Source organism: Mycolicibacterium hippocampi (assembly GCF_010723735.1).
Taxonomy (GTDB): domain Bacteria; phylum Actinomycetota; class Actinomycetes; order Mycobacteriales; family Mycobacteriaceae; genus Mycobacterium; species Mycobacterium hippocampi.
Map to the genome: position 1 here is coordinate 229,622 of NZ_BLLB01000002.1, position 56,255 is coordinate 285,876.

At 67.3% G+C, this 56,255-nt stretch carries 58 protein-coding genes, 2 tRNA genes and 1 other RNA gene (2 of these 61 running past the window's edge); 35 read left to right on the forward strand and 26 right to left on the reverse strand.

Going from position 1 to position 56,255, the window contains the following annotated elements; all coding sequences use genetic code 11:
• From G6N53_RS02015 to ffs, 3 genes are all read right to left on the reverse strand, one after another.
• Positions 1-938 carry the 5' portion of a DNA polymerase III subunits gamma/tau gene (locus G6N53_RS02015; protein WP_163886669.1) on the reverse strand. Its footprint begins 976 nt before the window's first position, so the window shows 938 of its 1,914 coding nt (coding positions 1-938); its start codon is at positions 936-938; the stop codon falls past the left edge of the window.
• 26 nt (positions 939-964) lie between these two features.
• Complete coding sequence (locus G6N53_RS02020; RefSeq protein ID WP_163886671.1) at positions 965-2,263, reverse strand: aspartate aminotransferase type Ic; 1,299 nt, start codon at positions 2,261-2,263, stop codon at positions 965-967.
• Between the two features lie 37 nt (positions 2,264-2,300).
• Positions 2,301-2,395, reverse strand: an RNA gene (gene ffs, locus G6N53_RS02025) — signal recognition particle sRNA small type.
• Between the two features lie 92 nt (positions 2,396-2,487).
• On the opposite strand from ffs, the gene G6N53_RS02030 reads away from it, so the two are divergent.
• The 6 genes from G6N53_RS02030 to G6N53_RS02055 all read left to right on the forward strand — a co-directional run bounded on the left by G6N53_RS02030 (position 2,488) and on the right by G6N53_RS02055 (position 7,172).
• A tRNA-Ser gene (locus G6N53_RS02030) sits at positions 2,488-2,573 on the forward strand.
• Between the two features lie 74 nt (positions 2,574-2,647).
• Complete coding sequence (gene lucA, locus G6N53_RS02035; RefSeq protein WP_163886673.1) at positions 2,648-3,436, forward strand: lipid uptake coordinator LucA; 789 nt, start codon at positions 2,648-2,650, stop codon at positions 3,434-3,436.
• A gap of 46 nt (positions 3,437-3,482) precedes the next feature.
• Complete coding sequence (locus tag G6N53_RS02040; RefSeq protein ID WP_371870791.1) at positions 3,483-4,505, forward strand: S1C family serine protease; 1,023 nt, start codon at positions 3,483-3,485, stop codon at positions 4,503-4,505.
• A 45-nt stretch (positions 4,506-4,550) separates the two neighbouring features.
• Positions 4,551-5,621 (forward strand): NAD(P)H-dependent amine dehydrogenase family protein, encoded by a 1,071-nt coding sequence (locus G6N53_RS02045; RefSeq protein WP_163886677.1) that lies wholly within the window; start codon positions 4,551-4,553, stop codon positions 5,619-5,621.
• A 9-nt stretch (positions 5,622-5,630) separates the two neighbouring features.
• A complete protein-coding gene (locus G6N53_RS02050; protein ID WP_163886679.1) occupies positions 5,631-6,503 on the forward strand; it encodes a DMT family transporter in 873 nt (290 codons plus the stop codon).
• A gap of 27 nt (positions 6,504-6,530) precedes the next feature.
• Positions 6,531-7,172, forward strand: a complete 642-nt coding sequence (locus G6N53_RS02055) for a GNAT family N-acetyltransferase (RefSeq protein ID WP_163886681.1) — start codon at positions 6,531-6,533, stop codon at positions 7,170-7,172.
• Here the strand turns inward: G6N53_RS02055 and G6N53_RS02060 are convergent.
• Entirely contained in the window at positions 7,169-8,434 is a 1,266-nt protein-coding gene (locus tag G6N53_RS02060; RefSeq protein ID WP_163886684.1) for an HNH endonuclease signature motif containing protein, read from the reverse strand. The genes G6N53_RS02055 and G6N53_RS02060 overlap by 4 nt on opposite strands.
• Before the next feature lie 718 nt (positions 8,435-9,152).
• On the opposite strand from G6N53_RS02060, the gene G6N53_RS02065 reads away from it, so the two are divergent.
• On the forward strand, positions 9,153-10,085 hold the full coding sequence (locus tag G6N53_RS02065; protein WP_163886686.1) for a hypothetical protein: 933 nt from the start codon (positions 9,153-9,155) through the stop codon (positions 10,083-10,085).
• A 95-nt stretch (positions 10,086-10,180) separates the two neighbouring features.
• On the opposite strand, the gene G6N53_RS02070 is transcribed toward G6N53_RS02065, so the two are convergent.
• The 8 genes from G6N53_RS02070 to G6N53_RS02105 all read right to left on the reverse strand — a co-directional run bounded on the left by G6N53_RS02070 (position 10,181) and on the right by G6N53_RS02105 (position 18,581).
• Complete coding sequence (locus G6N53_RS02070; RefSeq protein WP_163886688.1) at positions 10,181-10,933, reverse strand: thioesterase II family protein; 753 nt, start codon at positions 10,931-10,933, stop codon at positions 10,181-10,183.
• A complete protein-coding gene (locus G6N53_RS02075; RefSeq protein ID WP_308206947.1) occupies positions 10,930-11,442 on the reverse strand; it encodes a hypothetical protein in 513 nt (170 codons plus the stop codon). Before G6N53_RS02075 ends, G6N53_RS02070 begins: the two co-directional genes overlap by 4 nt.
• Before the next feature lie 234 nt (positions 11,443-11,676).
• Positions 11,677-12,360: a GAF and ANTAR domain-containing protein gene (locus G6N53_RS02080; protein ID WP_163886690.1), complete on the reverse strand. Its 684-nt coding sequence runs from the start codon at positions 12,358-12,360 to the stop codon at positions 11,677-11,679.
• A 165-nt stretch (positions 12,361-12,525) separates the two neighbouring features.
• Positions 12,526-13,575, reverse strand: coding sequence for a non-homologous end-joining DNA ligase (gene ligD / locus G6N53_RS02085; RefSeq protein WP_163886692.1), 1,050 nt, complete (start codon positions 13,573-13,575; stop codon positions 12,526-12,528).
• The gene (locus G6N53_RS02090) at positions 13,575-14,627 is read right to left on the reverse strand and encodes an ATP-dependent DNA ligase (protein WP_163895323.1); all 1,053 of its coding nucleotides are present in this window, start codon (positions 14,625-14,627) and stop codon (positions 13,575-13,577) included. Before G6N53_RS02090 ends, ligD begins: the two co-directional genes overlap by 1 nt.
• Positions 14,628-14,685: 58 nt before the next feature.
• Positions 14,686-15,819, reverse strand: coding sequence for an epoxide hydrolase family protein (locus G6N53_RS02095; protein ID WP_163886694.1), 1,134 nt, complete (start codon positions 15,817-15,819; stop codon positions 14,686-14,688).
• Positions 15,816-16,793, reverse strand: coding sequence for an alpha/beta fold hydrolase (locus tag G6N53_RS02100; RefSeq protein WP_163886696.1), 978 nt, complete (start codon positions 16,791-16,793; stop codon positions 15,816-15,818). The genes G6N53_RS02095 and G6N53_RS02100 overlap by 4 nt, the downstream gene beginning before the upstream one ends.
• A gap of 27 nt (positions 16,794-16,820) precedes the next feature.
• On the reverse strand, positions 16,821-18,581 hold the full coding sequence (locus tag G6N53_RS02105) for an N-acyl-D-amino-acid deacylase family protein (protein WP_163886698.1): 1,761 nt from the start codon (positions 18,579-18,581) through the stop codon (positions 16,821-16,823).
• A 102-nt stretch (positions 18,582-18,683) separates the two neighbouring features.
• On the opposite strand from G6N53_RS02105, the gene G6N53_RS02110 reads away from it, so the two are divergent.
• Both G6N53_RS02110 and G6N53_RS02115 read left to right on the forward strand, forming a co-directional pair.
• Positions 18,684-20,030 carry an aromatic ring-hydroxylating oxygenase subunit alpha gene (locus tag G6N53_RS02110; RefSeq protein ID WP_163886700.1) on the forward strand — a complete coding sequence of 449 codons (1,347 nt, stop codon included), beginning with the start codon at positions 18,684-18,686 and terminating at the stop codon, positions 20,028-20,030.
• Positions 20,017-20,652: a TetR/AcrR family transcriptional regulator gene (locus tag G6N53_RS02115; RefSeq protein ID WP_163886702.1), complete on the forward strand. Its 636-nt coding sequence runs from the start codon at positions 20,017-20,019 to the stop codon at positions 20,650-20,652. The genes G6N53_RS02110 and G6N53_RS02115 overlap by 14 nt, the downstream gene beginning before the upstream one ends.
• Before the next feature lie 4 nt (positions 20,653-20,656).
• Here the strand turns inward: G6N53_RS02115 and G6N53_RS02120 are convergent, their stop codons facing one another.
• On the reverse strand, positions 20,657-21,769 hold the full coding sequence (locus G6N53_RS02120) for a phosphotransferase (protein WP_163886704.1): 1,113 nt from the start codon (positions 21,767-21,769) through the stop codon (positions 20,657-20,659).
• Between the two features lie 132 nt (positions 21,770-21,901).
• On the opposite strand from G6N53_RS02120, the gene G6N53_RS02125 reads away from it, so the two are divergent.
• The 9 genes from G6N53_RS02125 (at position 21,902) to G6N53_RS02165 (ending at position 29,954) form a co-directional block, all read left to right on the forward strand.
• Positions 21,902-22,969 (forward strand): ATP-dependent DNA ligase, encoded by a 1,068-nt coding sequence (locus G6N53_RS02125; RefSeq protein WP_205390253.1) that lies wholly within the window; start codon positions 21,902-21,904, stop codon positions 22,967-22,969.
• Between the two features lie 72 nt (positions 22,970-23,041).
• The gene (locus G6N53_RS02130; protein ID WP_237166332.1) at positions 23,042-23,800 is read left to right on the forward strand and encodes a DUF2182 domain-containing protein; all 759 of its coding nucleotides are present in this window, start codon (positions 23,042-23,044) and stop codon (positions 23,798-23,800) included.
• Positions 23,801-23,812: 12 nt separating this feature from the next.
• Positions 23,813-24,439, forward strand: coding sequence for a DUF1326 domain-containing protein (locus G6N53_RS02135; RefSeq protein WP_163886706.1), 627 nt, complete (start codon positions 23,813-23,815; stop codon positions 24,437-24,439).
• Between the two features lie 151 nt (positions 24,440-24,590).
• On the forward strand, positions 24,591-25,238 hold the full coding sequence (locus tag G6N53_RS02140; protein WP_159229592.1) for an ABC transporter permease: 648 nt from the start codon (positions 24,591-24,593) through the stop codon (positions 25,236-25,238).
• Positions 25,231-26,427 (forward strand): ABC transporter ATP-binding protein, encoded by a 1,197-nt coding sequence (locus tag G6N53_RS02145; RefSeq protein WP_163886707.1) that lies wholly within the window; start codon positions 25,231-25,233, stop codon positions 26,425-26,427. The genes G6N53_RS02140 and G6N53_RS02145 overlap by 8 nt, the downstream gene beginning before the upstream one ends.
• 17 nt (positions 26,428-26,444) lie before the next feature.
• Positions 26,445-27,212 carry an ABC transporter permease gene (locus tag G6N53_RS02150; protein ID WP_163895329.1) on the forward strand — a complete coding sequence of 256 codons (768 nt, stop codon included), beginning with the start codon at positions 26,445-26,447 and terminating at the stop codon, positions 27,210-27,212.
• Positions 27,212-28,186 carry a glycine betaine ABC transporter substrate-binding protein gene (locus G6N53_RS02155; protein WP_163886709.1) on the forward strand — a complete coding sequence of 325 codons (975 nt, stop codon included), beginning with the start codon at positions 27,212-27,214 and terminating at the stop codon, positions 28,184-28,186. The genes G6N53_RS02150 and G6N53_RS02155 overlap by 1 nt, the downstream gene beginning before the upstream one ends.
• Before the next feature lie 123 nt (positions 28,187-28,309).
• Complete coding sequence (locus G6N53_RS02160) at positions 28,310-29,185, forward strand: LLM class F420-dependent oxidoreductase (protein WP_163886711.1); 876 nt, start codon at positions 28,310-28,312, stop codon at positions 29,183-29,185.
• 118 nt (positions 29,186-29,303) lie between these two features.
• Complete coding sequence (locus G6N53_RS02165) at positions 29,304-29,954, forward strand: MBL fold metallo-hydrolase (RefSeq protein ID WP_163886713.1); 651 nt, start codon at positions 29,304-29,306, stop codon at positions 29,952-29,954.
• 191 nt (positions 29,955-30,145) lie between these two features.
• Here the strand turns inward: G6N53_RS02165 and G6N53_RS02170 are convergent, their stop codons facing one another.
• Complete coding sequence (locus tag G6N53_RS02170) at positions 30,146-31,138, reverse strand: phosphotransferase enzyme family protein (RefSeq protein ID WP_163886716.1); 993 nt, start codon at positions 31,136-31,138, stop codon at positions 30,146-30,148.
• 47 nt (positions 31,139-31,185) lie between these two features.
• On the opposite strand from G6N53_RS02170, the gene G6N53_RS02175 reads away from it, so the two are divergent.
• From G6N53_RS02175 to G6N53_RS02195, 5 genes are read left to right on the forward strand one after another with little or no spacing between them, the layout of a single operon-like run.
• Positions 31,186-32,496 (forward strand): aspartate aminotransferase family protein, encoded by a 1,311-nt coding sequence (locus G6N53_RS02175; protein WP_163886718.1) that lies wholly within the window; start codon positions 31,186-31,188, stop codon positions 32,494-32,496.
• The gene (gluQRS, locus tag G6N53_RS02180) at positions 32,493-33,377 is read left to right on the forward strand and encodes a tRNA glutamyl-Q(34) synthetase GluQRS (RefSeq protein WP_163886720.1); all 885 of its coding nucleotides are present in this window, start codon (positions 32,493-32,495) and stop codon (positions 33,375-33,377) included. The genes G6N53_RS02175 and gluQRS overlap by 4 nt, the downstream gene beginning before the upstream one ends.
• Positions 33,374-34,849: an ABC transporter permease subunit gene (locus tag G6N53_RS02185; RefSeq protein WP_163886721.1), complete on the forward strand. Its 1,476-nt coding sequence runs from the start codon at positions 33,374-33,376 to the stop codon at positions 34,847-34,849. The genes gluQRS and G6N53_RS02185 overlap by 4 nt, the downstream gene beginning before the upstream one ends.
• Entirely contained in the window at positions 34,846-35,619 is a 774-nt protein-coding gene (locus G6N53_RS02190) for an amino acid ABC transporter ATP-binding protein (RefSeq protein WP_163886723.1), read from the forward strand. Before G6N53_RS02185 ends, G6N53_RS02190 begins: the two co-directional genes overlap by 4 nt.
• Positions 35,620-35,643: 24 nt before the next feature.
• Entirely contained in the window at positions 35,644-37,005 is a 1,362-nt protein-coding gene (locus G6N53_RS02195; protein WP_163886725.1) for a flavin monoamine oxidase family protein, read from the forward strand.
• 18 nt (positions 37,006-37,023) lie between these two features.
• Here G6N53_RS02195 and G6N53_RS02200 read toward each other — a convergent pair whose 3' ends face one another.
• Both G6N53_RS02200 and tgt read right to left on the reverse strand, forming a co-directional pair.
• Entirely contained in the window at positions 37,024-38,262 is a 1,239-nt protein-coding gene (locus G6N53_RS02200; RefSeq protein WP_163886727.1) for a cytochrome P450, read from the reverse strand.
• Between the two features lie 34 nt (positions 38,263-38,296).
• Positions 38,297-39,487: a tRNA guanosine(34) transglycosylase Tgt gene (tgt, locus tag G6N53_RS02205; protein WP_163895331.1), complete on the reverse strand. Its 1,191-nt coding sequence runs from the start codon at positions 39,485-39,487 to the stop codon at positions 38,297-38,299.
• A gap of 53 nt (positions 39,488-39,540) precedes the next feature.
• Between tgt and G6N53_RS02210 the strand changes: the two genes are divergently transcribed.
• Together G6N53_RS02210 and G6N53_RS02215 are read left to right on the forward strand one after the other, a co-directional pair.
• Positions 39,541-39,993 carry a lipoprotein LpqH gene (locus tag G6N53_RS02210; protein WP_163886729.1) on the forward strand — a complete coding sequence of 151 codons (453 nt, stop codon included), beginning with the start codon at positions 39,541-39,543 and terminating at the stop codon, positions 39,991-39,993.
• A 119-nt stretch (positions 39,994-40,112) separates the two neighbouring features.
• Complete coding sequence (locus G6N53_RS02215; protein WP_163886731.1) at positions 40,113-40,574, forward strand: lipoprotein LpqH; 462 nt, start codon at positions 40,113-40,115, stop codon at positions 40,572-40,574.
• Positions 40,575-40,597: 23 nt separating this feature from the next.
• Here G6N53_RS02215 and G6N53_RS02220 read toward each other — a convergent pair whose 3' ends face one another.
• Positions 40,598-40,954, reverse strand: a complete 357-nt coding sequence (locus tag G6N53_RS02220; protein ID WP_163886734.1) for a DUF732 domain-containing protein — start codon at positions 40,952-40,954, stop codon at positions 40,598-40,600.
• Between the two features lie 103 nt (positions 40,955-41,057).
• Here G6N53_RS02220 and G6N53_RS02225 point away from each other — a divergent pair, with 103 nt between their 5' ends.
• The gene (locus tag G6N53_RS02225; RefSeq protein WP_163886735.1) at positions 41,058-41,441 is read left to right on the forward strand and encodes a hypothetical protein; all 384 of its coding nucleotides are present in this window, start codon (positions 41,058-41,060) and stop codon (positions 41,439-41,441) included.
• On the opposite strand, the gene G6N53_RS02230 is transcribed toward G6N53_RS02225, so the two are convergent.
• Positions 41,432-42,454 (reverse strand): NAD(P)H-dependent amine dehydrogenase family protein, encoded by a 1,023-nt coding sequence (locus tag G6N53_RS02230; protein ID WP_163895334.1) that lies wholly within the window; start codon positions 42,452-42,454, stop codon positions 41,432-41,434. The genes G6N53_RS02225 and G6N53_RS02230 overlap by 10 nt on opposite strands.
• A 72-nt stretch (positions 42,455-42,526) precedes the next feature.
• Between G6N53_RS02230 and G6N53_RS02235 the strand changes: the two genes are divergently transcribed.
• From G6N53_RS02235 to G6N53_RS02250, 4 genes are read left to right on the forward strand one after another with little or no spacing between them, the layout of a single operon-like run.
• The gene (locus tag G6N53_RS02235; protein ID WP_163886737.1) at positions 42,527-43,444 is read left to right on the forward strand and encodes an NAD(P)H-dependent flavin oxidoreductase; all 918 of its coding nucleotides are present in this window, start codon (positions 42,527-42,529) and stop codon (positions 43,442-43,444) included.
• A gap of 42 nt (positions 43,445-43,486) precedes the next feature.
• Positions 43,487-43,828 (forward strand): hypothetical protein, encoded by a 342-nt coding sequence (locus tag G6N53_RS02240; RefSeq protein ID WP_163895336.1) that lies wholly within the window; start codon positions 43,487-43,489, stop codon positions 43,826-43,828.
• 6 nt (positions 43,829-43,834) lie between these two features.
• Positions 43,835-44,497 (forward strand): SGNH/GDSL hydrolase family protein, encoded by a 663-nt coding sequence (locus G6N53_RS02245; protein WP_237166334.1) that lies wholly within the window; start codon positions 43,835-43,837, stop codon positions 44,495-44,497.
• Between the two features lie 11 nt (positions 44,498-44,508).
• Positions 44,509-44,991 (forward strand): DUF309 domain-containing protein, encoded by a 483-nt coding sequence (locus tag G6N53_RS02250; RefSeq protein ID WP_163886740.1) that lies wholly within the window; start codon positions 44,509-44,511, stop codon positions 44,989-44,991.
• Here the strand turns inward: G6N53_RS02250 and G6N53_RS02255 are convergent.
• The gene (locus tag G6N53_RS02255) at positions 44,978-45,736 is read right to left on the reverse strand and encodes a DeoR/GlpR family DNA-binding transcription regulator (protein WP_163886742.1); all 759 of its coding nucleotides are present in this window, start codon (positions 45,734-45,736) and stop codon (positions 44,978-44,980) included. The genes G6N53_RS02250 and G6N53_RS02255 overlap by 14 nt on opposite strands.
• Before the next feature lie 21 nt (positions 45,737-45,757).
• The gene (locus G6N53_RS02260; protein ID WP_163886744.1) at positions 45,758-47,758 is read right to left on the reverse strand and encodes a PTS mannitol transporter subunit IICBA; all 2,001 of its coding nucleotides are present in this window, start codon (positions 47,756-47,758) and stop codon (positions 45,758-45,760) included.
• A gap of 194 nt (positions 47,759-47,952) precedes the next feature.
• Between G6N53_RS02260 and G6N53_RS02265 the strand changes: the two genes are divergently transcribed.
• The 4 genes from G6N53_RS02265 (at position 47,953) to G6N53_RS02280 (ending at position 51,965) form a co-directional block, all read left to right on the forward strand.
• Positions 47,953-49,038, forward strand: coding sequence for a zinc-dependent dehydrogenase (locus tag G6N53_RS02265; protein ID WP_163886746.1), 1,086 nt, complete (start codon positions 47,953-47,955; stop codon positions 49,036-49,038).
• A 101-nt stretch (positions 49,039-49,139) separates the two neighbouring features.
• Positions 49,140-49,313 carry a CsbD family protein gene (locus G6N53_RS02270; protein WP_163886748.1) on the forward strand — a complete coding sequence of 58 codons (174 nt, stop codon included), beginning with the start codon at positions 49,140-49,142 and terminating at the stop codon, positions 49,311-49,313.
• Between the two features lie 139 nt (positions 49,314-49,452).
• On the forward strand, positions 49,453-50,097 hold the full coding sequence (locus G6N53_RS02275) for a hypothetical protein (protein ID WP_371870792.1): 645 nt from the start codon (positions 49,453-49,455) through the stop codon (positions 50,095-50,097).
• 83 nt (positions 50,098-50,180) lie between these two features.
• Complete coding sequence (locus G6N53_RS02280; protein ID WP_163886750.1) at positions 50,181-51,965, forward strand: FAD-dependent oxidoreductase; 1,785 nt, start codon at positions 50,181-50,183, stop codon at positions 51,963-51,965.
• Positions 51,966-52,069: 104 nt separating this feature from the next.
• On the opposite strand, the gene G6N53_RS02285 is transcribed toward G6N53_RS02280, so the two are convergent.
• The 3 genes from G6N53_RS02285 to G6N53_RS02295 all read right to left on the reverse strand — a co-directional run bounded on the left by G6N53_RS02285 (position 52,070) and on the right by G6N53_RS02295 (position 53,264).
• Positions 52,070-52,160 (reverse strand) — tRNA-Ser (locus G6N53_RS02285).
• Positions 52,161-52,275: 115 nt separating this feature from the next.
• A complete protein-coding gene (locus G6N53_RS02290; RefSeq protein ID WP_163886753.1) occupies positions 52,276-52,725 on the reverse strand; it encodes a nucleoside deaminase in 450 nt (149 codons plus the stop codon).
• 14 nt (positions 52,726-52,739) lie between these two features.
• Positions 52,740-53,264, reverse strand: a complete 525-nt coding sequence (locus G6N53_RS02295) for a tRNA adenosine deaminase-associated protein (RefSeq protein ID WP_159229616.1) — start codon at positions 53,262-53,264, stop codon at positions 52,740-52,742.
• A 91-nt stretch (positions 53,265-53,355) separates the two neighbouring features.
• On the opposite strand from G6N53_RS02295, the gene G6N53_RS02300 reads away from it, so the two are divergent.
• Positions 53,356-54,315 carry a prephenate dehydrogenase gene (locus tag G6N53_RS02300; RefSeq protein WP_264064262.1) on the forward strand — a complete coding sequence of 320 codons (960 nt, stop codon included), beginning with the start codon at positions 53,356-53,358 and terminating at the stop codon, positions 54,313-54,315.
• Here G6N53_RS02300 and G6N53_RS02305 read toward each other — a convergent pair.
• The 3 genes in view from G6N53_RS02305 to G6N53_RS02315 are tightly spaced (each overlapping or abutting the next) and all read right to left on the reverse strand, a layout consistent with a single transcriptional unit that may run on beyond the window.
• Positions 54,278-54,880, reverse strand: a complete 603-nt coding sequence (locus G6N53_RS02305; protein WP_163886757.1) for a putative glycolipid-binding domain-containing protein — start codon at positions 54,878-54,880, stop codon at positions 54,278-54,280. The two genes, G6N53_RS02300 and G6N53_RS02305, sit on opposite strands and share 38 nt — an antisense overlap.
• Positions 54,877-55,683 carry an ABC transporter permease gene (locus tag G6N53_RS02310; RefSeq protein WP_163886759.1) on the reverse strand — a complete coding sequence of 269 codons (807 nt, stop codon included), beginning with the start codon at positions 55,681-55,683 and terminating at the stop codon, positions 54,877-54,879. Before G6N53_RS02310 ends, G6N53_RS02305 begins: the two co-directional genes overlap by 4 nt.
• Positions 55,680-56,255: the 3' portion of an ABC transporter permease gene (locus G6N53_RS02315; RefSeq protein WP_163886761.1), read on the reverse strand. 75 nt of this gene lie beyond the right edge of the window; only the last 576 of its 651 coding nucleotides appear in the window; the start codon falls outside the window, past its right edge; it ends in the stop codon at positions 55,680-55,682. The genes G6N53_RS02310 and G6N53_RS02315 overlap by 4 nt, the downstream gene beginning before the upstream one ends.

The window sequence follows — 56,255 nt, forward strand, 5'->3', positions numbered from 1 at the left end:
CCGTCGACGACGCCCCGCGCGACCGCATCGGGCACCGCCTGGAGCACGATCAGGTCCCGGAACCGCTCGAGCAGGTCGGTGGCGAACCTGCGCGGGTCGTGCCCGGCGTCGATGACACCTTCCACCGCGCCGAACAACGCCGCGGCGTCGCCGGCGGCCAGCGCATCGATCGCGTCGTCGATCAGGGCCAGGTCGGTGGCACCCAACAGGGCCAGTGCGCGCTGGTAGGCGACGTGGTTACCGGCCGGGCCGGATTCCGAGCCGGCCAGCAGCTGGTCCAACACGCTGAGCGTGTCCCGTGGTGAGCCCCCGCCCGCGCGGATGACCAGCGGGAACACCGCATCGTCGACGTCGACGTTCTCCGAGGCGATGATCTTCTCGATCAGCGTGCGCATGACCTTGGGGGCCAGCAGCCGGAACGGGTAGTGGTGGGTGCGCGACCGGATGGTGGGCAGCACCTTCTCCGGTTCGGTGGTGGCGAACACGAAGATCAGGTGTTCGGGCGGCTCCTCGACGATCTTCAGCAGGGCGTTGAACCCCGCCGTGGTCACCATGTGGGCCTCGTCGACGATGAAGATGCGGTAACGGGACTGGGCGGGAGCGTAGAACGCTCGATCGCGCAGCTCCCGGGTGTCGTCGACGCCGCCGTGACTTGCGGCGTCGAGCTCGACGACGTCGACGTTGCCGGGGCCGTTCGGCGCCAGCGCCACGCAGGAGTCACACACCCCGCACGGGGTTGCGGTGGGGCCCTGCGCACAGTTCAGCGACCGCGCGAGGATCCGCGCCGACGACGTCTTCCCGCAGCCACGAGGGCCGGAGAACAGGTAGGCGTGGTTGATTCGGCCGGAGTTCAGCGCTGTCGACAACGGCTCGGTGACATGTTCCTGGCCGATGACTTCCGCGAAAGTCGCCGGTCGGTACTTGCGATATAGAGCCACGGAAGCAGGCTACCCAGGCCGACCGACTACTTGTCGGCCAGCAACGATTCGGTGGCCGACAGCAACGCGCATGTCGCCAGACCGTCGATGGCCACCCGAAGATCAGACGACGCGGGGAACGTCGGTGCGATGCGGATGTTCTTGTCCTCCGGGTCATTTCGGTTCGGGAACGACGCACCCGCCTCGGTCACCGCGATCCCGGCCTCCTTGGCCAGCGCCACGGTCCGCTTGGCCGTACCGGGCATCACGTCGAGGCTGATGAAGTAACCGCCCTTGGGTTCGGTCCAGGACGCGATCTTGGCGTCACCCAACCGGTCCTCGAGAATCTCCAGGACCAGAGCGAACTTCGGGGCCAGCAACTCCTGGTGGCGCTGCATGTGCAGCCGCACCCCGTCGGCATCGCCGAAAAAGCGCAGATGACGCAGCTGATTGACCTTGTCCGGGCCGATCGACTTCTTACCCGCGTGCTGCAGGTACCAGGCGATGTTGCCCAGAGAACCGCCGAGGAAGCTCACGCCGGAGCCGGCGAAGGTGATCTTGGACGTGGAGGCGAAGACCAGCGGCCGGTTCGCGTGGTTGGCCGCCGCGGCCAGACCCAGGATGTCGATCTGGCGGACGGTTTCGTGGGTGAGAGTGTGCACGGCGTAGGCGTTGTCCCACATGAGCCGAAAATCGCTTGCCGCCGTTTCCATTTGAACCAACCGGCGAGCCGTCTCCCACGAATAGGTGGTGCCGGTGGGGTTCGAGTAGACCGGAACACACCACATGCCCTTGATCGCCGGGTCGGCGGCGACGAGTTCCTCGATAAGATCGACGTCCGGGCCGTCCTCGAGCATCGGCACGGTGATCATCTCGATGCCCAGGCTCTCGGTGATCGCGAAATGGCGGTCGTAGCCGGGCGCGGGGCACAGGAACTTGACGCCGGGCCCGTCCCGCAGCTCGTCGATCCACGGGCGCGGCGAGTCGACACCACCGTGGAGCAACGAGTACACGACGACGTCGTGCATCAACTCGAGGCTGGCGTTGTTGCCGGCGATCAGATTGGGTACCGGGATGCCCAGCAGCTCGCCGAAGATCTCCCGCAGTTCGGGCAGCCCGTGCGGGCCGCCGTAGTTGCGGGTGTCGGTGCCCGACCCGTCCCGGAACGCGTCGGGTTCGTCCCCCGGCAACGCGAGCAATCCGTTGGACAGGTCGAGTTGCGCCGGCGACGGCTTTCCGCGCGTCAGATCCAGCTGCAGGGATCGGGCCTGCAGGTCGGCGTAGTTGCGCTGCTGCTGGTCATGCTGTGCGAGCAGCTCGTCACGGCCCAGCGACTGAAACGACACCGCGCGCCTTTCACCGTCGTGCGTGGATTCTCCGGACGTAAGGGGACCCCGCGCACCCGCCAGAGCCCATTGACCCTTGCTGCCTTCCGGCCCTGGGGGAGTTCACAGGATGGACGCCGCGCGGGGTCCACGAAGAGTGTAGTACCCCGCCCCGGCCGCCTGCCGCGGTGCAACCGCCAAGCGGCTTTGCGGACCCACCATGCGGGTCGGCTACCATGGCCGACGGAGGATTCGCCTAGTGGCCTATGGCGCTCGCCTGGAACGCGGGTTGGGTTAATAGCCCTCAGGGGTTCAAATCCCCTATCCTCCGCACTCAGTCCGGGGTGCGACCGGCAATCACCGAGAGCTCGGTCGCACCCCGGACGACAAAGATCGAGGAGGGGTATGGGTCGCACCGTCGCGGTGATCTGGCACGCGTCGTTCTCCATTGCCGCCGGTGTCCTCTATTTCTTCTTCGTGCTTCCGCGCACGCCCGAGCTGCTGGGGCAGACCTCACCCACCCTGGGCACGGCACTGCGCATCGTCACCGGCGCGCTGATCGGTCTGGCGGCGCTGCCCGTGGTGTTCACGCTGCTGCGCACCCGGCGCCCGGAGTTCGGTACCCCGTCGCTCGCGCTGAACCTGCGCACGGCATCGATCGGTCTGCACGCCGCGGCAGGGCTGCTCATCATCGGCACCGCGATCAGCGAGATCTGGCTGTCCCTCGACGACGCCGGGCAATGGTTGTTCGGGATCTACGGCGCGGCCGCCGCCATGGCGCTGCTGGGCATGCTCGCCTTCTATCTGGCGTTCGTCGCCGAGTTGCCGCCGCCACCGCCGAAGCCGTTGAAGGTCAAGGAACGCAAAAGCCGGCGCCGCCGCAAGAATGCGGCGGCGGCCGAAGAATCCTCCGAGGTCACAGAATCGTCAGAGGATTCCGAATCCACCGGCGAGGCCGAGGCGGCTGAGGATCCTGAGGTCCCGGCGGCCCCGGCGGAGGAGCCCGTCACGGTTGGTCAAGCATCCGACGAGCCGGCCGCAGACGCCGAAGATGCCCCGCAGACCTCGGAGAACACCGACGAGACCGGCACCGAACGCGCCAGCGGCACCCTCCAGAACCGCCGTCCGACCGGCAAGGGAAAAGCCCCGGGTAGACGCAAACGGACCCGTGGCGGCGTTGCTGTCGAGGACTGAGGGACCGGCACGACATCGACAGCGGCCGTCAGCGCAGCCACTATTGATGGGTATGGGCCTGTATCCCTCTCTCAGACGCCTGCTGATCGCGCTTGCCGCGATCCTGGCGCTCGTCGCCCCGGCCGCACCCGCCGGCGCCGCGCCCGGCGACGTGATGGCAGCGGCCGACCAGGCGGAGGCGTCGGTGGTGCGTATCGACACAGCCGTCGACTACCAGGGCGTGATCGGGCTCGGGACCGGGATCGTGCTCGATCCCGGCGGGCAGGTGCTCACCAATTTCCACGTGGTCCAGGGCGCCGACCGGATCACCGGCACAGTCGGGGGAAGATCATTCCCGGCGACCCTGATCGGTTACGACCGCGGACGCGACGTCGCGGTCATCCAGCTGCTCGGCGCCAACGGACTGCCTCCCGCGGTCATCGGCGACGCGAACGTGTTGGTGCCGGGTGAGCCAGTGGTGGCGCTGGGCAACTCCATGGGTACCGACCGGCCGCTGACCCGCGAGGTCGGCACCGTCACCGGATTCGGCCGCACCGTCAACGCCGAGGACACGCTGACGGGTACCTCCGACGAGCTGACCGGCCTCATCGAGATCGCCGCGCCGGTTCGCGCCGGCGACTCCGGCGGCCCAGTGGTCAACGGGTCCGGTCAGGTCGTGGGCCTGACGACGGCAGCCTCGGTGAACTTTCGGATGGGTCCGGGTGGCAAGGGGTTCGCGATCCCGATCAACGACGCGATGGGCGTGGCCGACCAGATCCGCGCCGGGATCCGCTCCGACACGGTCCACATCGGCCCGCCGGTGCTGCTGGGTGTCGGGGTCCGCACCACCCCCCGCGACGAGCCCGGGGTGTTCGTCCAGGAGGTGATGGTCGGCGGCCCCGCCGACCAGGCCGGACTACTGGCCGGCGACGTCCTGATCGCTCTCGACGGGACCACCCTGGACTCGACGAACACGTTGACCTCGGTGCTGGACCGGCACTACCCGGGAGATGCGCTGGAGCTGGTGTGGATCGACGGCGCCGGACAGACCCGCACCAGCGTCGCGGTGCTGACCCCCGGCGTCAATTGATCCAAACCCGCCGGACAGGCGACCGCAGAACCCTATGCTGAGCGAGTGCCCAACAATGCCTCGTACCGGGTCGTCCAGTGGACGACGGGAAATGTCGGAAAAAGCTCGGTCGCCGCGATAGCGAAGCACCCCGGCCTGGAATTGGTCGGCTGTTACGCCTGGTCGGACGACAAAGCCGGCCGCGATGTCGGTGAGCTGGCAGGCATCGAACCGCTGGGGGTCACTGCCACCAACGACGTTGACGCCCTGCTCGCTCTCAAACCCGACGTGGTCGTCTACAACCCGATGTGGATCAACGTCGATGAGCTGGTGCGGGTCCTGGAGGCCGGTGTGAACGTCGTGGCGTCGGCCTCGTTCATCACCGGACACAACCTGGGGGACGACCGGGACAGGCTCGCCGACGCGTGCCTGCGCGGCGGATCGACGCTCTTCGGCTCCGGCGTCAGCCCCGGCTTCGCCGAGATGCTCGCGATCGTGGCGGGCACCGCGTGCGACCGCATCGACAAGGTCACCATCGCCGAGTCCGCGGACACCACCCTCTACGACTCCCCCGACACCGAGCGTCCCGTCGGCTTCGACATGGCCATCGACGATCCCGACCTGCAGCCGATGGCCGCCAAGGGCACCGCGGTGTTCGCCGAAGCAGTGCGACTGGTCGCGGACGCTCTCGGCATCGAGCTCGACGAGATCATCTGCGTATCCGAATACGCCCAGACGACCGAGGACCTTCCGATGGCGTCGTGGACCATCAAAGCCGGACATGTGGCGGGGGTCTTCGCCAGCTGGCAGGGGATCGTCAACGGCAAGACCGTCATCGACATCAACGTCCGGTGGAAGAAGGGCCAGACCCTGGAGCCGGACTGGCAGCTCGACGGCGACGGCTGGAAGATCACCATCGACGGCCGGCCGTCGGTCAACATGACCGTCGGCTTCCTCCCGCCGCAGGACATGATCGAGAACGCCAAGACGCTCGAGGACTTCTTCGTGCTCGGTCACATCATGACCGCGTTGCCGCCCATCCACGCGATCCCGGCCGTCGTCGCCGCGGCGCCCGGCATCGCCACCTACAACGACCTGCCGCTGCCGCTGCCGCGAGGTGTTGTGCCGACTGGCTAACCTTGCCTGGTGAGCGTACGCGGATGGCTGCTCTTCGCCGCGATGAGCGTCATCTGGGGCATCCCGTATCTGCTCATCAAGATTGCGGTGGAAGGACTTTCGGCCCCGGTCCTGGTGTTCGCACGCACTGCGGTCGGTGCGCTGGTGCTGATCCCGCTGACGATGCGCCGCTCCGCGTGGGCTCCGGTGCTGGCACATTGGAAGCCGGTCGCCGTGTTCGCGTTCTTCGAGATCATCGCCGCCTGGCTGCTGCTGTCTGACGCCGAACGGCACATCTCCAGCTCGCTGACGGGTCTGCTGATCGCGGCGTCGCCCATCGTGGCGGCCCTGCTGGACCGGCTCACCGGCGGTGACCAACCGTTGACAGTGAAGCGGCTGGCCGGGCTAGCGGTCGGGTTGTCGGGAGTCGCCGTACTCGCCGGCCCCGAGCTGACCGGCGGCAGCGCATGGCCGGTCACGGAGGTGCTGCTGGTCGCGGTCTGCTACGCGATCGCACCGCTGGTCGCCGCGCGTTATCTCGGTGACGTGCCGACGATGCCGATGACGGCCGCATGCCTCGGCCTAGCCGCGATCGTCTACGCCGGTCCGGCCGCGGCGACGTGGCCGCAGGAGGTCCCCGCGCCGCGGGTGGTGATCTCGGTGGCGCTTCTGGCCGTCGTCTGTACTGCGTTGGCGTTCATCGTGTTCTTCGCGCTGATCCGTGAGGTCGGCGCGCCGCGGGCGCTCGTCTTCACCTACGTCAACCCCGCGGTGGCGCTCGCCGCGGGTGTCATCGTGCTGAACGAACCGCTGACGCCTTGGCGCCTCGCCGGTCTGGCGCTGATCCTCACCGGATCGGTGCTGGCGACCAGGCGCCTCGAACCGAAAAATGCGTTGAGCTGACGGTTGATCTGCGGTGACATGGGACCCATGCCCGCTGCACTCTGGCCGCTCAACGGCCTTGTCGTGTCGACCCCGCGGCTGTCGTTACGCTACCTCGACGATGCGGTCGCCGAGCGCGTCGCCGAGCTCGCCGCCGAGGGCATCCACGATCCAGCGACCATGCCGTTTTCGGAGCCGTGGACGGATGTCGCACCTCCGCAACTGCAATGGAACGCGTTGCGCTACTTCTGGCGATGTCGCGCCGAAACCACCGTCAGCAATTGGCATCTCGATTTTGCGGTGCACGCGCAGGGCGATGTCGTGGGCGTCTGCTCCATCGACGGCAAGCAGTTCCCGTCGATGCGCACCGCCACAACCGGGTCGTGGCTCGGCCGCCGCTACCAGGGGCGCGGGTTGGGGCGCGAAATGCGCCAGGCCGCGCTGCATCTGATCTTCGCCGGGCTGGACGGCGAACGGGCGACCACCCGGGCGTGGCATGACAACATCGCATCGCTACGGGTCACGCGGTCGTTGCCGTACATCGAGGACGGCGCCACAAAGGAACCGCGGCGTGACCGTGTGGACACCATGCTGGCGTTCTCGATGACGCGCGCGCGGTGGGAGACAGTGCACCGCAACGATATCGAGATCAGCGGACTGGAGCCGGCCCGGGAATTCCTGGGGCTCTAGCCAGCCTGGTCCACGGCCGGTGGTGGTTGGTAGGGGATGTACCACTTCCATTGGGCGCGTTCGCCGGTCGGTCCGGGGTAGGGGGCGACGGCCGGGGGTGGTGTGGTGGGTGGTCGTGCCAAGGATCCCGAACTGAGTTCCTGGCCTTCGTTGTCGGTGACCCTGAGGCGGTGCGCGGGCCCGGTGAGGGTGATGCCGCCGAGGTGGTGCATGCGGTGGTGGTAAGGGCAGAGCAAGACCAGGTTGTCGGGTTCGGTGGGGCCGCCGTCTTCCCAGTGCCGCAGGTGATGGGCGTGCAGGCCGCGGGTGGCGCCGCAGCCGGGGACCACGCAGCAGCGGTCCCGATGCTCCAACGCCCGGCGCAGCCGCCGGTTGACCGTCCGGGTGGCCCGCCCGGCGCCGATGACCCGGCCGTGGCGTTCGAACCACACCTCACAGGTGGCATCACAGAGCATCAAGCGACGCTCGCTGTCGGACAACAAGGGACCGAGGTGTAGCGACGCGACGTGTTGGTCGACGTCGAGGTGGGCGATGACAGTGGTGCGTTGGCCGTGCGGGCGCCGCGCCACCTCGGTGTCCCAGCCGGCTTCGACGACACTCATGAACGCATCCGCGGTGCTCGGGAACGGTGGCGCCTGATCCGACACCCGCTCGCCGGTGTTGTGGTGGTGTTTCCAGTCGGTGACCAGCGCGTCGAGGTGGGAGGCGAGGGCGGCGTCGACGACCGCGGCTTCGTCGTGCGGTAGCCGGATCCGGTAGGTGGCGTGGGTGTCGTCGCCGGTCTTGATGACCGACCGCTCCCACACCGGGTCGGGCTCCGGTTGGGGTTGCGGCTTGGGTTCGGGTTTGGGTCGGGGGGCTGCTTTGAGGGCGGTGTGCAGTTGGGTGACCGTCGCCGATTCGGCCAATTGCGCGTAATGCTCATCGGAACCCTCGGCGGCCCGCCCGGCGATCACCCCGACCTGATCCAACGACAACCGCCCGTCGCGTAACCCTCGGGTGCAGCGCGGAAACTCTGCGAGCCGCCCGGCGATGGTGGTGATGGTGTGCGCGTTGGTCGGTGAGGTGCCCAGTTTCCAGGCCACCAACCCGGCCACCGATCGGGCCCCGGTCAGACCGCAGAGTTCGTCGCGGTCGATCTCGGCGACGATCTCCACGATCCGCCCATCGATCGCGTTACGCTGCCCCGCCAGCTCCGCCAACTCGTCGAACAACACCTCAAGACGCTCCTTGGGAGCCAAAGAAGTTGCCGCCGAAGACATGACACCATAAGAACAGACGGGTACGACAAGTTTCGGCAGCGCTTGGGTGGTCTGGGGTTTCCGGGACTTGAGCTGACGGTTGGCTGCGCCAAACGCCCCGTTTACAGACGCCGGCGTCCGTGACAAGCTACGGGTCGGAGATGCCGACGACGGTGTCGATGCTACTGAGGAAGACATCGTGCACAACGTCACTCGCATACGATTCCGTGCTTTCGCATTGGCCGCAGTTGTCGGCTGCGCGGCCCCTCTCGCGGTGGCGAACGCCGTGCCCGAGCACATCATGATTTCGCACAATGGTGAGACCGTACTTCGCAACGGAACCGCGGAGGCTGCGTCCGTCGACGGTTCGCACGCCGAGGCCATCGGTGACGGCGCGTACGCCGGTGCATCGTTCGCGGGTGATCACGTCGTCGTGACGGGGACCCGCTCCATCGGGAACACTCGAGCCGGGCTGACTTCAGGCAACAACCGGATCGTCCTGAACGGTAAAGACATTGACGCGCAAGTCCTAGGTGGCGGCAATACCGTTCTGTTGAACGGCTCGTCAATCGTCATTCGGGATTTCTACGCCGAGTTCACCAGGCTGTATGTCACTTCCGACAATTACGGCCAGTCCTTCACGTACCCGCTCGCCGGTCAGTCCTTTTGCTACGGTCCGTCCTGCCCCTGGAACGGTTCTTGGCTTCCACCGAGCGGCGACTACTCGTACGACACGCGGATGTCGGGGACCGCGGTACTGACCCAGAGTCGTGTTGCCGGACCACTTTTCGGGCTGTTCGGCAGCGGCGCGGACGCGGCCGTCGATTGTGCGGGCGATGCCTGCAACGGCGGCCGAGGCGGCTTGATCTGGGGCAACGGTGGTGACGGCGCCAATGGAGGCACTGGGGGCGACGCCGGACTGTTCGGCCATGGCGGTCGTGGAGGCGACGCCAGCGCCTACGGCCAAGACGGCGGAGCCGGCGGCCGGGGCGGGGCGCTGGCCGGCGATGGCGGTCGTGGCGGCGACGCGATCGGGGAGAACGCCGATGGAGGTAACGGTGGTGACGCCGGCGCCATCGGCAATGGCGGCGACGGCGGCGACGGCGGATCGACCGTGGTGCAGTACGGCTCCGCCGGTGACGGAGGCCGCGGCGGGACGCTGGCCGGCGATGGCGGTGGAGGCGGCAACGCGATCGGCATACGCAGTGCTGTCGGCGGCGACGGCGGCGACAGCCTCGGAAGCGGTGACGGCGGCGACGGCGGTTCGGCGACCGCCACCGATTCCGAATTGGGGGTCGCCGTGGGCGGTTTCGGCGGCGATGGCGGGCAACGAGGCAACGGCGGCGAGGGCGGGAATGCTACCGGCACGCTCGCTGCGGCGGGCGGCAACGGTGGTGACGGAGGCAGCCGCCGCGGCGACGGTGGCGACGCAGGAGACGCCGTCGCCGACATCGACAACGGTCTCGCCGACGGTGGCGAGGGCGGTGGCGCCGGCCGCCACGGAGACGGTGGTGATGGTGGCGCAGCTACCGCCGCGGAGGGACGCGGTGGGCACGGCGGCGACGGAGGTCGTGGCGGTGGCGACGGCGGCTACGGGTCCTCAGAAGGCGGCGACGGGGGCGACGCCGGGAGCGAGGGAGGCGCAGGGGCTGACGGCGCCGACGGGAAGTAGCCGGGCGAGTTTCGCGCTCTCCACGACTTCTACGCCGAGAACTGCATCAGGGTTGCGCGTTCTCACAAACAGCGACCCTGCGGCAGATCTCGGCGCTAAGGACCCGCGTCCCGCAAGGTCGAGGCGACGATGTCGATGACCCGCTGGCCCTGCGTCTCCAGATAAAAGTGACCGCCGGTGAAGGTGTGCACGTCGCCGCCGCCGGAGGTGTGCTCGTGCCAGGCGCGCGCGTCGGCCAGGCTGGTCTTCGGATCGTCGGTCGCAGCCATCACGACGACCGGGGCAGCAATGCCGACCGTCGGAGGACGGTGATAGGCCTGCAGCGCGCGGTAGTCGTTGCGGAACGCGGGCAGGAACGTGTCCAGCAGTTCCGGGTTGTTCAACACCCGCGGGTCGGTGCCGCCGAGTTGGCGCATCACGTCGACGAGCGCGGCGTCGTCCTTGTACTCCCGCTCGTCGCCGTAGCGGCTGGGGGCGCGCGATCCCGAGGCGAACACCGTCACCGCCTGCCTTCCGGCAAGCGCCTCGAACCGGCGCGCGACCTCGAACGCCAGCACTGCGCCCATGCTGTGCCCGAAGAACGCCGTCGGCGCCTCGGGCAGCGCGGCGACCGCGGCATGAACCTGGTCGGCCATCTCCTCGATGGAGTCGACGAACGGCTCCTTGTGGCGGTCCTGGCGGCCCGGGTACTGGACGCTGTACACCTCGATTTCAGGAGCCAGCGCTGCCGACATCGGGAAGTAGTAGCTGGCCGAGCCGCCGGCGTGCGGCAGGCAGACGAGCCGGGCGCGGGCGGTGGGCGCGGGATGGAAGTTGCGCACCCAGCGGCTGGGCTGCGGTGTCGTCATGGGCCCGGCTCGGCGGCAGGGGGCGGCGGTTCCCCGGGAGGGCCCGGCGGCGGTTCGCCGGGCGGTGGTGGCGGCGGCTCGAAGACGCGCAGCACGTTGGCCTGCAACTGGGCACCGGGCGGGCCCTCGACCATGACGTCCTTGAGTATCTGCGCCTGCTGACCCTGGACGGTGAAATTTCCCGGCTGCGGCTGATTGCCGCCGGTGACCTCGTACTCCACCGTGAACGGGGTTTCCGGAAAAGGATGCAGGCCTACATATTTCGGGTCGATGGTGTAGGTGTACACGCACGCTCCGGCTGGGTCGCAGTTCTGCGCGGTGACGACGACCCCGATCAGGAACTCGTCGGCGGTGGGGACCGAGGGGGGTGGCGGCTGGGGCGGATTGCGGCGTGGGGGCTCGGACTGCTGCTGTGTCGGATTGCTGAAGATCATGATCGAGGCGATCCCGACACCACTGGCGAGCATCCCGAAGATCGCAATGGTCGCGAGCACTTTACGGATGGCCACCCGAGCAGGGTAACCGGCGGTGTCGCTTACCGACGCGATGGCCGCCGACTCGGCACGTGCGTCAACCCGGAGATGCGAGTGTTGCCGGCGAACGGCAATACCCGGGCCGCTGTTTGCTCAACGTGGGCTGCCTGCGGGTCACCTCGCGAGAAGGCGGCGCAACCCCCGCCAATGTCTTCCCGCTGGTACAGGGGTGCCCCGGTTAGAGATCGGTAAACGCCTCGCGGTCGTCCATCAGAAGTTATCGATAATCTGCTGCGCGATCGTACGCACGGGAATGTTGTCGTTCTGCGATAAGTGACGAAGCATCGCGAAGGCGCGTTCGGCGTCAATCTGGTAGTGATTCATGAGTATTCCCTTGGCTTGCCCGATCAGATCCCTACTTGCCAGCGCAGTCTCGAACTGCTCCTCGCGGACGGCGCTCATCATGGCGACCGTAGCCATGGTCGCCAGAAGCGCGCCTGTCGTCCTACCTGCCTCGTCGAACGAGCGCGGCTCATGGCTGAACAGGTTCAATGCTCCTGTAACTTTGTGCTGCGGAATGAGGCGGTACGACACGATGCTGTACACCCCTACCGCCACTGCGGCCGGAGCGAATGAGGGCCACCGACGTTCCTCGCGCAAGTCGGAGCTGATGATGACCGCCTCCGTGATTGCCGCGTCCAGGCAGGGGCCTTGCTGGTGGCGCAGCTGCACAGTATCGAGTTCGGCGGCAAGCGCCACGGTCGGCGCGACCGACCGCGCTTCGCCCTCATACATGACCAACATGCCGGCGAAGTCCACCCCCTCTATCAGCTCCACAGCGCTACTTGTGATGCTCGACAAGGCGTGCTCCAGGGCGGTGTCCTTCATATGACCCTGGATCAGCTGAATCATCGCGGCACGAATCGTTTCGTCGACACTGGCGGGGCTGTTCAAAGGGCTCCTTCCAGGACGCAGCTGGACTGACATCAAGGGTGATCCCTATCTTGCTCCAAGGACGCGCGTCATGCGACACCCTGAGTTCTCAGGCCCCCACAAATCTGGTAGGAGCGCTACCCGCGATGCCGACAAGACTCCAGAATCGGCCGAGTGAGCGTTTGGCTAGTCGCCGATTCGGTTGCCGTGTTCGTCCCAGTGCGCGGCGACCTTCTTGCTGGGCTGCACCCGCGGCGGCTCACCCGGCATCTTCGGGTAACTCGGCGGATAGGGCAGGTCGCCGAGTCCGCGGTCCTCGTCGGCCGCGACCATCTCCAGCAGCGGTTCGATCGACTGCGCTTTCGTGTCGATGTCCGCCCACGGGTCCGGCCGGGACGCGACGAAGTCCGGCACGGTCAAGATCGTGTAGTCGTCAGGATCGGCGTCGCGCAGCTCGTCCCAGGTCAGCGGCGTCGAGACGGTGGCGATCGGGGTCTTGCGCGCCGAGTACGCCGACGCGAACGTCCGGTCCCGGGCGTTCTGGTTGTAGTCGATGAACAGCCGCCTGCCCCGCTCCTCCTTCCACCATGACGTCGTCACCGCGTCCGGGGCGCGCCGCTCGACCTCCCGGCCCAGCGCGATCCCGGCGCGGCGGACCGCGATGAAGTCCCAGTCGGACCTGATCCGCAGGAAGACGTGCACGCCGCGCCCACCCGAGGTCTTCGGGTAGCCGACGAGCCCGAGTTCGTCGAGGAGCGGCCGGAGCACGTGGACAGCGACGTCAGCGGCTTCGGCGAAGCCGGTGCCTGGTTGCGGGTCGAGGTCGATGCGCAGTTCGTCCGGGTGCTCGGTGTCCGGGCACCGTACCTGCCACGGGTGCAGGGTCACCGTTCCCATCTGCGCCGCCCACGCGATCGCCGACGGGTGGGTGATCTTCAGTGCGTCGGCGGTACGCCCGGACGGGAACGTCACCGTGCAGGTCTCGAGGTAGTCGGGGTGTTTGTGCGGCACCCGCTTCTGGTAGACCTCCTCGCCGTCGATGCCGTCGGGAAAACGCTGCAGGTGCACCGGCCGGTCCCGCAGCAGCGCCACCATGCGGTCGGCGATCGAGACGAAGTAGTCGAACAACCTGCCTTTGGTGCCGTTCTCGCCCAGCTCCGGAAAGTACGGCTTGTCGGGGTTGGTGAGCCGGACCTTGACGCCGGCGACGTCGACTTCGGTTGCAGCGGTTGCCATCAGCTCTTCTCCAGCACGTCGTAGAGGTCGTAGTTCAGCGGAACGTCGAGTTGATCGAAGGTGCAACTGGCGGGGTCACGGTCAGGACGCCAACGCACGAACTTCACTGCGTGCCGGAAGCGCTGGGCACCGCTGTTTCCCTCCATCTGGTCGTAGGCGACCTCACACACCTTCTCCGGGCGCACCGGTATCCAGCGCTTGTCCGCGGCGGAGTTCCACCGGCTGGGCTCACCGTCGCGGACGTCGTCACCGATGCGCAGCGGCTCGAGATCGGCCAGTAGCGCGAGCCGCGCCTTGGCGGTGAAGGAGGCGGCGCCGCCGACCATCTGCAGCTCGCCGTCGTCGTGGTAGAGGCCGAGCAGGATCGACCCGACGCCCTCGCCGCTCTTGTGGATCCGGTACCCGATCGCCACACAGTCGGCGTCGCGGGCGTGCTTGACCTTGACCATCTCGCGCTTGCCCGGAAGGTACTGGCCGTCGAGACGCTTGGCGATCACCCCGTCCAGGCCCGCGCCCTCGAACTCCTCGAGCCACCGCGCACCCAACTCGGGATCCTCGGTGGTGCGGGTGACATGGCACCACTGCTTCGGGGTGACCGCGTCGATGAGCGCCTCGCGGCGCATTCGGAACGGTTCCCTGAGCAGTGAGTTGTCGCCGACGGCGAGGGCGTCGAAGCCGATGAAGTGCGCCGGGGTCTCCTCGGCGAGTTTGCGCACCCGCGACTCGGCGGGATGGATGCGCTGGCTCAGCGATTCCCAGTCCAGCCGCATTCGGGAGGCGATCTCGCGGGGGACGACGATCTCGCCGTCGAGAACGCAGCGCGGCGCGAGTTCGTCACGCACCGAGTCGAGGACCTCGGGAAAGTAGCGGCCCAGGTCCTTGCCGCTGCGGGAGAGCAACACGACGTCCTCGCCGTCGCGGAACACCAGCGCCCTGAAGCCGTCCCACTTCGGTTCATAGGACCAGACGCCGGCCTCGTCGGGCACCTTGGTCTGCGCTTTGGCCAGCATCGGCTCCAGCGGAGGCATCACCGGAAGGTCCATCGTTTCCATACTCACGTAGACCGGAGTACCCAGACAATGTCATCGGGGCAGTCATCGTGGTGGCGACTCAGCCGAACAACCCCGCCTCGCGCAGCCCCGTTCTGTACGCGTTGAGATCCGCAGCAAAAAGCTGCGGTTGCTCGAATGCGGCGAAGTGCCCGCCGCGGTCCTGATGCGTGTAGTGAACCAGGTTGTAGTGCTTCTCCGCCCAGACGCGGGGCGTCTGCAGGATCTCGCACGGGTACACGGCGTAACCGGTCGGGACGTCCACGCGGCCCTGCCACGGGCTCAGCGCGCCGGTCCCGGCGCGGGCCGATTCGTAGTAGAGCCGCGCGGCCGACGTGGCGGTGCGGGTGAGCCAGTACATCATCAGGTTGTCGATCAGCCGGTCGGTGCTCACCGGCATGCCGTCGCGGGTATCGCACCACGCGGCGAACTTCTCCAGGATCCACCCGGCCAGCCCGATCGGTGAGTCGTCCAGACCGAACCCGACCGAATGCGGACGTGTGGATTGCACGTCCATGTACGCGGTGCCGTCCGCCACCTGGGCCGACGTCCTCACGATCGCGGCGATCTCGTCCTCGGTGACGCCCTCCATGGCATCCGACGCGCCTTCCGGTGGCAGCGCGAACAACATGTTGGTATGGATGGCAACAACATTGGAGGTGAAGTGCTCGCCGAGGTATCGGGTGACGAGCGCGCCCCAGTCACCGCCTTGCGCCACGTACCGGTCGTAGCCGAGCTGTGCCATGACGTCGGCGACGGCGGCTGCCACCTTCGCGACGTCGATGCCGCGTTGCCGGGTGGGGCCGGAGAATCCGTAGCCGGGCATCGACACGACGACGACGTGGAAGCGGTCCACCAGCAGGGGCAGCGCGTCGAGGAACTCGACGATGGAGCCGGGCCAGCCATGGGTGAGGACCAGCGGGATGGCGTCGGGGTCAGCTGATCGCGCGTGCAGCAGATGCACGTGCTGTCCGGCAGCGGTGGTGGTGAACGATCCCCATCGGTTCAGTTCGGCTTCGGTTCGCCGCCAGTCGTAGCCGCTCGTCCACCGCTCGATCACCGAGCGCAGGAAGGTCTGGTCGGTCCCGTAGTCCGCGCCTGCACCGTCGATCTCCGCCGGCCACCGGGCGGATTCGAGCCGGCGTTGCAGGTCGTCGAGCTGTGATTGTTCGACGGCAATGTCGAAGGGCTTCATCGGGGGGAGTCCTTCCCGCCGCCGAAGACGGCGGGCAGCAATTCATTGAAGATGTCTGCGCGTTCCCACTGCAGGAAGTGGCCTGCTCCCGGAACCACGAGCGGCCCAACACGATTCCGGAAAGCACGCTCACATCGAGGCACGAAGTCCTCGCCGATGGCGTGGTCGTCCGGTCCGTAGAGGATCAGGGTCCGGACGTCGACCGCATCCATCAGCGGGAACTCGGGCATCGCGCGGTCGTAGGCCAGTTGGTAGGTCGCCCACCCGGCCCGCAGCCGTGCCTCGTCGGCGAACGGTTCGGTCATGAAGTCGACGTCGGCCTGCTCGAAGGCGTACTTCGACGCCCAGAGCCGGTTGGTGTACATCGATGCCACCCACTGCCTGCGCGCCTGCGCCGAGCCCAGCATCGCGGCCAGTTCGTCGGGGAACGCGCCCTGCATCCACCGGTAGTCTCCGGTCGGATCCGACACCGCGGTTCCATCGGCAATGTCGTTGACGGTGATTCCGGTGTAGTCGACGCCCATCGGAGCGACGGTGTTGAACACGCAGAACCCCTCCACGAAACCGGGAAACCGGTGGATCAGGTCGGTCGCCACGACTCCGCCGACATCGCTCGCCGCGACCACGCACGAGGTGTGGCCGAGGTGCCCGTTCACCAACGCGTACAGGTCACGTGAATAGGTCACCAGATCGTGTTGATCGTCGGGCGGGAGGTCACTGTCCCCGTAGCCCCGCAGGTCAGGTGCGATGACCTCGAAGCCCGACGCCGCCAGCGCCTCGATGTTGCGCCACCAGATCCGCTTGGTCTCCGGGTAACCATGGATCAGCAGCAACGGCACCCCGCCGATGCCCTCACGCACGAAGGACAGCGAGACACCTTCGGCGACAACGGCCTTTTCGGTATTGAAGGCATCCGGCGCTGCCAGTGCGGGCTGAGCGGGCCGATGCCGTGGGTCGTACCGGAAGGCTGTCATTCTCCCCGTCGCTACGCTCGCCCCGGCCTACCGCGCTCCGCGCACCAGCCGACCCGGACGCGCTCCGGTATCCGCACCGTGGCGACGCGTCACCACTCCGCTGACGACTGTGGCGTCATAGCCGGATGCCCCCTGAACCAACCGGTGGCCGCCCGCGGGCAGGTCGTAGGCCATCCGCGGGGCGTGCAGCGTGAGCGCATCCATGTCGATCACGTTCACGTCGGCCTTCTTGCCGACGCTGATGACACCGCGGTCGGTCAGTCCGAACAGCTGCGCGGTGTCATGCGCCTGCTTGCGGATGACGTACTCGAGTGGCAGCGTCGCACCGCGATGACGATCCCGCGCCCAGTGGGTCAGCAGGAATGTCGGATACGACGCATCGCAGATCATGCTGCAGTGCGCACCCCCGTCGGACAGGCCCATCACACCGGCGGGGTGGGTGATCATCTCGCGGATTGCGTCGTGGTTTCCGTTGGAGTAGTTGAACATCGGGAACATCAGCATGTTGCCGGCGTCGGCCTCCAGCATCAGGTCGTACATCGCCGCCAGCGGATCCTGGCCACGCTCACGCGCGATCGCGGCCACGGTGTCCTCGTCGGTGGGCTCGTAGTTGGGCGGCTCGCCGAGGTAGTACAACCGCTCTGTCACGTTCTGAGCCAGGGCGAACATGCCGTCGAACAGCTTGGTCGGATCGATGGGCAGATCATCCTCGGCCAGGATCGAGGCCCGGACCGCGGGTTCGGCCAACCGTGCGGCGAGTTCTTCACGGGTGCACTCGGCCTTCAGCCGCCGATACGTCGGGCGGTGAGTGAAGGCGTGGTGACCGGGGAAGCCGAGCAGCATGCCGAACGGGCGCGCAGCGATCTGCGGGTGCAGCCGGCTACCCGCCTCGTGTGCGGCCGCCGAGATGTCGAGTTGTTCGCGCCACAGATTCGGGTCGGCGTCGACCTGGATCAGCGCGAAGCTCAACGCGCAGTCGATCTCGGCGCCGAGCCGTTGCATCCACTCCAGTTCCTTCTTCGGGGCGACGATGTCCTCCCCCGCCGCCCCCTGCGGGGCGAGCTCGAACACGCCGGCGCCACCGGCGGCCATCGCGTGGCCGAGGGCGAACAGTTCGTCTTCGGCGGCATACGTCCCGGGCACGGGTTCACCGTCCATGGCACGGTGCGCGATGGTGCGCGACGACGAGAAGCCCAGTGCGCCCGCCTCGGCGGCTTCGCGGACCAACCGGCTCATCGCCGCGATGTCGTCGGCGTTCGCGGGTTCATTGCGGGCGCCGCGCTCCCCCATCGCGTACGCGCGCACCGTGCCGTGCGCGATCTGGCTGCCGAAGTCGACGGCCAGCTCCCGCTTGCCGATCACGTCGAGGTACTCCGCGTAGCTCTCCCAGCCCCACGTGATGCCCTCGGTCAGCGCCGTCCCCGGGATGTCCTCGACGCCCTCCATCAGCGCGATCAGCCATTCCTCGCTGCCCGGCCGCACCGGCGCGAAACCGACGCCGCAGTTGCCGGCCACGACAGTCGTCACCCCGTGATTACTGGACGGTTCCAGCACGCTGTCCCAACTGACCTGCCCGTCATAGTGGGTATGGATGTCCACGAAGCCCGGCGCCACGATCTTGCCGGTCGCATCGATCGTCTCGGCTGCGTCGCCCTCAAGCGGCGCGTCGCCCGGCCCACGTCGACGGACCTCGACGATCTTGCCGTCCTTCACTGCCACGTCGGCGGTGAATCGGTCCGCGCCGGTGCCGTCCACCACGGTCCCACCGGTGATCTTCAGGTCAAACACGATTTCCTCCTCGAGCGCCAGCCGACTTCTTTCGTGAATGTAACACCGTTACAGAGGTGAATGTAATAGCGTTTGCGAAGCGAATTCTCCGAAGGACGAGTCATGACGCACACCGCGCAACCCAGCCTGCATCCTCGCTCTGAGCGTGAGGATGCCATCGGTATACCGCCGCAGCGTCCGACCCTGGTTCCGGCGGAGCGCTACCACTGCGCCGAGTTCGCCAAGCTGGAAGCCGAACGGGTGTGGCCCAGGGTCTGGCAGTTCGCCTGCACTGTCGACCATGTCGCCGAGCCGGGTGACTACTTCGAATACCGTTGCGGGCCATACTCCGTGTTGGTCGTCCGCGGGGACGACGGTGAGTTGCGCGCGTTCCAGAACGTCTGCCGTCACCGCGGCAACAGCCTGTGCACGGGCGCCGGGTCACAGCTGCGCGAACTCCGGTGCGGGTATCACGGCTGGACATGGGACCTGCAGGGCTCGTTGCGGCGGGTGCCGCACCGCAAGGGTTTCGGCGCGCTCGCCCTCAGCGAGTTCCCACTCCTCGCGGTGCAGGTCGACACGTGGGAGCGGCTCGTGTTCGTCAACCTCGACGTCACCGCGATGCCGCTGCGCGACTACCTCGAGACGGTGCCGGACGACATCGCGTGGAACCGGCTGAGCGAATTCCGTTGCTACGCCACGATGACCATCGATGTCGACGCGAACTGGAAGACGATCGCGGACGGGTTCAGCGAGACGTACCACATCCAGATGTTGCATCCCGAACTTCACCGGTGCATGGACGACGTTTTTGCACCGCAGACCATTTGGGGACACACAGGCAAATCCGAGCAGCTCTACGGCGTGCCCAGCCCACACCTCGAGGAGAGCGTGGACGACGCCGCGGTATGGGACGCCTACGTGTGCACACAGGGCGCGCTGATGGGCGTCGCCGAGGGGGCGCCGTTTCCGGAGCACACCCCTGCGGCATCAGCCTCCGAGGCGATCGCCGGCCGGACGAGAACCTTCGCCTCCGAACGGGGCGTCGACCTGGCGTGGGCCACTGACGATCAGATCATGCGGCTACACCAGTACAACGTGTTCCCCAACCTGTCCGTGCTGACCAACGCCGACCACCTCACGGTGCTGACCTCCCGTCCAGGAAGCGATCCCGACCGGGGCGAACTGGTGATGACTCTGTGGATGAGGATGCCCCCCGGCGCACCGCGGACGAAGCCTGCAGACGTCCGACTCAACGCCGACGAGGCACACCCCGGTCTGGTCCTGAGCCAGGACATCGCAGTGCTGCCCGGGCTTCAGCGTGGATTGCACCAGCCCGGGTTGACGCACGTCGTGCTGTCGAACGAGGAGCGCCGCATCATCAACATGCACCGCAACCTCGAACGCTATCTGGATGTGCCGGAAGCGGAGCGAATGACCGGGGGTGAGACCGAGGGTGCCCCCGCGTAACAAGCCCGCCGGCGATCCGGGCGTCACCGCGGAACTCATCCTGCAGACCGCAGCCCGGCTGATCGAGATCGACGGCGTCAAGGCGCTCACCATGCGCAACCTCGCCGAGCGGCTGGGCGTCGCGGTCACCTCCATCTACTGGCACATCGGCGGCCGGGACCAACTCCTGGACAACCTCGTCGAACACCTGCTCGGCGAACTGGCGACATTGCCGGTCGAGGGTGGCGATCCCGTCGAACGCATTGCCTCACTTGCCCGTTCGCAACGCAGGGTGCTCATCGAACGGCAACATCTCCTCGGCATCGCCCACGAGCGCGACCGCACCCCGCAACTGTTCCTCCCCATCCAACGGGCACTGGCGGCGCAACTGGCAGAACTCGGAGTGACCGGAACCGACGCCGCGCTCATCCTGCGTGCGATCCAGGTGCACGTCATCTCGTCGGCGGTGATGCAGTTCTCCGCAGTGCGCGGAGCCAAGCACGACGAAGAAGACCCCTCACTCTGGGCGAACGCCTGGCCCGACCAGGCCCTCGTCGAAGCCCTCCAGGCCCCCACCGACTACGACGCGGTCTTCGAGTACGGACTCGACGCGTTACTGGCAGGCTTGCGCCGGCCAGCGTGAGGCCTCACAGCAAGGCATCCAAGGCGCTGTTGCTGGCCAGGTCGCGGTAGGCGGTGGCCAGTCTGATCTGGTTGGCGACGTTGATCTCCCAGCCGTAGTTCTCCAGCGGCGTCGTCAGCCAGCCGATGTAGAAGCACCACGCTGCTGCAAGCCGATGCTCGTGGTGGAGCTGCTCGACCGAAGGTGCTTCGGTGACGCCGGCTTCGACGAGGCGCTGTCGGTAGTACGCGATCAGATCCTCCTCATGGCGACGACGATCACTCACCGACAAGGCGGTGATGATGAGATAGCTGACGTCGTGCATGCAGTATCCGCGGGCGGTGAGTTGCCAGTCCAGCAGACCGCGCCGGCCGTCGGGCAGGGAGAACGTATTTCCGACGTGGCAGTCGCCATGGACCAGCGTGGTGGGGAGCGTCGCTTGGTGCCGCTGGGCTGCGGTGACCTTCTGGAGTAGTGATCGGGTCGTCTCACTGACCGATTCGACCAGTTCACGTTTGAACTGATGGGTCTGCACCTCCCAGTCGATCAGCGCCGGAACCCCACCTTGGTGGGTGAACAGGTCGTGGATCGGGCCGCTGGTGTGCGGCAGCACCCAGGCGAGGTCGGCGTCGAATCGTGGCGATTGCCAATAACGCCCGTGCAGAGCGGCGAGCTGGTCGAGCAGGACCTTCACACCGGAGGCGTCAACGGGTGTCAGCACGTTGGGGAACTCCGCTTCTCGGACCCGCAGGTCCTCCATCGCGAGGCCGAAAGAGCTCAGCGCCTTGTCGCGCATCACCCCGACGCATCGTGGCAGCACGACCGGCAGTTCGTCGGCGAGCCGCGCGTAGACGTTCACCTCGTTGTCGTACAGCGGGATGTCACCGAAACCCGGGCGGGCAACCTTGATCGTCAGACGTCGCGGCAGATTCTCCGAACCCTGACACGCGTAGTCGACATCGACGTCGACGGTGATCCGCCGCGCCGTGGAAACCCGCTGTTCACCGTCGGTGGACAGCGCGGCGTCGACAACATCAACCGCATCGACCGTCGCCTCGGGATATTTCGTCCGAATCAGCTCCTGCACTACTTCGGTGTCAAAGCCCGCCGGGTTCAACGGGATTGCGTGCTGAGCCATCGAGAATCCTCGCCATCGAAGTTCGTGGTGAGCGACACGTTAGAGCATTGGGCCTCACCCGGTGCATCAGCCACTACGAACGGCGCGGTGGCCGAGCTGTGACCGCCGGGCTCACATGGTGACAATCGACATGTGCAACTACCCGTCATGCCTCCGGTGTCGCCGATGCTCTCGAAATCGGTACCGGCCATCCCGCCGGGCGCTTCCTACGAGCCGAAGTGGGACGGGTTCCGATCCATCCTGTTCCGTGACGGCGACGAGGTCGAACTGGGCAGCCGCAACGAGCGGCCCCTGACCCGGTACTTCCCGGAGCTCGTCGCGGCGGCAAGAGCCGAGCTCCCCGAGCGGTGTGTGCTCGACGGCGAGATCGTGATCGCCACCGACGCCGGGCTCGACTTCGAAGCGTTGCAGCTGCGGTTGCATCCTGCCGCGTCGCGGGTGCACCTGCTCGCCGAGCAGACCCCGGCCGCGTTCATCGTCTTCGACCTGCTGGCGCTGGGCGAGCACGACTACACCGAGCGGCCGTTCACCGAGCGGCGAGCGGCGTTGGTCGACTCGATGGCCGGGTCCGGCCCGACATTCCACATCACACCGGCGACCACCGACGCCGCCACCGCGCAACGGTGGTTCGACGAGTTCGAGGGTGCCGGACTGGACGGAGTGATCGCCAAACCGCTCGACGGGCGGTACCTGCCGGACAAGCGGGTGATGTTCAAGATCAAGCACACGCGCACCGCCGACTGCGTGGTGGCGGGATACCGGCTGCACAAGTCGGGTGACGATGCGGTCGGCTCGCTGCTGTTGGGGCTGTACCAGGACGGCGGCACCCTGGCGTCGGTCGGAGTCATCGGTGCGTTCCCGATGGCGAGGCGCCGTGACCTGTTCTCCGAGCTGCAGCCGCTGGTCACGACCTTCGACGACCACCCGTGGAACTGGGCGGCGCACATCGCTGCCAACCCCGACGCCCGCAGGTACGGGGGTGGGTCCCGGTGGAATGCCGGCAAGGACCTGTCGTTCGTGCCGCTGCGACCCGAGCGGGTGGTCGAGGTGCGCTACGACCACATGGAAGGCGAGAGGTTCAGGCACACCGCCCAGTTCAACCGGTGGCGCCCGGACCGCGATCCGCGGTCGTGCACTTACGAGCAGCTCGAACGACCGGTGACGTTCCGCCTCGGTGACATCGTTCCGGGACTCGGCTGACCCCGGGCAAACCTGTTCCCTTCGAGTGCCACCGGTGTGATACTGGTTGAGGCATCAACGGCAGGGACCATCGTGAACCTGGGCGAACAACGCAAGGCGGGCCGGGCTGAACTCTGGATGCCGGCGGCGCTGCTGACCCTGGCCGCCGTCGGCTGGTGGTGGTCGGTAGTCAGCGCTGGCGACATGGACACCGGCGGCATGTCCATGCAGCCGATGCCGACGATGTCGTTCACGGCGTTCCTGATCGCCTGGGTGGCGATGATGGCGGCGATGATGTTCCCCGCCGTTGTCCCCGTTGTCCGGCTCTATGCCCGCGCGGCCGCCAACGACCAAGTGGCACCCGTAGGGGTCTTCGTCATGGGGTACATCGCGCTGTGGGCCCTTGTGGGCATTCCCGCGTACTTCGCGTGGCGAGACTTGGAAGCACCGCTGATGCAGGGCAGCCCGTGGGTGGGGCGAGTTGCCGGCACGGTGGCCATCGTCGCAGGCCTGTACCAGCTCACGCCGCTGAAGTCGGTGTGTCTGCGGCACTGTCGATCGCCCATGTCGTTCTTCCTGCGCCATGGCAAGCATCTCGACCGTCCGGGACGGGCATTTGCGGCCGGCGCCCACCACGGCCTGTTCTGCGTCGGTTGCTGCTGGATGTTGATGGCTGTGCTGATCGCCTTCGGCACAATGCAATTGGTGTGGATGCTGGTTCTCGCGGTGGCCATCGTGCTGGAGAAGATCGCGCCGTTCGGTGAGCAGCTCGCCCGAGCGTCGGGGGCGGCCCTTCTCGTTCTGGGGGTGGTACTGCTGGCGCAACCCGCGTTCGTGACCCGTCTCATCTGACTGGAGAATGAAATGACAACAACAGAACAACGCACGCGGTGGCAGCTGAAGGGGCGCGGATATGAATTCTGCAACTGCGCACCCGGTTGCGGATGCAATTTCCACGGGTTTCCGACTTCGCCGGACGGCAGCTGCAGGGCGATGGTCGGCAACCACATCCTGGAGGGGTCATGCGGCGACGTCGATCTCTCCGGGGTCAAAGCGATCGCAGTGATCGACTGGCCGAAAGCGATTCACGAGGGAGACGGCAAGGCAGTGTTCATCGTCGAGCCGGATACCACCGACGAGCAGGTCGCGAGTCTGTCTCAGATCTACACCGGGCAGCTCGGTGGGGACCCGTGGGGAATTCTCGGCACGACATTTGAGGTCGTCGGGCTGGCCAAAGCTCCGATCAGCTTCGAGGGCACCGGAATTCAGACCACGATGACGGCCGAGGGCTACGGCCGCGCCACCGGTGACACCTTCAAGAACCCGGTGACGGGCGAGTCCCACCAGGCTCACATCGTGCTGCCCGACGGCTTCATCTGGACCAAGGGTGAGTGTGGGATCGGGTCTTTCGAGGTCGAGGCCGAGGGTCTCCGGCTCGGTTTCACGGACACGAACTGGATCCTGTACGACTTCGACTGGTCCAACAACTGACCGCACGCCGCCAAGTTCAACCGGCGCCGCCATGTATAGCTTTCGCCGGAAGTGGGTACGCGGCGTCGATGCAGCAGGAGTCGACCGGCCCTCACCGACAGGGCGAATTCGCTGCACCCCGTTGTGGCTGTCCGTTAGCGTCTGAAGACTGATGGGCTTCTTCGACTTCGTTCTCGATCGCTGGGCGGTGTTGTCCTTTCTGGCGTATCAGCACATGAGCCTCGTCGTGCAGACGCTGTTGGCCGCGACCGTGCTGGCCCTGCTCGTCGGCGTCGCGATCTACCGCTCCCCGTGGGGCTCGACCGCAGGAAACACGATCACCGCAGTCGGGCTGACGATCCCGTCGTACGCCCTGCTCGGCGTCCTTGTCGGAATCGTCGGCATCGGGGTGCTGCCGTCGGTGATCATGCTGGTGTTCTTCGGTTTCTTCCCGATCCTGCGCAACGTCGTCGTCGGCCTCAACGGGGTGGACAAGACGCTGGTCGAATCCGCCCGCGGCATGGGCATGAACCGGCTCACCACGCTCGTCCGGCTGGAACTGCCGCTGGCCTGGCCGGTGATCATGACCGGCGTCCGGGTGTCGGCACAGATGCTGATGGGCATCGCCGCGATCGCGGCGTTCGCGCTGGGCCCCGGCCTCGGCGGCTACATCTTCTCGGGCATCTCCAGGACGGGCGGGGCCAACGCCACGAACTCCATCGTCGCCGGCACCGTCGGCATCCTGATCCTCGCGGTACTCCTCGACACCGTGCTCAACGTCCTCACCCGACTCACCACCCCAAGGGGGATCCGTGTCTGACTCGGCAACAAAGGAGTCGTCCTCCACCGCTCCCCGCTCGGTCGGCGGCGCCCGAATCCTGCTCGACGGCGTGACCAAGCTGTACCCGGGACAATCGGTTCCCGCCGTGGACAACGTCACCCTGGAGATCCCGGCCGGTGAGATCGTGATGCTGGTCGGGCCGTCGGGTTGCGGCAAGACCACCACGATGAAGATGATCAACCGGCTCATCGAACCGACGTCCGGCCGCATCCTGATCGGCGACGACGACGTCACCCAGCGCAACCCCGACGAGTTGCGGCGCCACATCGGCTACGTCATCCAGGGCGCCGGACTGTTCCCCCACCTGACGGTCGGCGACAACATCGCGATCGTCCCCCGCCTTCTCAAGTGGGACAAGAAGCGCACCGCTGAGCGGGTGGACGAGCTGCTCGACCTCGTGAGCCTCGAGCCCGGCAAGTACCGGGACCGCTATCCACGGGAGCTGTCCGGCGGCCAGCAGCAACGGATCGGCGTCGCCCGCGCGCTCGCCGCCGACCCGCCGGTGCTGCTCATGGACGAACCGTTCGGTGCGGTCGACCCGATCACCCGGCAGCGCCTGCAGGACGAGCTGCTGAGACTGCAGGACGAGCTACGCAAGACCATCGTGTTCGTGACCCACGATTTCGACGAGGCGGTCAAGCTCGGCGACCGCATCGCGATCCTGCAGGTCGGATCGAAGATCGTGCAGTACGAAACCCCCGAACAGATCCTCGCCCACCCCGCCGACGACTTCGTCAGCGATTTTGTCGGCCACGGCGCGGCGCTCAAGCAACTCACCCTCACCAGGGTCCGCGACGTGGAACTCCACGAAGCAGCGGTCGCGCACGTCGGTGACGATCCCACCGCTGCGGTCAGGGCCGCCAGGGACCTCGATCGAGAGCATGTCATCGTGCTCGACGCCCATGACCGGCCGCAGCGGTGGTTGTCGATCCCCGAACTGCAGGAACCGAATTCGCTCTCGCAGGTGACCCTCGACGAGAACCTCGAGTCCGTCAGCCTCGCGTCCACTCTCAATGACGCTCTCGACGAGATGCTGACTTCCTCCCACGGCGTCGTCGTCGTGACGGGACGTCGCAACATCTACCGGGGCGTGATCCGGATCGAGACCCTCATGGGAGCGATGGCCGGTCTGCAGAGCTCCGCCCGATCCCCGGAGCCCCTGCCGTGACAGCAGCAGTCCCGGCGCTGGCCGCCGGCGGTGAAGGCGGTCCGGAAGCATCGGGCGGCAGGCGAGGCGGTGTCGCCCGCTGGGTTGTCCAGCCGCTGGCGTGTGTTCTCGCGGTGGTCGGTTCGCTGGTCTACGTCCACGTCGCCGACGTGTCCGATTCCGAACAGCGCTCTCTCGGGATCCCGAACCTGCTGACGCTGCTGCGCGAGCACATGACGATCAGCCTGGCGGCCACCGTGCTGACGTGCCTGATCGCCATACCGATCGGCATCATGCTGACCCGCGGCCCGATGCGTCGCTACTCCAAGCCGGTCATCACCGTCGCCGGGTTCGGCCAGGCCGCACCCGCCATCGGCTTGATCGCCCTCGGCGCGGTGCTGTTCGGGATCGGACAGATGGGCGCCATCGTCGCGCTGACGGTGTACGGCGCGATGCCGATCATCGCCAACACCGTGACCGGCCTCGACGGTGTCGACCCGCGCCTGGTCGAAGCCGCCCGCGGGATGGGGATGTCCTCGTTCGCCACCCTGGTCCGCGTCGAACTGCCTCTGGCCCTCGCCGTGATCGTGGCCGGGGTGCGCACCGCCCTGGTGCTCATCGTCGGCACCGCCGCCCTGGCGTCGTTCACCGGCGGCGGCGGGCTCGGGCAGCTGATCACCACGGGAATCAAGCTGCAGCAGAACGTGACCCTGGTGGTCGGGGCCATCCTCGTCGCGGCGCTGGCCCTGTTCATCGACTGGTTGGCTCGTGTCGTCGAGATCGTCGCCGCTCCCAAGGGACTCTGATGCGCAACACCGCCCCCGCCGTCGTCTGGACCAGAATCGTTGCCGCCGTAGCCTGTCTGGTCCTGGTTTCCGGATGCGGACTGCGTTCGGCCAGCGGCGCGGTGCTGGCGGCGGACCCGGGGACCATCCAGCACTACGAGTCACTCGAAGGTGTGCCGATCACCGTCGCGGCGAAAGACTTCACCGAGCAATTGATCCTGGGCAACATGCTCTCGACCATTCTCAGCACCGCCGGAGCCGACGTCACCAACCTGACCAACACGCCCGGCAGCTTCGGGGTGCGCCAGGCCATGCTCAACGGTGACGCCGACATCTCGCCGGAGTACACCGGGACCGGATGGATCAACTACCTGGGCAACGAGGAGCCGATCAAGGACGAGATCGCCCAGTGGCAAGCGGTCGACGAGGCGGATCAGGCCAACGGGCTGACCTGGCTTCCGCCGGCGCCGATGAACAACACCTACGCGTTCGCGATCCGCGAAGACGCCGCCGAGCGACTCGGGGTCACCAAGCTCTCCGATCTGACAAATCTCGACAGATCAGAGCTGACGTTCTGCGTGGAGAGCGAATTCGCAAGCCGTAACGACGGTTTCGTACCGATGCTGCGGACCTACGGACTCACCCGGGACGACCTCGGTGGCGTCACGACCCTCGACACCGGCGTCATCTACACCGCGACTGCCGACGGGGTCTGCAACTTCGGCGAGGTGTTCACCACCGACGGTCGCATCCCCGCGTTGAACCTGCGGGTCCTCGAGGACGACAAGACGTTCTTCCCGCTGTACAACCTCACCGAGGTCGTCGACTCCGACCTGCTGGCCGCACATCCCGAGCTGATCGAGATCTTCGGCAAACTCAACCCGAAACTCACCAACGAGACCATGCTCGAGCTGAACGCAAAGGTCGACAACGACGGTGACGACCCGGCGCTGGTGGCCCGCGACTGGCTGCTCGAGCAGGGCCTGGTGACGTAGGGACCAAGCACCGCTTGACGTCGACAATCGTCGCGGGTGCAGCCTACCTTTGGCAGGCCTGGGGCCAGTGCCTAAGTTGCTGCCAAAGAGGAATGACTCGACGACCTACGGGTTGTAGCTAGCATGGACCTCGGAATCAGCGTGCCCATCCTCGACATCGACGGCGGCACCACTGCCATCGGACCTGAACTCGCCAGAGTGGGCGGGGCCGCCGAGGAGGCGGGCGCCACCTCCCTGTGGTTCATGGACCACTTTTTCCAGATCGAGCCGACCGGGCTGCCCGCCGAGGCCAACATGCTGGACGGGTACACGCTGCTGGGTTACCTGGCCGGGCACACGTCGACAATCGACCTCGGGCTTCTCGTCACCGGGGTCACCTATCGCCACCCCGGCCTGCTCGCCAAGATCGTCACGACGGTGGACGTGCTGTCCGGCGGCCGGGCTGTGCTCGGCATCGGCGCAGCTTGGTTCGAGCGGGAGCATCTGGGCCTCGGCGTGTCGTATCCGCCGCTCGCCGAACGGTTCGAACGCCTCGAAGAGACCCTGCAGATCTGCGCCCAGATGTGGGATCCGGACAACAACGGCGCGTTCGTAGGCAAGCACTATCACCTGCAGGAGACGCTGTGTAATCCGCAGCCGATCAACCGGCCGAAAGTGCTGATCGGCGGCAGTGGCGAGCGCAAGACGCTGCGGCTGGTCGCCCAGTACGGCGACGCGTGCAACCTGTTCGGCACTTCTCCCGACGAGGTGGCCCACAAGTTGAGGGTGCTGCGGGGGCACTGCGATGACGTGGCACGCGACTACGACACCATTCGCAAGACCATCATGATCAACGACCTCAGCCCGGGACCCGAGACGCGCGACGATTTCGTCCGCACCATGGGCGAATACGCGAAGCTCGGCATCGATGACGTCATCGTCTTTCCGCCCACCGGCTCGCCGGCGAAGTGGATCGACAGCATCGCCCCGGCGGTGAAGCAGCTCGCCGAGATCGGCTGAGGGCTCCCTCTCGCGAGCAGACACAAACTCGCACGGTTTCAGCCGAATCCATGCGAGTTTGTGTCTGCTCACGACAAGCCCTTGACCTCAACAATTGTTGAGGTTGCAGCCTGGGTTCATGAAACACGTACTCACCGATCTCCACGAAACCCGCACAGATTCCCCGTTCCCCGGCCTGACCACCCACGCCTACCTGTGGACCGGGCCCAACGTGCTCTTCTACTCCGTGGCCACCGACTCCGAGTTCGACGAACTCGCCGAGCTCGGCGGTGTCACCGATCAGTATCTGTCGCACCGCGACGAAGCCGGTCCGATACTGAAAGCCATTGCCCAACACTTCGGTTCGGCACTGCACGCGCCCGAGGCAGAACTTTCCGACATCACCGAGCACTCGCACGTCGACGTCCCGCTGAGTAGCCGGCACACCGATGACAACGGCGTCGAGGTCATCCCCACGCCCGGACACTCGCCGGGCAGCACCTGCTACCTGGTGAACGGCGCAGATGGCCGGTATCTGTTCACCGGCGACACCCTGCTCCGCAATCCGGAGGGCAGTTGGTGGGCCGGTTACATCGAGGGCATCAGCGACGCGGAGCGGATGGCGGACAGCCTGCACCTGCTCGCCGAGCTGGAACCCGATGTGGTGATTTCCAGTGCCTTTCAGGGTAATTCGGCGGTCCACCGGATCGAGCCGGGCCTTTGGCGGGATCACGTCGCACATGCGCTGAACGGACTGCCGACCCGTTCGGCGAATTCCCGCCGCCGCTGACCCTGAGGAAGTCGCCCGCAAACTCGATGTGCTGCGCCGGCACTGCGACGACCTCGGCCGCGACTGCGACGGCATCCGCAAGACCGTGATTGGTCCACAACCCCGATTCCGAAGTGAACCCCGACGATCGGTGCTCCGGCAGCCTGGATCGATGCGATGTCACGGGCGGTCCCCGAGCTGGCCGAACTCGGCTAGCTGTACCGCATCCACGACCGGTCGGTGAGGTACCGCTCGGCGAGCTCCACCGTTTTGGGCGCGAACCCGTCGGTGAAGGCGATCGCCGCGTCGGCATCGGCGTGCGACGCCACCCACGCCGTCAACATCAGCCGCCGCAGCATGACGAACGTCGCGATCATGTCCAGATGGTCCGCGGGGATGGCCCGCACCTCGCGATAGCCGCGCAGCCAGTCGGCGATCATGTGTTCGGCCTCCGGGGTGTGCTCGATGAACGACACCACCGCACCCAGGTCGGCGAGGTACCACGACCAGCCACAGTCGTCGAAGTCGATGACGGTGATGCCGGCCGGCCCACCCGGGTTGATCATCAGGTTCGCCATCCGCAGATCGGCGTGGATCAACCCGAACCGGCCGGGCTCGTGCCCGAACTCCGTCAACGACGTCGCGACCTGCGCCGCCGCCCGCTCGACGGTCGCCGACCCGTCGGGGGTCAGCCCGGGAGCCTCCCGCCAGTTGCCCCACCGGGCAGCCGGCCCCAGGGTGGCCTCCACATCCCACCGGAACCGGCTGAAGTACTCCGGCACGGTCCAGCTCTGGACGTGCGAGTGCATGTGCGCGCACAACCGACCCAGCTCGTCGAAGCCGACGGCCTCCGGCCGCTCCTCGGCGGTACAGCCCTCGATGAACGTCACCGCGTCGACGTGCAGCATGTGGTCAGCGACAACCGCGGCCACCACGTCGCGGCCGTCGCGGGCCGGGATCAACTCCGGCGTGACCACCGGCGTGTCGGAGCGCAACGCGGCCATCCAGCTGAGCTCGGACCGGATGCCGTCCAGCGAGTGGTAGCCGGGCCGGTGCACCCGCAGCACCATCGGCTCGTCGTCGGTCACCAGGTAGGTGGCGTTCTCCGACAGGCTGAGCAGGCACAACGCCGAATCCGGATCCCGCCCGTAGGCGGGCAGCGCAGCGCGCGCGTAGCTCTCGTGATCGGGCGGCAGTCCGGACATCCCCACAATTCTGACGGAGGACCCCCGATGCAGCAGACTGAGGTGCGATGGGTTTCTCGAACATCATGGATTCGAACAGTTACCGGGGACAGCCGTCCGCCGGTGACACCGAGCCGCTGATCGCCGCGCGGGAACGACTGCTCGGCCCGGCGAACCGGCTGTTCTACGAGCGGCCGGTGCACATCGTGCGTGGCCGGGGCGCGCATCTGTACGACGCAGACGGCCTCGAGTACCTCGACGCCTACAACAACGTCGTCAGCGTCGGCCACTGTGAGCCTCGCGTCGTCGACGCCGTGACCCGCCAGATGTCCACGCTGAACACCCACACCCGCTACCTGCACCAGGGGATCCTGGACTATTCCGAGCGGCTGCTGGCCGGCATGCCCGACGCAATCGACCAGGTGATGTACGCCTGCACCGGTTCCGAGGCCAATGACCTGGCGTTGCGGGTCGCGCAGATGTACACCGGCGCCACCGGCGTCATCGTCACCACAGACGCCTACCACGGGAACACCGCGGCGGTCACCGCGATCTCGCCGTCACTGGGGGGTGCGGCAGCCCTCGGAGACCACGTCCGGGCAGTTCCGCCGCCGGACAGCTACCGGGTGCCCGCCGGCGATCTCGCCGGGCGCTTCGCCGCCGACGTGTCCCGGGCAGCCGAGGATCTGGTGGCGGCGGGGCACGGGGTGAGCTGCCTGGTCCTGGACACGATCTTCTCCTCCGACGGCGTGTACGCCACCCCGGATGTCCTGGGTCCGGCGGTCGAGGCGGTGCGCCGGTTCGGCGGCGTGTTCATCGCCGACGAGGTGCAGCCGGGTTTCGTCCGGACCGGCGAGGCGATGTGGGGCTTCGAGCGGCACCGGGTGGTTCCCGACCTCGTGACGATGGGCAAGCCGATGGGCAACGGGATGCCCGTTGCGGCGATGGCCGGCCGCTCCGAGGTGATCGCGCCGTTCGCGACGGGGGTGGCGTACTTCAACACCTTCGCCGGCAACCCGGTGTCGATGGCCGCGGCCACCGCGGTGCTCGACGTCATCGACGACGACGGGCTGCGCGACCATGCCCGGGAGGTCGGGGCGGGGCTGCGCGGCGAACTGGCCGGCATCCGCGACCCCCGCCTCGGGGATGTCCGCGGGGCGGGGCTCTACATCGGTGTGGAGATCGTCAGCGACCCGGACGCCAAGACCCCCGACCGCGCCGAGGCGATCCGTCTGGTCAATGCGCTGCGCGAGCAGCGGGTGCTGATCTCGGTGTGCGGCACGCAGGGCCACGTCCTCAAGATCCGGCCGCCGTTGGTGTTCTCGCGCAACGACGTGGACCGGTTCTGCTCGGCATTCGCCGACGCGCTGGCGCGGTGACGCGCCCACCGGGCGCGGGCAGGTTCGCGCCGAGCCCGTCAGCCGATCTGCACATCGGGAACCTGCGCACCGCCGTGCTCGCCTGGTTGTTCGCGCGGTCCACCGGGCGTCGCTTCCTGATGCGCGTCGAGGACCTCGACGACCGCACCCACACCGACATCGCCGACCGGCAGCTGGCCGACCTGGCCGCGCTCGGCCTCACCTGGGACGGACCGGCCACCCGGCAGACCGAGCATCCGGACCGCTACGACGTCGTCGTCGACACGCTGCGCCGGCGCGGGCTGCTGTTCGAATGTTATTGCACCCGAAAGGATATCGCTCAGGCGCCGCGAGCACCACACGCTCCCGAGGGGGCGTATCCGGGGACCTGCCGCGACCTCACCGACGCCGAGCGGCACACCCGAAGACGTCAGACCGGACGTCCCCCGGCCCTGCGGCTGCGCACCGACACGGGCGAGTTCACGGTGCATGATCTGCTGCACGGCGACTACACCGGCGCGGTCGACGACTTCGTGATCCGGCGCGGTGACGGGGTGCCCGCCTACAACCTGGCGGTGGTCGTCGACGACGCCGCCTCCGGGGTCGACCAGGTGGTGCGCGCGGACGACCTGCTGGCGTCCGCACCGCGGCAGGCCCACCTCGCCCGGCTGCTCGGCCACCCCGCGCCGACGTACGCCCATGTGCCGCTGGTGCTCAACGCCGCCGGCGCGCGGCTCGCCAAACGCGACGGTGCGGTGACCCTCGCCGAGATCGGCGTGCAGCGGGCGTTGCACCGGATCGGCGAATCGCTGGGCTACACGTCCCTGACGGTGGAGGGCATGCTGACCGAGTTCGAACCGCAGCGGTTACCCCGCGCACCGTGGGTATACCGTCCCGGATGAGCAGAATCCTTGCACGACGCGCCCTACTCGCGGTGCTGGCGCTGGTCGCCGTGCTCCTGACGGCCTGCGGGCCGGCGGCGAACAACAGCGACGAGCCGGTGCGGTCTGCGGGTGTGCTGCGGGTCGGTACCGAAGGCGTGTACGCACCGTTCAGCTATCACGACCCGGTCACCGGCCAGCTCACCGGCTATGACGTCGACGTGGCACGCGCGGTCGGTGAGCGGCTGGGCGTGCCCGTCGAGTTCGTCGAGACACCCTGGGACTCGATCTTCGCCGCGCTGGAGGCCAACCGCTTCGATGTGGTGGCCAACCAGGTCACCATCACCCCGGAACGACAACAGCTCTACGACCTCTCCGATCCCTACGCCATCGGCGAGGGGGTCATCGTCACCCGCGCCGACGACGACTCCATCACCTCCCTCGACGACCTGCGGGGCCGGACCGCAGCCCAGAGCACCACCAGCAACTGGGCCCAGGTGGCCCGCGACGCCGGCGCCCGGGTCGAAGCGGTGGAAGGACTCACCCAGGCGATGGCGCTGCTGAGCCAGGGCCGGGTCGACGTGGTGGTCAACGACAGTCTGTCGATCTACGCCTACCTCGCAGAGACCAACGACAGCGCCGTGAAGATCGCCGCCAACACCGGCGAGAAGAGCGAGCAGGGTTTCGCAGCCCGCAAGAACAGCGGCATGCTCCCCGAACTGAATCGGGCGATCGAGGAACTCAAGACCGACGGGACACTGGCGGAGATCTCGCAGAAGTACCTGCGAGCCAACGCCTCCGGCGGCCAGGAAGCGCCACAGGCGCAGCCCCGTTCGACTTGGCAACTGGTGCTCGACAACCTGTGGCCGCTGGCCAAGGCCGCGCTGACGATGACGATCCCGCTGACGATCATCAGCTTCATCATCGGCCTGGTGATCGCGTTGGCGGTGGCGCTGGCGCGGCTGTCGCCGAATGTGGTGCTGACCAACCTCGCGCGGTTCTACATCTCGGTGATCCGCGGCACCCCACTGCTGGTGCAGTTGTTCATCGTGTTCTTCGCGCTGCCTGAGTTCGGCGTCCGGATCGACCCGTTCCCGGCAGCGGTGATCGCGTTCTCGCTCAACGTCGGCGGATACGCCGCCGAGATCATCCGCTCGGCCATCCAGAGCATTCCGAAGGGGCAGTGGGAAGCCGCCGAGACGATCGGTCTGAACTACGCCGGGTCCTTGCGCCGCATCATCCTGCCGCAGGCCTCCCGAGTGGCGGTGCCACCACTGTCCAACACGCTCATCTCACTGGTCAAAGACACTTCGCTGGCGTCGACGATATTGGTCACCGAACTGCTCCGGCAGGCGCAGATCATCGCCGCGCCCACGTTCGAGTTCTTCGCGCTGTACGGCACGGCCGCGGTGTACTACTGGGTGATCTGCCTGGTGCTGTCGTTCAGCCAGAGTCGCATCGAAACCCGGCTGGAAAGGTATGTGGCGAAATGACTTCCGAGAACACCGCTGACAAAGACATCCTGGTCGCCGACGGCGTGCGCAAGGCGTTCGGGGACAACCAGGTCCTCGAAGACGTCTCCTTCACCGTGCCGCGCGGGACGGTGACGGCGATCATCGGACCGTCCGGCTCCGGCAAGACGACGCTGTTGCGCGCGCTCAACGCGCTGGACACCCCTGATTCCGGCGTCATCCGGATCGGAGATGTCCAGATCGACTTCGCCGAACCGGTGTCCAAGGACGAACTGCGGCGTTACCGGTCGCAGAGCGGCTTCGTGTTCCAGTCCCACAACCTGTTCCCGCACAAGACGGTGCTGCAGAACGTCACCGAGGGGCCGATCGTGGCGCAGAAGCGTCCCCGCGAGCAGGTGGAGGCCGAGGCCGCCGAGTTGTTGGGCAAGGTGGGGCTGTTGGACAAACGCGACCAGTACCCGTTCGAGCTCTCCGGCGGTCAGCAGCAGCGGGTCGGCATCGCCCGGGCGCTGGCGCTGCGGCCCAAGGTGGTGCTGTTCGACGAGCCGACGTCGGCACTGGATCCCGAGCTCGTCGGGGAGGTGCTCGCGGTGATCAAGGACCTCGCCGTCGAGGGTTGGACGTTGGTGATCGTGACCCATGAGATCCAGTTCGCCAGAGGGGTATCCGACCAGGTGCTGTTCACCGACCAGGGAGTGATACTGGAGCAGGGCCCGCCCGCGTCCGTCATCGGAGACCCCAGCCACGATCGCACCCGGCAGTTCCTGCAGCGGATCCTCAACCCGCTGTAGTACCGCCGTGAGAAGGTGTGCACCATGGCACGTCATGAAGCGGACGTCATCGTTGTCGGCGCCGGGATCTCGGGGCTGATCGCAGCCCGCACGTTGCTCGATGCCGGGCTGACGCCGCTGATCCTGGAAGCCGACGAGCGGGTCGGCGGGCGAATCCTCACCGAGGAGGCACTGCCCGGTCTGCCCGTCGAACTCGGCGCGCAGTGGATCGGCGACACCCACCACCGGATGTTCGCCCTTGCATCCGAACTCGGCGTCGAGACCTACCCGCAGTACGACGAGGGTGAGACGTCCTACGAGCTGGCGGGTTCGGGGGTGCTACGCGAGAGCGAGTTCCACAACAGATTCGGCGGTGAGCTGGCCGAGCTGGAGAAGGTCTTTCGACTGCTCGACGAGCTGGCAGCCGATGTCCCGCCGGACGCGCCGTGGCTGGCACCGCTTGCCGCTGAGTGGGATTCGGTGACCGCCGGCGCATGGTACGACAACCAGGGCCTGTCCCCGGTCGCCCGCACGCTACTGGAGATCTGCACCGTCGGGATCCTCGCGGTGCCGACCGTCGAGGTGTCGTTTCTGCACCTGCTGTTCACGATCCAGACCTGCGGGGTGACCGCCGAACTGTTCGCCGAATCCGAGGGCGGTGCGCAGACCACCCGGTTCGTCGGCGGCACCGGCGAGATCCCGAAACGACTGGCCGCCCTGGTCACCGATCACCTGGTGCTCGACAGTCCGGTCCAGCTGATCGAACACAGCGCCGACAGCGTCACCGTGCACTGCCGCGGCGGACTGGTCGCCGCCGGCCGTCGGGCGATCGTGGCGATCTCACCGACGCTGGCCGGCCGGATCATGTACGACCCCCCGCTGCCGGGGTCTCGCGACCAGCTCACCCAACGGATGCCCAACGGCTCGGCGATGAAGGCGTTCTTCGTCTACGACGAACCGTTCTGGCGCGCAGACGGACTCAACGGCCAGCTCATCTCGGATGTGGGTCCGGCGCGGATGTCCAACGACACCTGCCTGCCCGGCGACGACCACGGGGTGATCCTGTTGTTCCTCGAGGGTGAGCAGGCCCGCAGGTACGGCCGGCTGCCGGTGGACGACCGTCGCGCGGCGATGACCGAGGAGTTGGTGCGCCATTTCGGCGACAAAGCCGCCCGGCCAGAGTTCTACGTCGACGGCGAGTGGTCCGAGCGGCAGTGGACGCGTGGTTGTTACAACGCGAACATGGGGCCGCTGGTGTGGACCACCTACGGCCACGCCCTCGCCGCGCCGATCGGCGCCATCCACTGGGCCTCCACCGACACCGCCACCTTCTGGAGTGCCTACATGGAGGGCGCGGTCGAGGCGGGCGAGCGGGCCGCGCACGCCGTCATCGACGAACTGAGATAGGGCCTCGTCAGTGGGCCGTCACCGAGACCGCCGGTCACGACCGAGGGTGATCGGCAGCGTCGACATGCCCCGAAGCGTGACGTTCTGCTTGTAGTCGGGCTCGGCGGCCAGGGCGGCGTCCGGGAAGCGTTGGGTCAGCGCCGAGAGGGCGACCGTGGCCTCCAGCCGCGCCAGCGGCGCGCCGAGGCAGAAGTGCGGCCCTTTGCCGAACCCGAGGTGGCGGATCGTCGAACGGTCCGGATCGAATCGGTCCGGTTGTTCGAAGGCCGCCGGGTCGCGGTGGGCAGCGGCCAACAGCAGAAGCATGTTGTCGCCCTTGGGAACTGTCGACTCCCCGATCGTCATGTCCTCTCCCGCGATTCGGCCGATCAACTGCACCGGGGGGTCGTAGCGCAACGTCTCCTCGATCACCGCGCCGACCCTGGACGAGTCGGCGGCCAGCGCCGCCCACTGCGGCGGATCACGCAGCAGCGCCAGGATCGCGTTGGCGATCAGGTTCACCGTTGTCTCGTGCCCGGCGATCAGCAGGAGATTGCACGTCGCGACGATCTCCTCCTCGGTGAGTTGATCACCGGACTCCTCCACCCCGATCAGTCCCGACATCAGGTCCTCACCTGGGTCGCGGCGTCGCGACGCGATCAACTGCCGCAGGTAGTCGCGCAGCCACAACCCGGCCTGCATGCGCTCCTCGAACCCACCGTCGGCCTGACCCGTCACGGTGACGAACGGATCCAAAGACTGCGCGAGCAGCGCCGACGCCGCGCTGAACTCCGGTTCGTCTGCCAGCGGCACGCCCAGCAGGCGGCAGATCACCGCGACCGGAAGCGGGTACGCCAAGCCGGTGATGGCGTCGAACAGGCCGGACGCCTCGTCCAGCAGCGAGTCAACCAGCCCGGTGATCTCGGGTTCCAGCGCTTTGACCACCTTCGGGACAAACGCCTTGCTCACCAGCCGGCGCAGCCGGGTGTGGTCGGGCGGGTCCAGGAACAGAAACCCCGGCGGGCCGAACGGGCGCGCCGAGGCGCCTTCGGCGACCATCCGTTGTGCGACTGTCGACTTCATCCGGTCGCTCGCCGAGGCCGGGTGGCGCAGCACTTCGTCGCAGTCGGCGAAGCTCGAGAACACCGCCAGGTTGTTCTGTGGCAACAGCAGCGGGCCCTGTTCGCGGATCCGGCGGTAGTGCGGGTACGGGTCGGCGCGATGGGCCGGGTCGAGCAGCTGCAGGAGCAGCGACTGCGGTTCTGCGGCGGCGGTCATCTTCTTATTGTGCACATGTCCAAGACGGTGCTGGTCAGGATTGCTTCGCGTAGTAGCGACCCAGCACGTGCTCACGGAGGTCGTCGAAGCGGCCGGTCCCGATCGACTCCCGGATGTCGTCGACGAGGCGGATGATGAACCGCTCGTTGTGGATCGTGCACAGCGTGGAAGCCAGCATCTCCTTGGACTTGAAGAGGTGATGGAGGTAGGCACGGGTGTAGTTGGCGCACGTGTAGCAGTCGCACTCCGCGTCGATCGGGGTGAAGTCCCGGCGGTAGCGCGAACCGGTGATGTTGTATCGGCCGGTCGCCGAGTACACCGCGGCGTTGCGCGCCACCCGCGACGGGGATACGCAGTCGAACGTGTCGGCGCCGGCCTCTACGGCGGCGAACAGGTCGTCGGGCTCGCTGATCCCGAGCAGGTGACGGGGTTTGTCGTCGGGCAGCTCACTGCTGACCCAGCCGACGATGGTGGCCAGGTTCTGCTTCTCCAGCGCTCCCCCGATGCCGTAGCCGGCGAAGCCCAGGCCGGCGAGCCCGCGCGCCGCCTGCCTGCGCAGGTCCTCGTACTGGGCGCCCTGCACCACCCCGAACAGCGCCTGTGGCGGCTTGTGGCTGCGCAGCTCGGACAGCCTGCGGTGCTCGGCCACACACCGCACCGCCCACTCGTGGGTGCGCTGCACCGAGCGTTCCTGGTAGCCCCGGGTGTTGACCAGCGTTGTCAGTTCGTCGAACGCGAAGATGATGTCGGCGCCGAGCTGGTGCTGGATCCCGATGGACACCTCGGGGGTGAACCGGTGGGTGGACCCGTTCAGGTGTGATCGGAACGTCACCCCGTCGTCGTCGACGTGGGCGAGGCGTTCCTTGCCCTCGGCGATGATGTCGTCGGTCTGCACGCGGGTGACATCCATCGAGAGCACCTTCTTGAACCCGACACCCAGCGACATCACCTGGAACCCGCCGCTGTCGGTGTAGGTCGGCCCGGGCCAGTTCATGAACGCGCCCAGACCGCCGGCTTCGTCGACGATCTCCGGACCGGGCTGCAGGTAGAGGTGGTAGGCATTTGCCAGAACCGCTTGCGCACCAAGTTCTCTCATGGTCTCGGGGAGCACCGCTTTCACGGTGGCCTGGGTGCCCACGGCGATGAACGCCGGGGTGCGGATCTCCCCGTGCGGGGTGTGGATCACCCCGGCGCGGCCCAGACGGCCCGGGAGTTCCGCTTCCACACGAAAAAACGGAACACTGACATTCGGGTCGGCCACGTCGTAGATTCTGCACTGTGATCACACGATGGGCCGTGACGGCCGGGATCGCGGCGGTTGCCCTGGCCGCCGCTGGGTGCTCGTCGTCGCAGCCTCCGGTGTACGACCCGCCGCCGGGCGAACTCATCGCGGGCACGGCACAGGTGACCGTCAACGGCGAGGACATCGGCACCACCGAGTCGGTGCAGTGCAGCGAGGCCGGGCCGCTCACCACGATCACCACCGGCGAAGGCGGCGAATCCTCGGGCGTCTCGGCGTTGCTGGCCAGCGAGGAGGAGCTCGTCGTCAAGAACGTCAGCGTCCGCGACCTCGGCGGGTTCACCGGCAGCTTCAACGAAGGACTGGGCGGCGACGCGACGGTGACGATGGACGGGCGCACCTACACCATCGACGGAACGGCCGAGGGATTCGAGACCGCCGATCCGAGCTTCCGCACGTCAGGGACATTCAAGATCAAAGTGGCGTGCTGAGCACTCCGACCTGGGCCGATGGATTTCTCGAATAGCCATGTCCGCGCCAGGGCCTCCGACCATACTGCGTGAGATGGTCCGCCGTTGGTGACGGACCACACGACAAAAGGAGAACCCTGGTGAAGCGTGGATTCGTAGTCGCCGTCGGCGGTGCGGCGATCGTCATCGCAGGTCTGTCGGGCTGTTCCTCGGAGGAGGAGTCCGGAACATCGGGCGAAACGTCGTCGGCCGCCGCGGCGGAGGGCACCAGCACGGTCACCATCGACGGCCAGGACCAGGAGGTCGCCGGCACGGTCGTCTGCTCGGACATGGGCGGCAACACCAACATCGCGATCGGCGACGCGACAACAGGTATCGGCGCCGTGGTGACCACCGGTGACGATCCCACCGTGCAGTCCGTGGGTCTGGGCAACGTCAACGGTGTCACGCTCGGCTACCAAGCCGGCACCGGACAGGGCGAAGCCACGGCCGAGAAGGACGGCAGCACCTACAAGATCTCCGGAACCGCCACGGGTGTCGACATGGCCAACCCGATGCAGCCGGTGAACAAGCCGTTCGAAATCGAGGTGTCCTGCCCGTAGCGGCCACAGGCCGCCGGCTTGCGTCAGAAAGGCGTGTAGCCGGCGGCCGACTGCCGCAACTGCCAGATCTGCGCAGGGCACAGTTCGTTGACGGCCTGATTGATCAGGTAGCCCGCCTGGTAGTAGTCGCTGGTGTGGAAGTCGGCCTTCACCTGGTCGACCAGCTCGGCGTATCCCATCTTGGCCGAGACCCGGTCACAGATCGTCTGGCCGTAGCCGATCGCGGCCTCGGCGTTGGGGAAGTTGTACCCGGGCCTGACGTGGACATTCACCAGGTAGGCGACGGTGTCCGCGCCGGCGGGCGGGGGTGCGACGAGAGCGCCCGCTGCAACCACCCCGGACATCAATCCCACTGACAACGCGCCTACCAGCGATTTCATGGAACATGACCTTACGCCTCAGTACGACCGCAGGTGGCCGTTCCTCGGGCAATGCGGGCAAACAACGCTCACGACCGTGCCCCTGCGACCTACGCTATGCGCCATGAAGTTGATGGCTACGGCTGCAATCGTCGGCGGTCTGCTCGCCGCGCCCCTGGGCGGGCTCGGCATCGGGGCGGGTACCGCCTCGGCGACGCCGACCACCTGTGACGGCGCCGACTGCGTGCCGTACGTGGACCACGGCGCGCAGTTGGGTGCGCAGTGCAATCAGACCACCCGCTACAACTTCGGCATGGACGCCTCCGGCAACACGCTGGCCTGCAACTCGAAGAGCCAGTGGGTGTCCTTCGCGCCGCTGGTCGGGGTGCGCACCTTGAGGTCGCCGTGCGCGGAGACGTCGGGGGCCGCACAGAGTCCCGACGGGGTGCCGCTCAAGTGCGACGGCGGGGCGTGGAACGCCGACTACTGGGTGATGTTCTACGGCTGAGCCGCAAAGCCGGCATGACTGCGAATCAGAGGTAGCGTCGCCGTCGTCGCAAAACCGGGGGGCGCCTCGCAGACCGCCGGGACCGCGTTCAGCACCTGCATCGCGGTGGCCACGTTCGCCGACCGGACATGCTCTTCGATGCTCGCCGCGCGGCTGAAGCTGGCCAGCGACAAGAAGTGGGCGCGCATCGACGGATCCCCCTCGATCGTCAGCGTCCAGCCGTGTTGCGGACTCGGCCAGTGGCCTGGGTACTCGCCGCCCACCGTCCACAGGGTTTCGATCTCCACCAGCGGCACCCCATCACGTCGCCCGGTCCAGTTCCACCGCTGGCCGGCCGTGGTCCCGGCGCGCAGCAGATGATCGAAGATCTGGTGATCCTCCTGTGCGGCAACGGCTTCGACGGTCGCAGTGACCTCGTCGAGGCGCGCACCGAGTGAGTCGCCGATGAACCAGACCTGCTCGGCGAAGATGGAGCTGTTGAATGCCAGGAACTCGGTCGCGGTCGGGCTGATCGCTTCGACGGGCTGGCCGAAAGCCATGTTGTCGAACGTGATCCCGGTGCTCTCGTACACCGACCAGTCGGCCCGCTCCTGCAGGGTGATCTTCTCGACGGTGCGGCTCATGCCGGACAGCGCGAGCGGTAGCACCCCGGAGAGGTTGCCGGGGTTGATGCCGCTGCCGTGCACGGAGCTCGCGCCCGCCTCGCACGCCGCGAGCACCCGGTCACGATCGGCCGCCGGCATCCGCTGCGGATGGAACATGAACGCCGTGGTGGCAACGTTCTTGCCGCTCGCCAGCACCGCGCACACATCGTCGACGTTCGCGGTGCGCGGCGTGTAGAGCACACAGTCCGCCTCGAGAACCAGAACGGCCTCGGCATCGGTGGTCGCCGGAACGCCGATCGGGTCACGACCGGCGAGCGTTCCGATGTCGACGCCGTTCTTGTCCTCGGAGTACACCTTTGCGCCGACGAGCTGCAGATCGTCTCGGTGGTCGAGGACGGCGGTCATCATCTCTGTTCCGACGGCGCCTGTCCCCCACTGGATCACCCGGTACACGCCCCGGACCGTAGCAGGATGGGCGGGGTGACCAATCGAATTCAAGAGCTTCTCGGTGTCGAGTTCCCCGTCGTGCAGGCCCCGATGACCTACATCGCCCGCGCTGAACTCGCGGCGGCGGTGTCCGCGGGCGGCGGGCTCGGCATGATCGAGACGCTGACCCCCGAGGGCCGGGCCGACCTGCTGCGGGTGCGCGACCTCACCGACCGGGCCGTGGGCGCCAACCTGATGATCCAGGGCTGGAAGCGGGACCCGTCGATCGTCGACGTGCTGGCCTCGGCCGGGGTCCGGCACGTGTTCACCTCCGCCGGGGATCCGGCGCTGTTCACCTCCCGGCTGCATGACGCGGGCATGACCGTCGTGCATGTAGTGGGCTCGTTGAAGGGCGCGATGAAGGCCGCCGACGCCGGTGTGGATGCACTGGTCGTCGAGGGGGTCGAGGGCGGCGGGTTCAAGTCGGCGCTGGGTGCTTCGACGATGGTGCTGCTGCCGCTGGTCGCGGAACGTGTCGGGCTCCCCCTCATCTGCGCGGGCGGGGTGTGTGACGCCCGGTCGGCCGCCGCCGCGGTGGTGCTCGGGGCCGAGGGCGTGCAGATGGGCACCCGCATGCTCGCCAGCGACGAGGCGCTGGTGCACGCGAACTTCAAGGACGCGATCGTCGCGGCCGACGACTCGGGAACCGTGCTGCTCGACATCCCCGGCAACCCGACGATGCGGGTGCTGCGCACCGGGCTCGCCGCCCGGCTGAGCGCACACGCCTCCGATGCGCAGCTGCTCGGACGGATCACCGAGCTGTATTTCGCGGGCGACCTGGAAGCCAGCGTGGCCAACACCGGCCAGGTGTCGTCACGGATCACCGAACTCCACCCGGTGGCCGACATCGTCCGGCGCACCTGGTGCGACATCGAGGGCGTCCTGAACGGTGCGCGGTCGCGGCTCGATTGAGTGGTCGCGCGATGGGGCACACTCGTGGGCATGGACGTTGACATGGATGGTGACAGGGACGACGCAGGCCCCGACGGCACCCTCGGCCCCAGCGAGTCGCTGGACTCCGACGAGGTCCGCAACAACGACGGGGACACCGTCGTCGATCCGCCCGACGAGTGGATCGAGGCCGACGAGGACGAGACGCTCGACGAGAGGCTGGCGGCCGAGGTCCCCGACGTGTCGCCTCGCGGCGGGATCGAGGACGAGCGGCCCACCAGCCGGACATCCGGGCAGATAGACGGCACGCCCGAGGACGGCGAGTCGCTCTACTCCGTGGTGGACGAGGACGAGAGGCAGCGCGTCCCCGGGGACGAAGAAGCCGATCACATCATCGAGGACTAGGCGGCGATGGTGAGCGCCAAAAGGGTTCTCTGCTTCGGCGATTCGCTGACCTGGGGCTGGATCCCGGTCACCGACGGGATGCCCACCGAGAGATATCCGTTCGCGCAGCGCTGGACGGGGGTGCTCGCCGAGCGGCTGGGCGCGGACTGCCTGGTCATCGAGGAGGGCCTGTCCGCCCGCACCACCAACATCGACGACCCGACCGACCCGCGGCTGAACGGGTCGAAATACCTGCCGTCGGCTCTGGCCAGCCATCTGCCGCTGGATGTGGTGGTCCTGATGCTCGGCACCAACGACACCAAGGCGTACTTCGACCGCACCCCGCTCGACATTGCGTTGGGTATGTCCGTTCTGGTCACCCAGGTGCTCACCAGCGCGGGCGGCGTGGGCACCGCCTACCCCACCCCGCAGGTGCTGGTGGTCGCGCCGCCACCGCTGCCGCCGATGCCGCATCCATGGTTCCAGCTGATCTTCGAGGGCTCTCAGGAGAAGTCGGCACGCCTCGCCGAGGTGTACGGCGCGATGGCGTCGTTCGTCAAAGTGCCGTTCCTGGATGCCGGTTCGGTGATCTCGACCGACGGGGTGGACGGTCTCCACTTCACCGAGCAGAACAACCGCGCTCTCGGCGAGGCGATCGGCGAGCAGGTCGCCCGCCTTCTGGAGCGGTAGCGGTCTGCCACATGGCCGAACGCGACCGCGACGAATCCGGCCGGCCCCGCAACACCCGACCCCGCGACGCACTGGGCCGGCCCCTGCCTCCCGGCAGGGCGGGCGTGCCCCGGATCCCCGACGATCTGGACCTGCCGCCGGCTCGATCCCTCAGCTATGCGCAGGATCTGCTGAACCAGGGGCTGGCGTTCAACGCCCACGAAGTGCTCGAGGCGGCCTGGAAGGGCGGGCCCGCCGACGAGAGACCGTTGTGGCAGGGCCTGGCCCAACTCGCGGTCGGTATCACCCACATCCAGCGCGGCAACGTCGACGGTGCGATCACCCTGCTGCGCCGCGGATCGCTGAGCTTGGGCGCGGTGGATCAGCCACGCCCCCACAGCGTGGACGTCGACGGCCTCCTCGGATGGGCCGCTGCGCTGGTGGACGATCTGACCGCCGGCATCGGCATCTCCGCATCCCGCCTGCGGCCGGCGCTGACCGTCACGACCGGATGACGACGGGCCCCAGCGCCTCGTAGCGGCGCGCTTCGGCGGCGGGAAGTTCGGAACCGGTCACGATCGACTCGAAGTCGGCCACCCTCGCGAAGCGGCAGAAACTGCTCTCCCCGAACTTCGAGTTGGCCGCCACCAAAATCGGCCGCCGCGCGACCCGGACCGCCGTGCTCTTCACCGCCGCCACCGCGGGATCCGGCGTCGTCAGCCCGTGTTCGAGCGAAATACCGTTGGTGCCGAGGAAAGCCACGTCGATCACCAGGCTGCCCAGCATGTCCAGCGCCCAGTGATCCACCGTCGCCAGCGTCCTGCCCCGCAACCGGCCGCCCAGCAGCAGCACGGTCACCGAACGGCTGTGTGCGAGCGCCTCGGCGGCCAGCAACGACGACGTCACGATCGTCAGTTCCTGCTCGGACAGTCGCTCGGCGATCAACCGGGGCGTGAAACCCTCGTCCAGATACACCGTCTCAGCGCCGTGCAACAGTCCCGCCGCCTGCGCCGCCATCCGGTGCTTCTGTGCGAGGTCGACCTGGCTGCGGTACTCGACCCCTGACTCGAAAGCCGCGGTCTCCAGTGGGACCGCGCCACCGTGCACCCGCTTGAGCAGACGGCGGCCGGCCAGCACCTTCAGATCCCGACGGATGGTCTCGCTCGCGACGTCCAACTCCGTCGCGAGCGAGGCCACCTCCACCCGCCCCCGAGTGCGGGCGAACTCGACGATCCGAGTCTGGCGGGTGTCCGAATCCACCGACGTCACGGTAGTCGGCGACTACTTGTCACCACTGGTGAGGATGGTCTTGACCTCCTCCACCGACTTGGCCTCGCGCAACCGGGCCACGTCCTCGGCCTTCAGGAACACTCCCGCGATCTGGGTGAGCAGCGCCATGTGATCCTTGCCGGCACCGGCGATTCCGACGACGAACTCGGCTGGTTTGCCGTTCCAGTCGATCGGCTCGGCGTAACGGACGAACGACAACCCGGTGCGTCGGATGGTGTCCTTGGCCTCGTTGGTGCCGTGCGGAATCGCCAGGCCGTTGCCCATGTAGGTGGAGATGGACCGTTCGCGCTCGTGCATGGCGTCGACGTAGGCCGACTCGACGGCTCCGGCGGCCACCAGCAGTTGGCCGGCCTCGGTGATCGCGTCGGCGGCGTTTTTCGCCGTGCCGTTCAGCACGATGGATTCCAGCGCCAGCACATCGGCACCGCCGGTGGTCTCCTCGGCCGCGGTCTCCTCGGTGTTTTCAGCGGGTTCGGTACCGCCACCGTTCGTCTGCTCCAACTGATCGACGATCTCGTCGTATCGCGGGCTGCTCATGAAGTCCTCGACGGACACGTGCGCCGCCGAAGGTGTCTTCTGCCGTGCCCGATCGGTCAGATCCCGGTGTGAGACCACGAGGTCGTAGTTGTCGGTCAGGTTGGAGATCGCCGAGTTGGTGACCTTGATGTCACCGAAGCCGGCTTTCTGGATCTTCCTGCGCAACACCGAGGCGCCCATCGCCGACGAGCCCATGCCGGCGTCGCAGGCGAACACGATCGTGGAGATCGGACGCGTCACGGTGGCCACGCCACCCCCGCCCAGCAGAGCCGAGGACACGCTGGATTTCTTGCCCTTGCGTGATTCCATCTCCGCGGTCGCGGCGGCAAGGTCCGGGTCGTCGGTCGCCCTGTCGGTCTTCAACAGCAGCGCGGCGACGACGAAGGACACTGCGGCCGCGCCGAACACGGACAGCGTCACGCCCAGGTAGCTGTCGCTGGCGGTCTGTGCGTACACAGCGATGATCGATCCGGGCGCGGCGGGCGCCCGCAACCCCGAGCCGAACAGCACGTTGATGAAGACGCCGGTCATGCCGCCGAGGATGGTCGCGATGATGAGCTTGGGCTTCATCAGCACGTAGGGGAAGTAGATCTCGTGGATGCCGCCGAAGAACTGGATGATCGCCGCGCCGGGGGCCGATGCACGGGCGATGCCGCGGCCAAAAAAGGTGTACGCCAACAGGAGTCCGAGGCCCGGACCCGGGTTGGCCTCCAGCAGGAACAGGACCGACTTGCCCGCCTCCAGCGCCTGGGTGGTGCCCAGCGGTGTCAGCACGCCGTGGTTGATCGCGTTGTTGAGGAACAGCACCTTGGCCGGCTCGATCAGTATCGACGTCAACGGCAACAGGTTGTTCTCGACCAGGAAGTCCACTGCGGTGCCGGCCAAGCGGGTGAACGACGACACGATGGGTCCGATTCCGAAGAAGCCGAAGATCGCCAGGATCATCCCGAGGATGCCCGCCGAGAAATTGTCCACCAGCATCTCGAAGCCGGGGCGGATCTTGCCCTCCCACAATGCGTCGACTTTCTTCATGCACCAGCCGCCCAGCGGGCCCATGATCATCGCCCCCAGGAACATCGGCACATCGGCGCCGGTGACAACGCCGATGGTGGCGATCGCACCCACCACCGCTCCGCGGTTGCCGTGAATCATCCGGCCGCCGGTGTAACCGATCAGGATCGGCAGCAGGTAGGTGATCATCGGGCCGACGATTCCGGCACCGTCGTAGGCACCCCAACCGCCGATCTTGGCCACCCAGCCGTCAGGGTCCCGCAGCGCGGCGAATATGCCCTGTAACCAGCCCTGCTCGATGAAGAGCGCGGTGATCAGACCCCACGCGATGAACGCGGCGATGTTGGGCATGACCATGTTCGACAGCGCAGTGCCCAACTTCTGCACATGCACCCGGGCCCCGGTCCGCGGGGGCGCGTCCTGCGAGATGGCTGGAGCTGACATCTGGATCCTCGATTCTGACGGTGGCCGGTGATGCCAATCACATTCAGTGAAGCGCATAACGGGCACGATTGCAAGCAAACGGTCATAAACGGTCAGTCAGTTGGGTGGTTTTATGCCCGAATCGGCGCTAGAGTGCTTCAAAGCACACCAGCTGCGCACCAGTCCCAGCGTCGACGACTCGAGAGGATCACCCCATGAAGGCATTGCGGTTCTACGCACCCGAGGACGTCCGACTGGAAGACGTGCCCGAACCGACCTGCGCTCCCGACGAGGTCAAACTGCGGGTCCGCAACTGCTCGACGTGCGGCACCGACGTCAAGATCTTCTACAACGGCCACCAGAACCTCACGCCACCGCGCACCATCGGGCATGAGATCGCCGGCGAGGTCGTCGAGGTCGGCACCGATGTGAACGCGACCTACGGAAGCAACTGGGAGGTGGGCGACCGCGTTCAGGTGATCGCCGCGGTCCCCTGCGGTGAGTGTTATGAGTGTCGGAAGGGCTGGATGGCGGTGTGCCAGAACCAGACCTCGATGGGCTATCAGTACGACGGCGGCTTCGCCGAGTACATGATCGTGCCGCGGCAGGTGCTCAAAGTTGATGGCCTGAACCGCATTCCGGACAACGTCGGCTTCGACGAGGCCTCGGCCGCCGAGCCCTTCGCCTGCGCCATCAACGCTCAGGAACTGCTCGGCATCGAAGAGGGGGACACCGTGGTGGTGTTCGGCGCGGGCCCGATCGGCTGCATGCACATCCGCATCGCGCGCGGCGTCCACAACTGTGGGCCGGTCTACCTCGTCGACGTCAACGCGGCGCGGCTGCAGATGTCGGCCGACGCGGTCGCGCCGGAGGAGATCATCAACGGCGCCGAGGTCGACGTGGTCGAGCGGGTCATGGAACTGACCGGGGGACGCGGCGCCGACGTCGTCATCACCGCCACCGCCGCCAACGTCGCCCAGGAACAGGCCATCTCGATGGCGGCGCGAAACGGCCGCATCTCGTTCTTCGGTGGGCTGCCGAAGACCAACCCCACCATCAGCTGCGACTCCAACGTCGTGCACTACCGCCAGCTGCACATCCACGGGGCCAACGGGTCTGCGCCCGAACACAACAAGCGCGCGCTGGAGTACATCTCCACCGGCCAGGTCCCGGTCAAGGACCTGATCACCCGCCACATCCCGCTGGACGACGTGCTCGAGGCGTTCCGGATCGTCAAGAACGGCGAGGCCATCAAGGTGACCGTGGAGCCGGTGCCCGCGGAGCTCGCGGCAGGAGTCTGACGTCACAGCCCCGATGAGTTTCGGTAGGGCGGCGCCGAGGTACCCGGTCTGCATGGTTCGACTACGAGCCGCAACCCATTTCGACCGAAGGAGGCGCACAAGTGAGCGCTGACGACAAGACCAGCAACAAGATCGACGACCTCGGCGGCAAGGCCAAAGAGGGCCTCGGCAAGGTGACCGGAGACAAGGACACCGAGAACGAAGGCAAGTTCGACCAGGCGAAGTCCAGCATCAAAGACGCCGGCGAGAAGGTCAAGGACGCGTTCAAGAAGTAACCGCGCCACCAACTCGAGTCAGCCCGTCACCCCAGTTGGGTGGCGGGCTGACTGCTGTCGGTGACGGGTGTATCTCGGTCCGGTGGCGATGCGATGTCACCCGGCGACGGACCGGTGCCGCACTGCCATCATCGGTCGGGTGCCATCAAGAAGAGCGACCGAGACCGAGAGCAGGCTGGCTGCCCGAATGGCGGCGCTCGCCTCGCTCGGTGCTGCGCTGATCCACTTCGCCGCCGCGCACACCCACTGGCAGGAATGGCCACCGTCGGGTCTGTTCTTCGTCTTCCTTGCCACGTTTCAACTGATCTGGGCGCAGCTGGTGCTTGTCCGGACGAGTTCGGCGGTGCTGGCGGCCGGTGTCATGGTCAATGTCGGCGCCATCGCGCTGTGGGCGCTGTCGCGAACTGCGGGAGCGCCCTTCGGCCCCGGTGCCGGGGAGCCCGAACTGGTGCACGCCGCCGACCTCTGTGCTCTGCTGCTGGAGATCTACGTCGTGATGGGGGCCGGCTGGGTGTGGTACCGACGCCGCCACGGGGAGTCGATCCCGGCGTTCGCGAACACGATCGTCCTCCTCGGCGCCGGCGTTGTGATGGCGCTCGCGTCGACGGTCGGAGTGGCCTCGGGTCTGCAGCACGGCCACCATCCGCCTGCGGTGTCACCGCCGGTTGCGGAATCGGTCGGCACGCCCGCCGGGCCGACATCTCCCGGGCCTCCCCCAGCGGAGCCACTACGTGGTGAAACCAGTGACCATGGGGATCACGGGGATCACCACCACGGCGAGTGACTCTTTTGGCTCTGCGCACCTTCAGGCCTCTCCTTGTGTGAACTAGGGACCGCGTAGACCCCTGAGGTCTAGGCTGCCTCGACATGGCCAGTCACTGGGAGGCCTCGGGTATCTCGCGGCGCGGTTTCCTCGGAGGAGCATCGGCGTTCGCGCTGTTGACCGCCGGCTGTTCGCCGTCGAATGGCGGCGGCACAGCGTCGACGAGCCCGACCCCGGTCGACGGCTTGCCGGCCGAAGCCGAGTGGGCGGCGCTGCGCGAGCAAGTCGGCGGCCGGCTGATCGACGTCGAATCGCCGCTGACTTCCTGCACGGCAGACGTCACGGGCGACACCTGTTCAGCAGTGCTGGAGAACCTCAAAAACCCCTTCTGGATCGAGGAGCAGCCCGGGGCGTTGCAGACCACCGGGTGGCTCGGCGCGTGGCAAAACCAGGTCAGTCTGTATGCGGTCGCGGCCGAAAACGCCGACGATATCGCCGCTGCGGTGAATTTCGCGCGCGACAACCGGGTACGTCTCGTGGTGAAGGGCACCGGGCATGACTACCTCGGCCGTTCGAACGCGCCCGATTCGCTGCTGGTCTGGACACACAATATGCGGGAGGTCACCTTCCACCCCGAGTTCCGCTGGGCCGGAGCGACCACCGACCGTCCGCCGGTGCAGGCGCTGAGCGTTGCCGCTGGGGCGCGATGGCTGGAGGCTTACCAGGAGGCCACTGCGAACGGCGTCTACGTACAGGGCGGCGGCTGCACCTCGGTCGGTGCCTGCGGTGGCTTCACACTCGGCGGAGGGTTCGGCAACTTCTCGAAGCGCTTCGGCAGCGGCGCCGGGGGTGTGCTCGAGATGGAGGTCGTGACGGCAGACGGGCAGGTGCGCGTCGTCAACGAAGCCCAGGACGCCGATCTGTTCTGGGCGCTGCGGGGCGGTGGCGGCGGCACGTTCGGCATCGTCAGCCGAATCACCTACCTCGCGCACCCGATTCCGCAGACAGTGGGTTCCCTCAGCGGCACCATCAAAGCGTCCGGGGACGACGCCTTCCGGGACGTGCTCGGTAGCTTCGTCAGGTTCTTCCCCGGCGCGCTCATCGACGGGTCGTGGGGTGAGCAGATTGCGGTCAAGCCCGACAACACCCTCGAGCTCTCCGTGGTGTGGCTGGACCTGACCACCGAACAGGCGCGCGCGGTATGGGAACCCTTCACGTCCGCGTTGCAGGCCGACGGCCTCGCGACCGTCGACCTCGACTTCGACAGTCATGCGTTCCGTGATTTGTGGAACACCGCCTACTGGCAGCGGGTGGCCCCCGAGACGATCACCTTGGATCCTCGTGCTGATCAGCCGAGTGGTCAGTTCTGGTGGGCCAGTAATCAGGGCGAGGTATCGCAGTTCATCTTCAGCTACCTCTCCCGCTGGCTTCCGCTGAAGATGTTCGTCGACACTCCCGACGATCTCGTGGATGCCCTTTTCGAAGCTTCACGGCTCGCACGGGTCAGCATCCACATCAACAAGGGCTTGGCGGGCGCCTCGGAAGAGGTCCTGACGCGGGAGCGGACCACGTGCATCAACCCCGCCTGTCTGGAAGCGGCGGCGTTCGCCACGATCGGATCACAACAAGCCACCGCCTACCCCGGGATCGCAGGCCACGAACCCGACCTCACAGTTGGGCGCAAAGCCGCGGAGCGAACGAACACGGCGATCGACATCATCCGCAACGCGACCCCGGGAGCCGGCACCTATTTCAACGAGGCCGACTACTTCGAACCCGACTGGCAGCACGCCTTCTGGGGCACCAACTACGACCGGTTGTTGTCGATCAAGCGGAATGTGGATCCCGACAACTTATTCCGCGTGCACAACGGCGTCGGCAGCGAGTAGGACGGCCGCCTCGGCAAGCTCCCCCCCTGCGCCATGGTCACCATCGCTGCCGGAACCGGCTCTGGATAGCGGAAAGCCCCGGCCGAGAGCCGGGGCTTTCTGCGTGGCGGTGGCGGAGGGATTTGAACCCTCGGACGGGGGTTACCCGTCACACGCTTTCGAGGCGTGCTCCTTAGGCCGCTCGGACACGCCACCGCGTGGCAGCTTACCGATGCACCGCCCCACATCCCAAACCGCGTCCAAAGTGAACCGAGGGTCGTTGAAACCGCCCAAAGCACAGCCGTGGGTTCACACTCGGCGAAAGGGAGCGTCAACGCTGGCGGGTGAAGAACCCTTCCAGCAGGCCGGCGCACTCCTCGGCCAGCACTCCACCGCGAACCTGGGGCCGGTGCGTCAGCCGGCGGTCACGCACCACATCCCACAGCGATCCCACCGCGCCGGTCTTCGGCTCCCACGCCCCGAAGACCACGCGGGCGACCCGTGCCATCACCAGCGCACCCGCGCACATCGTGCACGGCTCCACGGTGACGGCCAGCGTGGCCCCTTCGAGCCGCCAACCGTCGCCCAGCACCTGGGCAGCCGCTCGAAGTGCGAGGATCTCGGCGTGTGCGGTGGGGTCGCCGAGCTCCTCGCGGGCGTTGGCCGCCCGGGCCAACAAGGTTCCGTCGGCGGCGAAGACGACCGCGCCGATCGGCACGTCGCGAGGCCCCACCGCAGCGGCGGCGTCGAGGGCCGCGCGGATCAGGTCGTCGTCGGTCACCGGTTATCCGCGGGTCACCGGCCGAGGCGATCGAGCACCGCGGCCAGTTCGTCGGCGAAACCCATCTCCCTGGCGATCCGACCGATCTGCTCGTCGGCGTAGAGGTCGTCGCTCTCGTCGCAGATCACTCCCAGCACCGCCTCGGGCAGCCCGATGTCGGACAGCACCCGCAGGTCGCCCTCCTCGAACGGGTCGGCGCTTTCCAGATCTTCGTCCTGGATGTCGGCGTCGAGCTTCTCCAGCACCTCGGCGGCGATGTCGTAGTCCAGCGCCGCGGTGGCGTCCGACAGCAGCAGCCTGGTCCCCGACGGCGCCGGCCGCACGATCACGAAGAACTCGTCATCGATGTCCAGAATCCCGAAAACCGCTCCGGCGCTACGCATCTCACACAGCTCCGTCTCGGCGGCGGACAAACTGGTCAGAGCCGCGCGCCGCATCGCTGTGCATCGCCATTTGCCGTCCTCCCAGACGACGGCGACACCGAAGCCGTCGGGCACATCCACGGACCTCTTCTGCGGCTGTGCACTCTGCGCTCCCATGGGAGTCACGGTAGTCCCCAGTCATGGCCTTGACCAGCGAGTCCGTCCCTGCCGACGTCGGCGCGGCAATCCGGTGTGCCAACCTTGGAGCGTGACGAAGACACCGGTGTGTGTGGTCGGTCTGGGACTGATCGGCGGCTCGGTCATGCGTGCAGCCAAAGCCGCCGGACGTGAGGTGTTCGGCTACAACCGGTCGGTGCAGGGGGTCGAGGCGGCCCGATTCGACGGTTTCGACGCCACCGCTGACCTCGACGAGGCACTGTCACGGGCCGCCGCCTCCACCGCCCTGATCGTGCTGGCGGTCCCGGTTCCCGCGCTGCCGTCGATGCTGCGCCACGTCCGCGGCACCGCACCGCAGTGCCCGCTGACCGACGTGACCAGCGTCAAGGGGGCGGTGCTGCGCGACGTCGCCGACGCCGGCCTCCTCGAACGCTACGTCGGCGGGCATCCGATGGCAGGTACCGCACACTCGGGGTGGCCGGCCGGGGACGCCGGGCTGTTCGTCGACGCACCCTGGGTGATCAGCGTCGACGATCACGTCGATCCGGGCGTGTGGACCGAAGTGATGACGCTGGCGCTGGACTGCCGTGCCGTCGTCGTCCCCGCCCGCTCCGACGAGCACGACACCGCCGCCGCGACGATCTCGCATCTGCCCCACCTGCTCGCCGAAGCGCTCGCCGCCACCGCAGGCGAGGTGCCGCTGGCGTTCGCGTTGGCGGCCGGGTCGTTCCGCGACGGCACCCGGGTCGCCGGGACCGCACCGGACCTGGTGCGGGCGATGTGTGAGGCCAACTCCGCGCAGCTGGTGCCGGTGCTCGACGACACGCTGCGCCTGCTCGGTGATGCCCGCGACAAGCTGGCGGCCGGCCAACCGGTCTCGGGACTCGTCGAAGCCGGTCACGCAGCCCGGATCCGCTACGACAGCTTCAGCCGCACGCAGATCATCGGCACGGTGATCGGCGCGCCGGGGTGGCGCGACGAACTCGCCGCCGCCGGACGGGCCGGTGGCGTGGTCAGATCCGCGTTGCCAAACCTGGATAGTCGAGGATGAATCCGTCGGCGTCGACTGTGATCTGCGTCTCGGCGACCGGTGAGTGGACTTTCAGGCCGTCAGCGCCTCCGCTGTAACTGATCGTCGCCACGTCGACCGAGAGGTCGGGCACCCGGACGTAGACGATCGGCATGGTGACCGAATCGCCGTCGCCCCGGAACACCCCGGTCCGCCGGATCGGCAGCGCGTTGAAGAACGGACTGAAGATGACGTCGACGTCGAGCGCGCCGTCGAAGGCGGACCTGCTGGTCTGACCGGAGTGGTCCTGCACCAGCCACATGCTCTCCTCGTCGCGCGCGATCGACAGCTGGCGCTCCCGCTCGGCGAGGGTGACCGTCAGGGACAGCCTCTTCGTCGCGCCGGCCTCGTCGGTGACCAGGTCGTAGGAGGCGCTGAACGCCGGGTGCGACGGGGTGGCTGCCGCCACCATCCTGCCGTAGGCCTTGATGCGGTTGCCCGAGAGCTGAACGCGCACCGACTCCATCCGGGGCACGTCTTGTGCCCGCCATGTCAGGATGGCCGGATAGGTCCCAGAGCTCGCATCAGAGCGACCTTCTTCACTCATCCCTCTACCGTATGCGACGGATCCCCTCGTTCGTGGCGGGCTGGCGAACCAGGGGGCGAACTGGCCTGCGAACCGACGCGTGGACGTGATTCCAGCGCGACCTCGTCGCCCAGGAACGGCTGCGGTAGGCGCCGCATCCGGCCCAGTCGTCCGGTGCCGGGCATCGAGGCCCACACCGCGAACGCCAGCACGGCGTCGAGGATCAGTGCCAGCGCGGTCACCATCAACGCCCCCACCAACGCGATGTGGAACTCCCGCACCTTGATGCCGTCGATCAGGTAGCGGCCCAGACCGCCGAGGCTGGCGTAGGCCGCGATGGTGGCGGTGGCGACGATCTGCAGCGTCGCGGTCCGCAGACCGCCGAGGATCAGCGGCAGCGCGTTCGGGGTCTCGACGCGCAGCAGGATCCGCGTTTCCGTCATCCCCATCGATCTGGCGGCATCCACCACTGCCCGGTCGACGTTCGCGATGCCGGAGTAGGTGCCGGCGAGCAGCGGCGGGATGCCCAGCAGCATCAGCGCGACGGTGGGCGGCACCAGGCCCAGGCCCCACAGCAGGACCCCGAGCAGCAGCACGCCCAGTGTCGGCAGCGCCCTCAGCGCGTTGACGCCGGTGACGACGACGAACGTGCCCCGGCCGGTGTGCCCGATCAGCATGCCGATCGGGACGGCGACCAGCACCGAGAAGAACGTCGCGATGACCGTGTACTCGAGGTGCTCACCGATCCGCGCGCCCAGCCCCGCCGGGCCGACCCAGTTGGACGCGGTGAAGATGAACGACAGCGCCTGTTCGAGGAAGTTCACGCCGCGGCCGCCTTCTGCGCTCTGGTCCAAGGCGTCATGGCCTTGCCCGCCAACATGATCAGCGTGTCGATGACGATCGCCAGCACGAAGATCGCGATGATCCCTGCGATGATCTGGTCACTCTTGTTGGACTGGTAGCCCTCGGTGAACCAGGTGCCCAGCCCGCCGATCCCGATGACCGAACCGACTGCCACCATCGAAATGTTGGTGACCGCAACCACCCGAAGGCTGGCGATCAGCACGGGAACAGCCAGCGGCAGCTCGACTTTCAGCATCCTGATCAAGGGCCGGTAGCCGACGGCGGTGGCGGCGTCGCGGACCGGTTCGGGAACCGCGTCCAGAGCCTCGGGCACCGCGCGCACCAGAAGTGCTGTCGTGTAGAGCGTCAACGCGACGATGACGTTGGCCTCGTCGAGGATCCGGGTCGGGATGATCAGCGGTAGCACGACGAACAGCGCCAGCGACGGGATCGTGAAGATGATGCTCGCGGTGACGGTGGTCAGTCTGCGCAGCGTCCTGGTGCGCTGCACCAGCGCGCCCAACGGCACGGCGATCAGCAGTCCGAGCACGAT

Bases quoted from the DNA above. Each gene is read 5' to 3' on its own strand.
- G6N53_RS02175 (WP_163886718.1), top strand. From the start codon at position 31,186: ATGGGTTTCTCGAACATCATGGATTCGAACAGTTACCGGGGACAGCCG.
- G6N53_RS02060 (WP_163886684.1), bottom strand. From the start codon at position 8,434: ATGTCTTCGGCGGCAACTTCTTTGGCTCCCAAGGAGCGTCTTGAGGTG.
- G6N53_RS02165 (WP_163886713.1), top strand. From the start codon at position 29,304: ATGAAACACGTACTCACCGATCTCCACGAAACCCGCACAGATTCCCCG.
- G6N53_RS02195 (WP_163886725.1), top strand. From the start codon at position 35,644: ATGGCACGTCATGAAGCGGACGTCATCGTTGTCGGCGCCGGGATCTCG.
- G6N53_RS02100 (WP_163886696.1), bottom strand. From the start codon at position 16,793: ATGACAGCCTTCCGGTACGACCCACGGCATCGGCCCGCTCAGCCCGCA.
- G6N53_RS02120 (WP_163886704.1), bottom strand. From the start codon at position 21,769: ATGGCTCAGCACGCAATCCCGTTGAACCCGGCGGGCTTTGACACCGAA.
- G6N53_RS02200 (WP_163886727.1), bottom strand. From the start codon at position 38,262: ATGACCGCCGCCGCAGAACCGCAGTCGCTGCTCCTGCAGCTGCTCGAC.
- G6N53_RS02225 (WP_163886735.1), top strand. From the start codon at position 41,058: ATGAAGTTGATGGCTACGGCTGCAATCGTCGGCGGTCTGCTCGCCGCG.
- G6N53_RS02070 (WP_163886688.1), bottom strand. From the start codon at position 10,933: ATGACGACACCGCAGCCCAGCCGCTGGGTGCGCAACTTCCATCCCGCG.
- lucA (WP_163886673.1), top strand. From the start codon at position 2,648: ATGGGTCGCACCGTCGCGGTGATCTGGCACGCGTCGTTCTCCATTGCC.
- G6N53_RS02185 (WP_163886721.1), top strand. From the start codon at position 33,374: ATGAGCAGAATCCTTGCACGACGCGCCCTACTCGCGGTGCTGGCGCTG.
- G6N53_RS02265 (WP_163886746.1), top strand. From the start codon at position 47,953: ATGAAGGCATTGCGGTTCTACGCACCCGAGGACGTCCGACTGGAAGAC.
- G6N53_RS02055 (WP_163886681.1), top strand. From the start codon at position 6,531: ATGCCCGCTGCACTCTGGCCGCTCAACGGCCTTGTCGTGTCGACCCCG.
- G6N53_RS02140 (WP_159229592.1), top strand. From the start codon at position 24,591: ATGGGCTTCTTCGACTTCGTTCTCGATCGCTGGGCGGTGTTGTCCTTT.
- ligD (WP_163886692.1), bottom strand. From the start codon at position 13,575: ATGGCAACCGCTGCAACCGAAGTCGACGTCGCCGGCGTCAAGGTCCGG.
- G6N53_RS02240 (WP_163895336.1), top strand. From the start codon at position 43,487: ATGGATGGTGACAGGGACGACGCAGGCCCCGACGGCACCCTCGGCCCC.
- G6N53_RS02305 (WP_163886757.1), bottom strand. From the start codon at position 54,880: ATGAGTGAAGAAGGTCGCTCTGATGCGAGCTCTGGGACCTATCCGGCC.
- G6N53_RS02230 (WP_163895334.1), bottom strand. From the start codon at position 42,454: ATGATGACCGCCGTCCTCGACCACCGAGACGATCTGCAGCTCGTCGGC.
- G6N53_RS02135 (WP_163886706.1), top strand. From the start codon at position 23,813: ATGACAACAACAGAACAACGCACGCGGTGGCAGCTGAAGGGGCGCGGA.
- G6N53_RS02170 (WP_163886716.1), bottom strand. From the start codon at position 31,138: ATGTCCGGACTGCCGCCCGATCACGAGAGCTACGCGCGCGCTGCGCTG.
- G6N53_RS02110 (WP_163886700.1), top strand. From the start codon at position 18,684: ATGACGCACACCGCGCAACCCAGCCTGCATCCTCGCTCTGAGCGTGAG.
- G6N53_RS02295 (WP_159229616.1), bottom strand. From the start codon at position 53,264: ATGGGAGCGCAGAGTGCACAGCCGCAGAAGAGGTCCGTGGATGTGCCC.
- G6N53_RS02065 (WP_163886686.1), top strand. From the start codon at position 9,153: ATGTCGGGGACCGCGGTACTGACCCAGAGTCGTGTTGCCGGACCACTT.
- G6N53_RS02155 (WP_163886709.1), top strand. From the start codon at position 27,212: ATGCGCAACACCGCCCCCGCCGTCGTCTGGACCAGAATCGTTGCCGCC.
- G6N53_RS02040 (WP_371870791.1), top strand. From the start codon at position 3,483: ATGGGTATGGGCCTGTATCCCTCTCTCAGACGCCTGCTGATCGCGCTT.
- G6N53_RS02250 (WP_163886740.1), top strand. From the start codon at position 44,509: ATGGCCGAACGCGACCGCGACGAATCCGGCCGGCCCCGCAACACCCGA.
- G6N53_RS02245 (WP_237166334.1), top strand. From the start codon at position 43,835: ATGGTGAGCGCCAAAAGGGTTCTCTGCTTCGGCGATTCGCTGACCTGG.
- G6N53_RS02280 (WP_163886750.1), top strand. From the start codon at position 50,181: ATGGCCAGTCACTGGGAGGCCTCGGGTATCTCGCGGCGCGGTTTCCTC.
- G6N53_RS02160 (WP_163886711.1), top strand. From the start codon at position 28,310: ATGGACCTCGGAATCAGCGTGCCCATCCTCGACATCGACGGCGGCACC.
- G6N53_RS02090 (WP_163895323.1), bottom strand. From the start codon at position 14,627: ATGGAAACGATGGACCTTCCGGTGATGCCTCCGCTGGAGCCGATGCTG.
- G6N53_RS02220 (WP_163886734.1), bottom strand. From the start codon at position 40,954: ATGAAATCGCTGGTAGGCGCGTTGTCAGTGGGATTGATGTCCGGGGTG.
- G6N53_RS02260 (WP_163886744.1), bottom strand. From the start codon at position 47,758: ATGTCAGCTCCAGCCATCTCGCAGGACGCGCCCCCGCGGACCGGGGCC.
- G6N53_RS02095 (WP_163886694.1), bottom strand. From the start codon at position 15,819: ATGAAGCCCTTCGACATTGCCGTCGAACAATCACAGCTCGACGACCTG.
- G6N53_RS02190 (WP_163886723.1), top strand. From the start codon at position 34,846: ATGACTTCCGAGAACACCGCTGACAAAGACATCCTGGTCGCCGACGGC.